Source organism: Pseudomonas sp. CFBP 13727 (genome assembly GCF_014841915.1).
In the GTDB taxonomy this organism is placed as follows: domain Bacteria; phylum Pseudomonadota; class Gammaproteobacteria; order Pseudomonadales; family Pseudomonadaceae; genus Aquipseudomonas; species Aquipseudomonas baltica.
In genome coordinates, this window is record NZ_JACYUT010000003.1 from 504455 (window position 1) to 560376 (window position 55922).

Annotated in this window: 54 protein-coding genes (2 of these 54 running past the window's edge); 22 read left to right on the forward strand and 32 right to left on the reverse strand. The window is 63.6% G+C overall.

Annotated elements, in window-relative coordinates:
• Positions 1–219: the 5' portion of a pilin assembly protein gene (locus IFT76_RS13015; RefSeq protein ID WP_192058681.1), read on the reverse strand. The gene continues 126 nt to the left of window position 1, outside the view; the window shows 219 of its 345 coding nt (coding positions 1–219); the start codon lies at positions 217–219; the stop codon falls past the left edge of the window.
• Positions 220–451: 232 nt separating this feature from the next.
• Here IFT76_RS13015 and ppc point away from each other — a divergent pair, with 232 nt between their 5' ends.
• The 6 genes from ppc (at position 452) to IFT76_RS13045 (ending at position 6860) form a co-directional block, all read left to right on the forward strand.
• Positions 452–3097, forward strand: coding sequence for a phosphoenolpyruvate carboxylase (gene ppc / locus IFT76_RS13020; RefSeq protein WP_192058683.1), 2646 nt, complete (start codon positions 452–454; stop codon positions 3095–3097).
• A 265-nt stretch (positions 3098–3362) separates the two neighbouring features.
• On the forward strand, positions 3363–4010 hold the full coding sequence (gene adk, locus IFT76_RS13025) for an adenylate kinase (RefSeq protein ID WP_192058685.1): 648 nt from the start codon (positions 3363–3365) through the stop codon (positions 4008–4010).
• A 123-nt stretch (positions 4011–4133) separates the two neighbouring features.
• On the forward strand, positions 4134–4814 hold the full coding sequence (tsaB, locus tag IFT76_RS13030; protein ID WP_192058687.1) for a tRNA (adenosine(37)-N6)-threonylcarbamoyltransferase complex dimerization subunit type 1 TsaB: 681 nt from the start codon (positions 4134–4136) through the stop codon (positions 4812–4814).
• Between the two features lie 148 nt (positions 4815–4962).
• Entirely contained in the window at positions 4963–5256 is a 294-nt protein-coding gene (locus tag IFT76_RS13035) for a hypothetical protein (RefSeq protein WP_192058689.1), read from the forward strand.
• Positions 5253–6122 carry a DUF72 domain-containing protein gene (locus IFT76_RS13040; protein ID WP_192058776.1) on the forward strand — a complete coding sequence of 290 codons (870 nt, stop codon included), beginning with the start codon at positions 5253–5255 and terminating at the stop codon, positions 6120–6122. The genes IFT76_RS13035 and IFT76_RS13040 overlap by 4 nt, the downstream gene beginning before the upstream one ends.
• Before the next feature lie 48 nt (positions 6123–6170).
• Positions 6171–6860, forward strand: a complete 690-nt coding sequence (locus tag IFT76_RS13045) for an extensin family protein (RefSeq protein ID WP_185795079.1) — start codon at positions 6171–6173, stop codon at positions 6858–6860.
• A gap of 277 nt (positions 6861–7137) precedes the next feature.
• On the opposite strand, the gene IFT76_RS13050 is transcribed toward IFT76_RS13045, so the two are convergent.
• Positions 7138–7752 (reverse strand): energy transducer TonB, encoded by a 615-nt coding sequence (locus IFT76_RS13050; protein WP_192058690.1) that lies wholly within the window; start codon positions 7750–7752, stop codon positions 7138–7140.
• A 95-nt stretch (positions 7753–7847) separates the two neighbouring features.
• Here IFT76_RS13050 and IFT76_RS13055 point away from each other — a divergent pair, with 95 nt between their 5' ends.
• Both IFT76_RS13055 and IFT76_RS13060 read left to right on the forward strand, forming a co-directional pair.
• Entirely contained in the window at positions 7848–8630 is a 783-nt protein-coding gene (locus IFT76_RS13055; RefSeq protein ID WP_342345282.1) for a class I SAM-dependent methyltransferase, read from the forward strand.
• A gap of 137 nt (positions 8631–8767) precedes the next feature.
• Positions 8768–10957 (forward strand): TonB-dependent receptor, encoded by a 2190-nt coding sequence (locus IFT76_RS13060; RefSeq protein WP_185795082.1) that lies wholly within the window; start codon positions 8768–8770, stop codon positions 10955–10957.
• A gap of 18 nt (positions 10958–10975) precedes the next feature.
• Here the strand turns inward: IFT76_RS13060 and IFT76_RS13065 are convergent, their stop codons facing one another.
• From IFT76_RS13065 to dapE, 5 genes are all read right to left on the reverse strand, one after another.
• Positions 10976–11377, reverse strand: coding sequence for a YbaY family lipoprotein (locus IFT76_RS13065; RefSeq protein ID WP_192058694.1), 402 nt, complete (start codon positions 11375–11377; stop codon positions 10976–10978).
• Between the two features lie 60 nt (positions 11378–11437).
• Positions 11438–13921 carry a glycerol-3-phosphate 1-O-acyltransferase PlsB gene (plsB, locus tag IFT76_RS13070; RefSeq protein WP_122475018.1) on the reverse strand — a complete coding sequence of 828 codons (2484 nt, stop codon included), beginning with the start codon at positions 13919–13921 and terminating at the stop codon, positions 11438–11440.
• Positions 13922–14056: 135 nt separating this feature from the next.
• Positions 14057–14434: a hypothetical protein gene (locus IFT76_RS13075; RefSeq protein ID WP_122475016.1), complete on the reverse strand. Its 378-nt coding sequence runs from the start codon at positions 14432–14434 to the stop codon at positions 14057–14059.
• A gap of 12 nt (positions 14435–14446) precedes the next feature.
• The gene (locus tag IFT76_RS13080) at positions 14447–15259 is read right to left on the reverse strand and encodes a putative RNA methyltransferase (RefSeq protein WP_122475015.1); all 813 of its coding nucleotides are present in this window, start codon (positions 15257–15259) and stop codon (positions 14447–14449) included.
• Positions 15259–16410 carry a succinyl-diaminopimelate desuccinylase gene (gene dapE / locus IFT76_RS13085; RefSeq protein ID WP_122475013.1) on the reverse strand — a complete coding sequence of 384 codons (1152 nt, stop codon included), beginning with the start codon at positions 16408–16410 and terminating at the stop codon, positions 15259–15261. Before dapE ends, IFT76_RS13080 begins: the two co-directional genes overlap by 1 nt.
• A 226-nt stretch (positions 16411–16636) precedes the next feature.
• Here dapE and IFT76_RS13090 point away from each other — a divergent pair, with 226 nt between their 5' ends.
• Both IFT76_RS13090 and IFT76_RS13095 read left to right on the forward strand, forming a co-directional pair.
• Positions 16637–17293: a DUF1120 domain-containing protein gene (locus IFT76_RS13090; RefSeq protein WP_122475011.1), complete on the forward strand. Its 657-nt coding sequence runs from the start codon at positions 16637–16639 to the stop codon at positions 17291–17293.
• A 182-nt stretch (positions 17294–17475) separates the two neighbouring features.
• A complete protein-coding gene (locus IFT76_RS13095; RefSeq protein WP_192058696.1) occupies positions 17476–18126 on the forward strand; it encodes a DUF1120 domain-containing protein in 651 nt (216 codons plus the stop codon).
• Positions 18127–18133: 7 nt separating this feature from the next.
• Here IFT76_RS13095 and IFT76_RS13100 read toward each other — a convergent pair whose 3' ends face one another.
• The 5 genes from IFT76_RS13100 to IFT76_RS13120 all read right to left on the reverse strand — a co-directional run bounded on the left by IFT76_RS13100 (position 18134) and on the right by IFT76_RS13120 (position 24160).
• Positions 18134–19258, reverse strand: coding sequence for a DUF1120 domain-containing protein (locus IFT76_RS13100; RefSeq protein WP_192054578.1), 1125 nt, complete (start codon positions 19256–19258; stop codon positions 18134–18136).
• Entirely contained in the window at positions 19255–21627 is a 2373-nt protein-coding gene (locus tag IFT76_RS13105) for a fimbria/pilus outer membrane usher protein (RefSeq protein ID WP_192058698.1), read from the reverse strand. Before IFT76_RS13105 ends, IFT76_RS13100 begins: the two co-directional genes overlap by 4 nt.
• A complete protein-coding gene (locus IFT76_RS13110; RefSeq protein WP_122475003.1) occupies positions 21627–22349 on the reverse strand; it encodes a fimbria/pilus chaperone family protein in 723 nt (240 codons plus the stop codon). The genes IFT76_RS13105 and IFT76_RS13110 overlap by 1 nt, the downstream gene beginning before the upstream one ends.
• 226 nt (positions 22350–22575) lie before the next feature.
• The gene (locus tag IFT76_RS13115) at positions 22576–23232 is read right to left on the reverse strand and encodes a DUF1120 domain-containing protein (protein ID WP_122475001.1); all 657 of its coding nucleotides are present in this window, start codon (positions 23230–23232) and stop codon (positions 22576–22578) included.
• A 247-nt stretch (positions 23233–23479) separates the two neighbouring features.
• Positions 23480–24160, reverse strand: coding sequence for a spermidine synthase (locus tag IFT76_RS13120; RefSeq protein ID WP_192058700.1), 681 nt, complete (start codon positions 24158–24160; stop codon positions 23480–23482).
• Between the two features lie 234 nt (positions 24161–24394).
• Here IFT76_RS13120 and IFT76_RS21035 point away from each other — a divergent pair, with 234 nt between their 5' ends.
• Entirely contained in the window at positions 24395–24523 is a 129-nt protein-coding gene (locus IFT76_RS21035) for a hypothetical protein (RefSeq protein WP_446731020.1), read from the forward strand.
• A gap of 297 nt (positions 24524–24820) precedes the next feature.
• On the opposite strand, the gene IFT76_RS13130 is transcribed toward IFT76_RS21035, so the two are convergent.
• Positions 24821–26875, reverse strand: coding sequence for a S9 family peptidase (locus IFT76_RS13130; RefSeq protein ID WP_192058704.1), 2055 nt, complete (start codon positions 26873–26875; stop codon positions 24821–24823).
• 33 nt (positions 26876–26908) lie between these two features.
• Here IFT76_RS13130 and IFT76_RS13135 point away from each other — a divergent pair, with 33 nt between their 5' ends.
• The 3 genes from IFT76_RS13135 to IFT76_RS13145 are packed head-to-tail and all read left to right on the forward strand — an operon-like array spanning position 26909 to position 28870.
• Positions 26909–27475: an MFS transporter gene (locus IFT76_RS13135; protein WP_122474993.1), complete on the forward strand. Its 567-nt coding sequence runs from the start codon at positions 26909–26911 to the stop codon at positions 27473–27475.
• A gap of 30 nt (positions 27476–27505) precedes the next feature.
• The gene (locus tag IFT76_RS13140; RefSeq protein WP_192058706.1) at positions 27506–28288 is read left to right on the forward strand and encodes a class II glutamine amidotransferase; all 783 of its coding nucleotides are present in this window, start codon (positions 27506–27508) and stop codon (positions 28286–28288) included.
• Between the two features lie 42 nt (positions 28289–28330).
• A complete protein-coding gene (locus IFT76_RS13145) occupies positions 28331–28870 on the forward strand; it encodes a DUF2937 family protein (RefSeq protein WP_185795090.1) in 540 nt (179 codons plus the stop codon).
• A 63-nt stretch (positions 28871–28933) separates the two neighbouring features.
• On the opposite strand, the gene IFT76_RS13150 is transcribed toward IFT76_RS13145, so the two are convergent.
• The 3 genes from IFT76_RS13150 to IFT76_RS13160 all read right to left on the reverse strand — a co-directional run bounded on the left by IFT76_RS13150 (position 28934) and on the right by IFT76_RS13160 (position 32303).
• A complete protein-coding gene (locus IFT76_RS13150; RefSeq protein WP_192058708.1) occupies positions 28934–30112 on the reverse strand; it encodes a vWA domain-containing protein in 1179 nt (392 codons plus the stop codon).
• 31 nt (positions 30113–30143) lie between these two features.
• Positions 30144–30989: an AAA family ATPase gene (locus tag IFT76_RS13155; protein WP_056844259.1), complete on the reverse strand. Its 846-nt coding sequence runs from the start codon at positions 30987–30989 to the stop codon at positions 30144–30146.
• Positions 30990–31226: 237 nt separating this feature from the next.
• Complete coding sequence (locus IFT76_RS13160; RefSeq protein ID WP_192058710.1) at positions 31227–32303, reverse strand: DUF748 domain-containing protein; 1077 nt, start codon at positions 32301–32303, stop codon at positions 31227–31229.
• A 123-nt stretch (positions 32304–32426) separates the two neighbouring features.
• Here IFT76_RS13160 and cysK point away from each other — a divergent pair, with 123 nt between their 5' ends.
• From cysK to IFT76_RS13175, 3 genes are all read left to right on the forward strand, one after another.
• Positions 32427–33401 carry a cysteine synthase A gene (gene cysK, locus IFT76_RS13165; RefSeq protein WP_122474984.1) on the forward strand — a complete coding sequence of 325 codons (975 nt, stop codon included), beginning with the start codon at positions 32427–32429 and terminating at the stop codon, positions 33399–33401.
• A 426-nt stretch (positions 33402–33827) separates the two neighbouring features.
• Positions 33828–34766 (forward strand): aspartyl/asparaginyl beta-hydroxylase domain-containing protein, encoded by a 939-nt coding sequence (locus IFT76_RS13170; protein ID WP_122474982.1) that lies wholly within the window; start codon positions 33828–33830, stop codon positions 34764–34766.
• 111 nt (positions 34767–34877) lie between these two features.
• Entirely contained in the window at positions 34878–36830 is a 1953-nt protein-coding gene (locus IFT76_RS13175; protein WP_192058712.1) for a TonB-dependent receptor domain-containing protein, read from the forward strand.
• Between the two features lie 13 nt (positions 36831–36843).
• Here IFT76_RS13175 and IFT76_RS13180 read toward each other — a convergent pair whose 3' ends face one another.
• From IFT76_RS13180 to glcD, 7 genes are all read right to left on the reverse strand, one after another.
• On the reverse strand, positions 36844–38172 hold the full coding sequence (locus IFT76_RS13180) for an ATP-binding protein (protein ID WP_192058714.1): 1329 nt from the start codon (positions 38170–38172) through the stop codon (positions 36844–36846).
• A gap of 29 nt (positions 38173–38201) precedes the next feature.
• Positions 38202–38948, reverse strand: a complete 747-nt coding sequence (locus IFT76_RS13185; RefSeq protein ID WP_192058716.1) for a response regulator transcription factor — start codon at positions 38946–38948, stop codon at positions 38202–38204.
• Positions 38949–39060: 112 nt separating this feature from the next.
• Complete coding sequence (locus IFT76_RS13190) at positions 39061–41241, reverse strand: malate synthase G (RefSeq protein ID WP_192058718.1); 2181 nt, start codon at positions 41239–41241, stop codon at positions 39061–39063.
• A gap of 30 nt (positions 41242–41271) precedes the next feature.
• Positions 41272–41673, reverse strand: a complete 402-nt coding sequence (locus IFT76_RS13195; RefSeq protein WP_122714292.1) for a heme-binding protein — start codon at positions 41671–41673, stop codon at positions 41272–41274.
• Between the two features lie 59 nt (positions 41674–41732).
• On the reverse strand, positions 41733–42953 hold the full coding sequence (gene glcF / locus IFT76_RS13200) for a glycolate oxidase subunit GlcF (protein ID WP_122474972.1): 1221 nt from the start codon (positions 42951–42953) through the stop codon (positions 41733–41735).
• An 18-nt stretch (positions 42954–42971) separates the two neighbouring features.
• Entirely contained in the window at positions 42972–44033 is a 1062-nt protein-coding gene (gene glcE / locus IFT76_RS13205) for a glycolate oxidase subunit GlcE (protein WP_192058720.1), read from the reverse strand.
• Entirely contained in the window at positions 44033–45532 is a 1500-nt protein-coding gene (gene glcD / locus IFT76_RS13210) for a glycolate oxidase subunit GlcD (protein WP_192058722.1), read from the reverse strand. Before glcD ends, glcE begins: the two co-directional genes overlap by 1 nt.
• Positions 45533–45730: 198 nt before the next feature.
• Between glcD and glcC the strand changes: the two genes are divergently transcribed.
• Positions 45731–46483 carry a transcriptional regulator GlcC gene (gene glcC / locus IFT76_RS13215; protein ID WP_122474967.1) on the forward strand — a complete coding sequence of 251 codons (753 nt, stop codon included), beginning with the start codon at positions 45731–45733 and terminating at the stop codon, positions 46481–46483.
• Positions 46484–46492: 9 nt separating this feature from the next.
• Here glcC and IFT76_RS13220 read toward each other — a convergent pair whose 3' ends face one another.
• The 3 genes from IFT76_RS13220 to IFT76_RS13230 all read right to left on the reverse strand — a co-directional run bounded on the left by IFT76_RS13220 (position 46493) and on the right by IFT76_RS13230 (position 48490).
• Entirely contained in the window at positions 46493–47353 is an 861-nt protein-coding gene (locus tag IFT76_RS13220) for a DUF6279 family lipoprotein (RefSeq protein WP_192058777.1), read from the reverse strand.
• 67 nt (positions 47354–47420) lie between these two features.
• Positions 47421–48140, reverse strand: a complete 720-nt coding sequence (locus IFT76_RS13225) for a TorF family putative porin (protein WP_122474965.1) — start codon at positions 48138–48140, stop codon at positions 47421–47423.
• A 161-nt stretch (positions 48141–48301) separates the two neighbouring features.
• A complete protein-coding gene (locus IFT76_RS13230) occupies positions 48302–48490 on the reverse strand; it encodes a hypothetical protein (RefSeq protein WP_177327984.1) in 189 nt (62 codons plus the stop codon).
• A gap of 215 nt (positions 48491–48705) precedes the next feature.
• On the opposite strand from IFT76_RS13230, the gene IFT76_RS13235 reads away from it, so the two are divergent.
• On the forward strand, positions 48706–49542 hold the full coding sequence (locus IFT76_RS13235) for a CvfB family protein (protein ID WP_192058724.1): 837 nt from the start codon (positions 48706–48708) through the stop codon (positions 49540–49542).
• 21 nt (positions 49543–49563) lie between these two features.
• Here IFT76_RS13235 and IFT76_RS13240 read toward each other — a convergent pair whose 3' ends face one another.
• Positions 49564–49944 (reverse strand): hypothetical protein, encoded by a 381-nt coding sequence (locus IFT76_RS13240; RefSeq protein ID WP_122474961.1) that lies wholly within the window; start codon positions 49942–49944, stop codon positions 49564–49566.
• Between the two features lie 217 nt (positions 49945–50161).
• Here IFT76_RS13240 and IFT76_RS13245 point away from each other — a divergent pair, with 217 nt between their 5' ends.
• The gene (locus tag IFT76_RS13245) at positions 50162–50353 is read left to right on the forward strand and encodes a CsbD family protein (protein WP_192058726.1); all 192 of its coding nucleotides are present in this window, start codon (positions 50162–50164) and stop codon (positions 50351–50353) included.
• 221 nt (positions 50354–50574) lie between these two features.
• Positions 50575–51552 carry a YihY/virulence factor BrkB family protein gene (locus IFT76_RS13250; protein WP_185795101.1) on the forward strand — a complete coding sequence of 326 codons (978 nt, stop codon included), beginning with the start codon at positions 50575–50577 and terminating at the stop codon, positions 51550–51552.
• A 16-nt stretch (positions 51553–51568) separates the two neighbouring features.
• Here the strand turns inward: IFT76_RS13250 and IFT76_RS13255 are convergent, their stop codons facing one another.
• Positions 51569–51976, reverse strand: coding sequence for a GNAT family N-acetyltransferase (locus tag IFT76_RS13255; RefSeq protein WP_342214352.1), 408 nt, complete (start codon positions 51974–51976; stop codon positions 51569–51571).
• Positions 51977–52094: 118 nt separating this feature from the next.
• On the opposite strand from IFT76_RS13255, the gene IFT76_RS13260 reads away from it, so the two are divergent.
• Positions 52095–52730, forward strand: a complete 636-nt coding sequence (locus tag IFT76_RS13260) for a DUF998 domain-containing protein (protein ID WP_122474955.1) — start codon at positions 52095–52097, stop codon at positions 52728–52730.
• Between the two features lie 4 nt (positions 52731–52734).
• Here IFT76_RS13260 and IFT76_RS13265 read toward each other — a convergent pair whose 3' ends face one another.
• From IFT76_RS13265 to IFT76_RS13280, 4 genes are all read right to left on the reverse strand, one after another.
• Complete coding sequence (locus IFT76_RS13265) at positions 52735–53064, reverse strand: DUF202 domain-containing protein (protein ID WP_192058727.1); 330 nt, start codon at positions 53062–53064, stop codon at positions 52735–52737.
• On the reverse strand, positions 53061–53462 hold the full coding sequence (locus IFT76_RS13270) for a YidH family protein (protein WP_122474951.1): 402 nt from the start codon (positions 53460–53462) through the stop codon (positions 53061–53063). The genes IFT76_RS13265 and IFT76_RS13270 overlap by 4 nt, the downstream gene beginning before the upstream one ends.
• Positions 53463–53549: 87 nt before the next feature.
• The gene (locus tag IFT76_RS13275) at positions 53550–54740 is read right to left on the reverse strand and encodes a sensor histidine kinase (protein ID WP_192058781.1); all 1191 of its coding nucleotides are present in this window, start codon (positions 54738–54740) and stop codon (positions 53550–53552) included.
• Between the two features lie 118 nt (positions 54741–54858).
• Positions 54859–55922, reverse strand: partial view of a putative bifunctional diguanylate cyclase/phosphodiesterase gene (locus IFT76_RS13280; RefSeq protein WP_192058729.1) — the 3' portion only. 1069 nt of this gene lie beyond the right edge of the window; 1064 of the gene's 2133 nt are visible here — the last part of the coding sequence; the start codon falls outside the window, past its right edge; it ends in the stop codon at positions 54859–54861.

Below are 55922 nucleotides of genomic sequence, written 5' to 3' on the forward strand. Positions count from 1 at the left end.
CTTGGTCCCCTTGACGTAGGGAAAGCTGCCTTCGAGTTCTTCGAGTGCCGCACCGATCAGTTCGCCCAGCAGTTCCTGAGCATGGTGCTTGGGGTACATCTGGGTCAGGGCCGCCAGGCGTGCGGCCGACTCCATGTCCAGATGTATGTTGATACCCGTGTCGGTCAGTCGGCCCTTGGCGTTCTGTTCCCAATGCTCGGCCAGTTCATGAATCTTCATAAATACCTCTTGCCCAGGTTGTTCACGCCCCCGTCCACCACGCTTGTCAGCCTCGGCTCGGCTGGGGCACTCTTTACTGTACAGCCGTCGTTGCATGGCAGTAGTTGTTGCGTACCAGTAGTTTGTAGAGCCATTTTTCCCGTGCTTGTTCAGTGGCCATGGCGATCGAATCACCGGTCGCGCCGCGCGGGCTGGAAGGGCACACCGTTTCCAAGCAATGGAGAAAATGCCGATGTCCGATATCGATCTGCGCCTGCGCGAAGACGTGCACCTGCTGGGTGAATTGCTGGGCAATACCATCCGCGATCAGTACGGCGACGCCTTTCTGGAAAAGATCGAGCGCATACGGCGTGGCGCCAAGGCAGACCGTCGGGCTGATCCGGCCGGTGATGCGGTCAGCGCCGAACTGCGCTCCAGCCTGGACGACCTCGGTGAGCAAGAGCTGCTGCCCGTGGCCCGCGCCTTCAATCAATTCCTCAACCTGGCCAACATCTGCGAGCAATACCAACTGATCCGCCGTCGTGACGAGGGCCAGCCCGAACCTTTCGAAAACCTTGCCCTGGGCGAGCTGCTGGGGCGGTTGAAAAGCGCCGGGCACAGCCCTGAAGCCTTGGCGCAGCAGTTGCTGGCGCTGGATATCGAGCTGGTGTTGACCGCGCACCCCACCGAAGTGGCTCGCCGCACGCTGATCCAGAAATACGACGCCATCGCTGCGCAGTTGGCCTTGCATGACCACCGCGATCTCACCACCGCCGAGCGCAACGCGGTGCGCGAGCGCCTGCAGCGGTTGATCGCCGAGGCCTGGCACACCGAAGAAATCCGTCGTACCCGACCCACGCCTGTGGATGAGGCCAAGTGGGGTTTCGCGGTCATCGAAAATTCGCTGTGGCAAGCGGTGCCCAACCACCTGCGCAAGGTCGACGCGGCATTGCAGGCCGCCACCGGCCAACGCCTGCCGTTGGGCGCTGCACCCATACACTTCGCTTCGTGGATGGGCGGCGACCGCGACGGCAATCCGAACGTGACAGCCAAGGTTACTCGCGAAGTGCTGCTGCTGGCGCGCTGGATGGCGGCGGATCTGTTTCTGCGCGATGTCGACCAATTGGCCGCCGATCTGTCCATGCAGCAGGCCAGTGCGCCGCTCATGGCCCAGGCGTCCGACAGCCGCGAACCCTATCGCGCCGTGCTCAAGCAACTGCGCGAACGCCTGCGGGCCACGCGCAACTGGGCCCATGCCTCGCTGCCGGGCGATCAGCCCGGCGATGACCAGGTGCTGCAGGACAATCGCGAGCTGATCGAGCCGTTGCAGTTGTGCTTCGATTCACTGCACGCCTGCGGCATGGGCGTGATCGCCGATGGACCGCTGCTGGACTGCCTGCGCCGCGCCGTGACCTTCGGCCTGTTCCTGGTGCGCCTCGACGTGCGTCAGGATTCGACCCGCCATCGCTCAGCGTTGAGCGAGATCACCGAGTACCTGGGGTTGGGTCGCTATGCCGACTGGGACGAAGAGGCGCGGGTCGAATTCCTCGTGCGCGAGCTCGCCAATCGCCGGCCGTTGCTGCCGACCTGCTTCGAACCCAGCGAAGACACCGCCGAAGTACTGGCCACCTGCCGCGAGGTAGCGGCCGCGCCGGCTGCGTCACTGGGCTCCTACGTGATCTCCATGGCGGGCGCCGCCTCCGACGTGCTGGCGGTGCAGCTTCTGCTCAAGGAGTCCGGGCTGCGTCGATCGATGCGCGTGGTGCCGCTGTTCGAAACCCTGGCCGACCTCGACAATGCCGGCCCGGTGCTCGAGCGCCTGCTGCAGTTGCCCGACTACCGCAGCTCGCTGCAGGGTCCGCAGGAGGTGATGATCGGCTACTCCGATTCGGCCAAGGATGCCGGGACCACCGCCGCCGCATGGGCGCAGTACCGGGCCCAGGAAACCCTGGTGAACATTTGCCAGGCGCACGGCGTCGAGCTGTTGCTGTTCCATGGTCGCGGCGGCACCGTCGGCCGCGGTGGCGGTCCGGCCCATGCGGCCATTCTGTCGCAGCCACCAGGCTCGGTGGCGGGGCGCTTCCGCACCACCGAACAGGGCGAAATGATCCGCTTCAAGTTCGGCCTGCCGGACATCGCCGAGCAAAATCTCAACCTGTATGTCGCCGCCGTGCTGGAAGCCACCGTGCTGCCGCCGCCGCTGCCCGAGCCTGCCTGGCGCACCGTGATGGACGAGTTGGCGGAGCAGGGCGTCAAGGCCTATCGGCAGGTGGTGCGCGAGAACCCGCACTTCGTCGAGTACTTCCGCCAGGCCACGCCCGAACAGGAGCTTGGTCGTTTGCCACTGGGCAGCCGTCCGGCCAAGCGCCGGCAGGGCGGCATCGAAAGCCTGCGCGCCATTCCGTGGATCTTCGGCTGGACCCAGACGCGGTTGATGCTGCCCGCCTGGCTGGGCTGGGAGGCGGCCCTGGGCGCAGCGCTGGCGCGCGGCCAGGCTGCGCAACTGGCTTCGATGCGCGCCCACTGGCCGTTCTTCCGCACGCGCATCGACATGCTCGAGATGGTGCTGGCCAAGGCCGATGCCGAGATTGCGGCGCTGTACGACGTGCGGCTGGTCGAACCCGAGCTGCAGCCATTGGGCGCGCAACTGCGCGACCTATTGTCGCAGTGTTGCGCGGCCGTGCTGGGCCTGACCGGGCAGACTCACCTGCTTGCGCACAGCCCGACGACCCTGGAGTTCTTCAGCCTGCGCAACACCTACCTGGATCCGTTGCATCAGTTGCAGGCCGAACTGCTGAAACGCTCGCGCGCCCGCGAAGCGGCGCTGGACAGCCCTCTGGAACAGGCCCTGCTGGTCACCGTGGCAGGCATCGCCGCCGGGTTGCGCAATACCGGTTGAGACGGGCGGTCGATCGGTGCAGCCGGGCAGCTGTCAGCTCGGGTGCAACCGATTGGCGGTGATACCCGGTACAACCCCTGCAGGATGCCGTCCTCGGGGGCAGGTGCCTGCGACTTTCGGTGGCTTGTGTGCCCCGTGCCCGCTGTGTATCTTGATCAGCCTTTGGCCATCTTGCGGCCATCATTTTTCTTGGGAAGGGCTTCTGCCGTCAGCGCGGCGGAAGCAGATTCGACGACTATCTATAAAAATCGAGAGGAGCACATCGATGCGCGTGATTCTGCTGGGAGCTCCCGGGGCCGGTAAAGGTACTCAGGCAAAATTCATCACCGAAAAATTCGGTATCCCGCAAATTTCCACGGGCGACATGCTCCGTGCTGCCGTCAAGGCCGGTAGCGAACTGGGCGTGATGGCCAAGAGCGTCATGGACAGCGGTGGCCTGGTGTCCGACGACCTGATCATTGCCCTGGTCAAGGAGCGCATTGTCCAGCCCGACTGTGCCAACGGCTTCCTCTTCGATGGCTTCCCGCGCACCATTCCGCAGGCCGAAGCGCTGGTCACCAACGGTGTGGAGCTCGACCACGTTCTGGAAATCGCCGTCGACGACGAAGAGATCGTTCAGCGTATCGCCGGCCGTCGGGTCCACGAGGCATCGGGCCGGGTCTATCACACCGTCTACAATCCACCGCGCGAAGCGGGCAAGGATGACGTGACCGGTGAGGCGCTGGTGCAGCGCAAGGACGACACCGAGGAAACCGTGCGTCATCGCCTCTCGGTCTACCACTCGCAGACCAAGCCCTTGGTGGCCTTCTACAACGAACTGGCGGCTGCCCATGGCAAGCCCAAGTGCAGCCACGTCGAAGGCGTCGGTTCGGTCGCCGACATCACCGCCAAGGTGCTTGCCGCACTGAGCTGAGTGCTGGCATCCAGACGCGTGGCACCCACACACTGGGTGTCGGCCACTGCCTTGCCATGAACGGCCCGCTTGCGGGCCGTAGTTGTCTATAATCGCCTATTCCCCCTTGCCTGGACCCTTTCGATGACCACCCTGCTGGCCCTGGACACTGCCACTGAAGCCTGTTCCGTTGCTTTGCTGCACGATGCCAAGGTGTCGAGCCACTATGAAGTGATCCCGCGCCTTCACGCGCAGAAGCTGCTGCCGATGATCAAGACCTTGCTGGCCGAAGCGGGCGTAGCGCTGACGGCCGTCGATGCGATCGCTTTCGGGCGCGGGCCGGGCGCTTTCACCGGGGTGCGCATCGCGGTAGGGGTGGTCCAGGGCTTGGCTTTCGGTCTGGATCGTCCCGTGTTGCCAGTGTCCAACCTGGCCCTGCTGGCCCAGCGCGCCTGGCGCGAGCATGGCGTCGGCCAGGTAGCGGCCGCGATCGACGCGCGCATGGACGAGGTGTACTGGGGTTGCTATCGGGAGCACGCGGGAGAAATGCGCCTGCAGGGTGAGGAGGGGGTATTCGCTCCCGAACGGGCCCTGCTGCCGGCCCAGGCCTCTGGCGAATGGTTCGGCGCAGGCACCGGCTGGACCTATGCCGAGCGGATCGCTGTGCCCACCGTAGGGCGTGACGCCGATCTGCTGCCTCATGCGCAAGACCTGCTCGAGCTTGCACGGTTTGCCTGGGCGCGTGGCGAAGGCTTGCCCGCCGATGGCGCCCAGCCGGTCTATCTGCGTGACAACGTTGCCACACCGAAGAAGTCGCCGTTGTAGTACGCTTCGTCGGCGTTCAAGCCTGTAGTGCGCATTTCATCGGCATAATCTGCCATGAAGATAAAACTTTGCCGCAATTTGTGGTCTAGTGATCACTGGGTCACTGCAGGACACTGTGGCGGCTTATTTCGACGATCGAGTGAACCTGATGCGTATCGATGGTGTTTCCTCCCAGCCTTATCCAATCAAGCGCAAGCCGCTTGCGGACAAGGCGCGGGTGCAGGAAACCCTCGACGATATCGAAGGCGAGTTCGAGGTTCCTGCGCAGCCTACGCCCCAGCGCTCCCGCGCGCGTGGCACCAGCGTGCCGGCCCGCCAGCAGGACATGATCTTCCCCCGCTCGATGAGCCGGCGTGCGGCCGACGCGCTGGGCATGTACCTGAGCACCCAGGGTTTCGTCGAGTGGGACAATGAAGTCCTGGGCCTGGATGTGCATATCTGACTGTGCCCAGCCTGCCTTATTTCATCGGCTGTCCGTCGTGGAGCGAAAACGCCTGGCGCGGGGATTTCTATCCGCAAGACGCGCGTCCGCCGGATTTCCTGGCCCTCTATGCCCAACAGTTCAACGCTGTGGAAGGCAACACCACGTTCTACGCACGGCCGGCGCCCAATACCGTGGAACGCTGGGCTGCAAGCATGCCCGCCGATTTTCGCTTCACGGCCAAACTGCCGCGCGACATCAGCCATGGTGGCGATCTGCGCGAGCAACTGGGAGTGGCTGAGGATTTTTGTCGGCTGCTCGCGCCGCTCGGCGATCGGGTGGCGCCCTTGTGGTTGCAGCTGCCTGCATCGTTCGCGCCCTGGCGGCTGCCGGAATTGATCGGCTTCATCGACGTGCTGCAGCGGCCCATCGCTGTGGAGGTACGCCACGGCGCATTCTTCGCTCGCGGTGACGAGGAACGACTGCTCAACAATCTGCTGCGCGAACGCAATGTCGAACGCATCTGTCTGGATCCGCGTGCGCTGTTCAGTTGTGTTTCCGACGCGCCTGCCGTGCTTCATGCCCAGTCCAAGAAGCCGCGGGTGCCACCCCGCCCAGCGGCGTTCAGCCACAGCCCGCAGGTGCGTTTCATCGGCCACCCGCAGTTGCAGGCGAATGAGCCTTTTCTGACCCCCTGGGTGGAGAAGATCGCCGCCTGGATCGAAGAGGGCCGCACCCCCTACATTTTCCTGCACACGGCCGACAACTTGCTCGCGCCCGCGCTGGCCCGGCGTTTCCACGAGCGTTTGATGGAACGTTTGCCAGGCTTGCCGGCCTTAATGGAACTGCCTCGGGAGCCACAGACGGCGCAACTCGGCCTGCTCTGACGCGGTTTTTCCGCAGGTACCGTTCAGCCACGCGAAGCAGGAGCCTGTGTGCCGAGATTGCTGATCATTCTGCTGCTTCTGGCCGCCGCGCCCGTTGCCGTGTGGCGAGGTTGGGTCGAGGTGCCCGATCGCTGGAATCCCTGGGCCCCGCTGGATATCGCCGAACCGGTGAATTTCCTTACCCGCTACAAGCTCGGCAAGTTACAGAATGATCCACAGCTGTGTGTGCAGGCTCTGGCAACTTCCACCGTGCGCTATAGCGTTCAGGCCGACAGCCCGGCCGATGCCAAGTGCCCGTTGGTGAACGTGTTGCGCGTGCAGGGCAGCGAGGTCAGGTTGAGCAGCAGTTTCCTCGCCACCTGCCCGGTGGTGGTGGCGTTCGCCATGTTCGAGCGCCAGGCCCTGCAGCCGGCAGCGCAGGCGACGTTCGGTCAGGCAGTAACGCAGGTGGATCACCTGGGCAGTTTTGCCTGCCGCAATGTCTATGGTCGCAGTGAAGGACGTCTGAGCCAGCACGCCAGCGCAAACGCGCTGGACATCGCTGGGTTTCGTCTGGCCGACGGACGTCGTATCAACGTGCTCAAGGATTGGCCTGGCGACAGCGCCAACGCGCGCTTCCTGCGCCAGGTACGCGACGGCGCCTGCAAGCATTTCAATACCGTGCTGGGCCCCGAGTACAACGCCGCCCACCGCAACCATTTTCACCTCGACATGGGCCGCTGGAGCGTGTGTCGCTGATTCATTTCCGGCCACCGCGGTGAACCCGGACGCGGCTTGCGCCGCTGCTACAGGGCATGGGCTGGCTGAACGCCGCACGCGGCTTGCGCCGCTGCTACAGGGCATGGGCTGGCTGAACGCCGGACGCGGCTTGCGCCGCTGCTACAGGGCCTGGGTTGGCTGAACGCCGGACGCGGCTTGCGCCGCTGCCATATGGCTGCCGGTGTGGGCCTCTGTAGCAGCGGCGCGAGCCGCGTCGGCGGTGCGCGCGAGGTATCTGGATGGATGCGATCGGCGCTCAGGCAGCCAGGCGGATGTTGTTCAACACGGCGGGGCGCATCCAGCTCAGGTCCAGGTCCAACGCATGGCATTGCTCACTGATGGTTTCCTGCGCCAGCGGTACCGGCGTCTGCGCCAACTGCCAGTCGAGCTCGGCAATCGGCAGGCGCATTGCCCGAGGCAGAGGCGCCGGGGCAGGTTGCGTGCTCTGGCTACCTTGGTTCAGCACCAGCGGACGAACCCAGCGGCTGTCGAACGCCAACTGCGCTTGTTGGGCCAGCACGTCCTGCTCGGGCAGCGGTGCGGAGGGTTTGTCCAGCAACATCAGCTCCAGTTCGGCCTTTGGCAGAAACAGCGGCTCGGGAGGCTTCACTTCGGTGTCGCGAACATCGCACAGGCGCTGCAGCAGAATGTGCGCCAGGATCTCGCTGCCGGCGCTGGGCTCAGCCGCCGCTGCATTGTCCGCCGCCGCACGAGCCTGCCCTGGCAGCTGTCCATCGCAGTGCTCGGTCAATGCCTGGGCAAAGAAGTCCTGCCACAGCGCACTTGCAGCACCCAGGGTCTGGATGTTGTGCTGGCTGAAGTCGCCGATGGGCGAAATGTAACCTGGCGCTGTGGAATTGATGACGGACATGGCACTCGGCACGCTTGGGCTCTGGCAAAATGCCTGGCAAAGTTCTTATCGGCGGCGTGCGCCGATCTTTTAGCCTTTCGATACAGGAATCTTCAGTGGAGCAGCAAGCCGGTGGTCGCATCCAGGTTCAGGCACAGAACGACGCCTGCGAACCGCAAGCCGAACGATGGGCGCAACGCCTGCATCTGCCTCGCCAGTTGCCCGACGCCGATTTCGTGCTGCAGGTCGGCGAAACCGGCCTGCAGTTGCAACAACTGGGCGCGGACGCGCCGGGGCCCGTGCGTGTGGATTTCGTCGAGGGCGCCGTCGCTCACCGACGACTGTACGGCGGTGGCAGCGGTCAGATGATCGCCAAGGCCGTTGGCGTGCAGCCTGGCGTGCGCCCGCGGATACTGGATGCCACGGCCGGCCTGGGCAAGGACGCGTTCGTGCTGGCCAGTCTGGGCTGCGAGATGAGCCTGGTGGAGCGCCAGCCGATCATCGCCGCGCTGCTCGAGGACGGACTGGCCCGTGCCCAGGGTGACCTGGAGGTAGGCGCCATCGTTGCACGCATGCATTTGCTTCAGGGCAACTCGATCGAGGTCATGCAGCAGTGGCAGGGCGAAGCGCCCCAGGTGATCTACCTGGATCCGATGTTTCCCCATCGCGAAAAAAGTGCGTTGGTGAAGAAGGAAATGCGCCTGTTCCGGCCGCTGGTGGGCGATGACATAGACGCACCGGCCCTGCTGGCCGCCGCCCTGGCCCTGGCCAGCCACCGGGTAGTGGTCAAGCGACCGCGCAAGGCGCCCTGCATCGAGGGCTGCAAACCCAGCCATGCGCTTGAAGGCAAATCCAGCCGCTACGATATCTACCCGAAGAAAGCCCTGAAACCGACGTGATGAATGGACGCAGGTTGTAGGCCAGGACGACCCCCGGCGCCCGGGGGTACGTAGGATCGGTCCTGATTTTTTCCCAACCGGTTATAGCGCGGCGCGCTCAAATAGAATCAAGTCTCATTTGTAGTGAGGCTGTATACATGTACCGTTCTACAGGAGTTTGCACATTGCCCCGCCGTTCGGCGCTGGGCCTGGCGTTGATCGGTTGCGCCGCAGGTGCCAATGCCCACGAAGGGCCCGAATCGCTGGTGCTCGACAAGCTGAGCGTGATCGGCAAGCAGGCCGCGCCACCCTACCAGGTCGAGCGTTCGGCTTCCGCCAAGTACGCCGTGCCACTGCTCGACGTGCCGCAAACGGTTACCGTTGTCCCGCGCCAGATCATGCGCGAGCAGAATGCCCTGAGCCTGCGCCGGGCACTGTCCAATGTCTCCGGCATCTCCTTCAATGCGGGCGAGGGCGGCGGCGGGTCGGGAGACAGCATCAACATCCGCGGTTTCAGCGCCAATGCCAACCTGCAGATCGACGGCCTGCGCGACTCTGCGCAGACCAGCCGCAGCGACCTGTTCAACCTGGAGCAGGTCGAGGTCATCAAGGGGCCCAGTTCGGTGTTCGGTGGCGCGAGCGCCACCGGCGGCTCCATCAACCTGATCACCAAGCTGCCGGTTGCCGACAGCTTCACCGAGCTGGGCGCCGGCGTTGGTACCGATCGCTATCGCCGCCTGACCCTGGACACCAATCAGCAGCTGCACGACCTGGGCGACGGCACCCTGTTTCGTCTCAATCTGATGGCTCACGAGAACCACGTGCCGGGGCGCGATCGCATCGAACAGCAGCGCTGGGGCCTGGCGCCGTCGCTGATGTTCGGGCACGGCAGCGACACGCGCCTGACCCTCAGCTATTTCCACCAGAGCGATGACAACCTGCCTGACTACGGCGTGCCTGCACGCGATGGCAAGCGCTTGCCGGGCGTCAAGACCAGTCACTACTACGGCTGGCGCAACCTGGACCAGGACCGCACCGACACCGACAGCCTGACGGTCAAGTACGAGCACGACCTGAACCCGGACTGGAGCGTGCAGAACCTTGCCCGGCTCAGCCAGGTTGACCGCGATGCCACCGTGTCCGCTTCCCATGTCAGGCTGGCCAAGCTTCCGGCGCTACGCTACCTGCCGGCAGGGCCGCAAGCCTATCGGCGCGACGTGCAGACCCGCCTGGCGATGAACCAGACCAGCCTGACCGGTCACTTCGATACCTTCGGCCTGGGCCATACCCTGGTGGTCGGCGCGGAACTGTCGCGCGAAACCTACGACCGCAAGGCCTCGGGCTATGCCGTGGAGTCCTTCTACCCAGCCAACGGCTACGATCTGGCCAACCCGCCGGGTTACTGGAGCGGGCCGAAGGTCAAGTCGCCTACCAGCGTGGCGCACAACAGCATGGAAGATCGCGCCCTGTATGTGTTCGATACCCTGGCCCTGGACGAGCAGTGGGACCTCAGCCTGGGCCTGCGCTACGACCACATGCGGGCCCAGGCCAGTAATCGCTCGGCCAGCGGCGTTCGGACCCAGGCCGGCTCAACCGACGGCGTGTTCAGCCAACGTGCCGGCCTGGTCTACAAGCCCGCCGAGAACGGCCGCTTCTACGTCGCCTACGGCACCTCGTTCAACCCTTCGGCCGAGAACCTGCTGACCTACGGCGGTGGTCTTTCCGACAGCACCCAGAGCCTGGAACCCGAGAAGGGCAAGACCTGGGAACTGGGTACCAAGTGGCAATTGCTCGATGAGCGGCTGCAGCTGGAAGGCGCGCTGTTCCGGGTGGTCAAGGACAACGTGCGCGAGCGCTTGAGCGACGGCAGCAACCTGCTTGCCGGCAAGCAGCGCGTGCAGGGGTTGGAATTGGCAGCCACGGGCGCATTGAGCGAGAAGTGGCACGTGTTCGCCAACTACACCCTGCAAAGCAGCGAGACACTGAAGTCGGTGGCCAATCCCGAACGCATAGGTCAGGCACTGAAAAACACGGCGCCCCGATCTTTCAATCTATGGACCGCCTACCAGCTTCCCAGCGACATTACCCTGGCCTACGGCATCCGCCACGTCGGCAAACGCAACCTGACGTCCCAGGATCAAATCAAGCTCGATGCCTACTGGGTACACGACGCGATGCTGGGCTACCGGGCATCCGACAACCTCGAGCTGCAGCTGAACCTGAGCAACCTGACCGACACGAAGTACGTCGAGCGGGTGCGCACGGTCATCGGCAGCGATACCCGTTCCTCGGCCGTGGAGTTCGGTGATGGTCGTGCGGCGGTATTGAGCAGCGTCTATCGGTTCTGAACACCGCCGCAGCCCTGGCTACCGCGAAGCGGCATCCATGCGGATACGCAGCGGCTGCTCATCCTTGCCATCCAGCGTCACGCCGTGATGCTGGGTGCTGACGAACAGCAGGTGCCCGTCGGCTTCAACGCGGGCACTCACCGAATAGCGATGCCCCGGCTTGACCTGGGCCGGGTCGTATTCAAGTTTGAACGGCAGCGGCACCTGGCCAGTGATCGGGCCGCTCTGCCGGGCCAGGGCCACCGCAGGGGCGTCAGCCAGGGACACGTCCTGCAGGCTCACGGTCAATACGGCCGATGGCGGCAAGGCGATGCGCTGCAGATAGAACGCCTCCCCCTCGAGCGTGGCCTTGGGTGCGGGCTGCATGCTGCTGCAGGCGCCGATGAGGGCGCTGAGTACGATCAGTGAAAGGCGCTTCATGGTTATCTCCATTTACAAATTCGGCCGTCAGGCAAAAGCATAGGCAAAGACCGTCGTCGATCACAGCCCATCGGCGGCCTCATCGCTGCGGTGCAGCGCAACCTGGCGGATCGACAGGCGTATTTCAGCGGGCAATACCCGTTTGGCAGCGCCTTCGGCCAGCTCATCGAGCATGGGGTGGTGGCTCAACTTGCCTTGGGCATCGCGGCGCAGTACCCCTTGATCGAGCAGGGTCTGAATGAAGTGACGGAACAGGCTCTTGTCGAAGAACTCCGGGGCGTTCAGGCCATGCAGGATCGACAGGCGCTGGGCCATGGTGGTGCACAGGTTTTCCAGTTCTTCGGCGCTGAGGGTGTTCTGCCCGGCATTGAGCAACAGGGCGATGGCCATGTAGAAACGCTGCAGGGTCTGCGCGATGGCACGCGACAACAAGGTCAGCAGCACGAATTGCCGCGAACTCGGCGCGGGGCGCAGGTACACACCGTTTTCCAGGCGCAGCAGGCCTTGTTCGACCAGCGCTTGCAGCCACTGGTCAATCACCTCGTCGAGCTGCCCGGCGTTCCAGCGGATGAACAGTTCGGCTTGCAGATAGGGGTACAGCGCATGGGCGTAGCGCAGGATCTGCTCGCGGGTCATGCGCGAAGTGCTCTGGAAGAAGCTGGCAAGCAGCGCGGGCAGGGCGAAGATGTGCAACACGTTATTGCGGTAATAGGTCATCAGCACCGCGTGCTGTTCGTCCAGATACAGGATTTTGCCCAGGGCATCGCTCTGTTCGGACAGCAGCTGCATGCCCTGGACATGAGCGATCAGGCTGCGGGCGTCCCCCGTGGGCACGGTAGTATGAGGCGAGTAGGGCACCTGGCGCAGCAGGGTCAGGTACAGGTCGAGTACTCGTTCCATTGCCCGTTCGTCCAGGGCCAGCTTGCTGGTCGACAGCAGTGCCAGTGCCACCAGGTTCACCGGGTTGATGGCTGCAGCCTCGTTCATGTGGCGAGCCACGCGGATGCTCAGGCGATGCGTGGTTTCGTTCAGCCAGTCGGGCTTGAACTGCGGCGCCAGGTCTTGCTCGCGCCAGCCAGGCTGCTGCTCATCGAGAAAAGCCTGCAGCTTGATCGGCTCGCCGAAGTTGACCGCCACTTGGCCAAAGCGCTGCTTGAGTGCGCCGATGACCTTGAAGACGTCCAGAATCGACTCTTTCTTCTTCGCCGCGCCGCGCAGCTCGCCCAGGTAGGTACGGCCTTCCAGCACGCGTTCGTAGCCGATGTACACCGGTACGAAGACAATGGGCGTACGCGAGGAGCGTAGATAGCTGCGCAGGGTGATGGCCAGCATGCCTGTCTTGGGTTGCAGCATGCGTCCGGTGCGCGAGCGCCCGCCTTCGACGAAGTACTCCACCGGAAAACCCTTGGTGAACAGGGTGTGCAGGTATTCGTTGAACACGGCGCTGTACAGCGGATTGCCCTTGAAAGTGCGGCGCATGAAAAACGCCCCGCCTCGGCGCAGCAGGCTGCCGATCACAGGCATGTTGAGGTTGATGCCGGCAGCAACATGGGGTGGCGTCAGGCCGTTCTTGAACAGCAGGTAAGACAGCAGCAGGTAGTCGATGTGGCTGCGATGGCATGGCACATAGATGATCTCGTTGCCACGGGCAACGTCCTTCACACCGTCGATGTTGTTGACCTTGATGCCGTCGTAGATCTTGTTCCAGAACCAGCTGAGCACCACTTCCATGAAGCGGATGGCGGTGTAGGTGTAGTCCGAGGCGATTTCGTTGCCGTAGTGCAACGCTCGGGCCTCGGCCTTTTCCAGGGTGATGTGCTCGCGTTCGGCTTCTTCGGCAATGGCCTGGCGCACCAGTGGGTCGCGCACCAGACCCTTGACCAGATGGCGGCGGTGGGAAATGTCGGGGCCGATGACTGCCGTCTTCAGGTTGCGAAAATGCACACGCAGGATGCGCTGGGCCATGCGCACCGTTCGCTCGTGACCCTTGTTCTGCTGCACCAGCTCGGCCAGGTGGATTGGCTCGGAAAACTGTACGCGGGTCTTGCGTCCCAGGATCAGAATGCTGACCAGCTTGCGCAAGCGCCCGGTAACCGCCCAGCTGTCGGCGAACAGCAGCTTCCAGGGGCTGGATTCGCTCGCTGGCGACTGGCCCCAGAACACGCTTACCGGAATGATCTGCGCATCTTCGCCGGCGTTCTGGGCCAGTGCCGTGACCAGCCGCGCCAGGGTGGGCGGGGCGCCGCGCTTGTCTTGCCGGCCCAGCCAGTCAGGGTCCGGGGTCAGGTAGAACACCGCCGTGGGCTCCATGAGATCGCCGATGGCCACGGGCAGCACCGGGCGTGGCAGGCCGGCTTTGCTGCATTCGCGGTCGACCACGGCAAGGTCGGCCAGCGAAGGCGATTGCAAGGCGTACAGCACGGGCCTGCTGCGATCCAGGTTCAAGGTGAACGAGGACTGGTTGATGGTTTCAGACCGAACCCACAGGTACAACAAGCGGCGCAAGGTGCCGAACACGAGGCGGTGCAGAGGTGAGCGGGTCATAGGCCAGGGCTTGGGGGGAAAACGCTATTTTACCGGCTTTTGCCGAGGTAAGTGATGCAGGGTGTCGGCGAATATCTTCGCGCGGCTACGGGCTCCTTCGCGGCCACTGGCCGCGAACCGTCGCGCTGCGGTGTATCAACTGGTACGCCAGGTGATTTCCTCTTCGCCATCGTCGCTGATACGGATCCAGCGGTCGGCATTCTCTTCGCCTTCTTCTTCCACCCAGCTGCCAGGCGCACAGCGCACCTCTACATTCAGGGCCTTGAAAGCTGCACGGGCGCAGGCCACGTCGTCGTCCCACGGCGTGGCGTCGCTCTCCAGGTACAGGCTGTTCCACTTGCCGACCGCCTTGGGCAGCCAGGTGACCGGCACGTCGCCCGCCTGGCACTTCCAGGTCTGGCCTTTCTGCTGCCAGTCGCTGCAGGGGCCCAGGGCCTGGCCGAGCCATGCGGCGATGGCCTTGTGATCGACGTCGGCGTCCTTGAGGTAAATCTCGATATCGGGTTGGCGCATGGGTAGGCTCGCTCAGTCTTGACGCACAAAGTAATCGTAGCGCATGGATACCGTGACCACGAACGGCCGCGGCTGTTCGATCACCGCGGTCCGTCGCTCGGCGCTGGCGCGCCAGCCATGCGGCGTCATCGCCAGCAGGTTGGCGCGCGATTGCGCGTCGATCAGCTTGAGCTTGAAGGTCAGGGTTTCATGGTGGGCATGCTGCATGCCCTCGGGCACCTGCAACAGGTGTTTGTCGTCGACGTAGTCGCGCACCTCGTCATACAGCTGTTCGCGCAGCTCCATCAGGTGGCCGCTGGTGGGTCCCACACGCATCAGCCCACCCCCCGGCGCCAGCAGGCGCTTGGCTTCGTCCCAGTCCAGCGGGCTGAAGACGCTGGTCAGGAACTGGCAGCTGGCATCGGCAAGCGGCACACGCGCCATGCTGGCAACCAGCCAATGTACCGACGGCGCTCGCTTGCAGGCGCGTTTGACCGCCTCGCGGGAGATGTCCAGGGCATACCCGTCGGCGCGCGGCAGCGCCTGGGCGATCTGTTCGGTGTAGTACCCCTCGCCACAGCCGATGTCCAGCCAGCGCCGAGGCCAGCGCTCGGCTGCAAGCTCGGCCAGGCGCTGGGCCACCGGCGCATAGTGTCCTTCGTTGAGGAAGTCCCGGCGAGCCTCGACCATGGCCTGGTTGTCGCCGGGGTCGCGGCTGTTCTTGTGCTGCACCGGCAGCAGATTCAGGTAGCCCTGGCGCGCGCGGTCGAAACGGTGACCGCTGGGGCAGACCATGCCGTTGTCGGCGTTGGCCAGCATGGCAGTGCAGAGGGGGCAGGTGAGCATCAGGCGAGTAACTCGACGAGGGTCTGGTAGTAGATTTCGGTCAGCACATCGAGGTCGCTGGCCAGGATGCGTTCGTTGACCTGGTGGATCGTGGCGTTGACCGGGCCCAACTCGACCACCTGGGTGCCGAGCGTGGCGATGAAGCGCCCGTCGGAGGTGCCGCCGCTGGTGGAGGCCTGGGTGTCGCGCCCAGTGACGTTCTTGATGCTCGCGGCCACCGCGTCCAGCAGCGCACCGGGCTCGGTCAGGAACGGCAGGCCGGACAGCGCCCAGTCCACGTGCCAGTCCAGGCCATGCTTGTCGAGAATCGCGGCCACGCGCTGCTGCAGGCCTTCGACCGTGGACTCGGTGGAGAAACGGAAGTTGAACACCGCCGTCAGTTCACCGGGAATGACGTTGGTGGCGCCCGTGCCGCTGTTGAGGTTGGACACCTGGAAGCTGGTTGGCGGGAAGAAGGCGTTGCCGTCGTCCCAGTGCTCGGCGGCGAGCTCGGCCAGGGCTGGGGCGACCAGGTGGATCGGGTTGCGGGCCAGGTGCGGATACGCCACATGGCCCTGCACGCCGCGCACGGTCAGAGTCGCACCGAGCGAGCCGCGTCGGCCGTTCTTGACTACGTCGCCGACCAGGGTGGTGCTCGACGGCTCGCCGACGATGCACCAGTCCAGGCGCTCGTTGCGTGCAGCCAGGCGCTCGACCACCGCTTTGGTGCCGTGATGGGCCGGGCCTTCTTCGTCGCTGGTGATCAGGAAGGCCACCGAGCCCCTGTGGTTGGGATGGTCGCCGACGAAGCGCTCGGCGGCCACCAGCATGGCCGCCAGGCTGCCCTTCATGTCGGCCGCGCCGCGCCCGTGGAGCATGCCCTGCTCGTCGATCACCGCCTCGAATGGGGCGATCTGCCAGGCCTGGGTGGGGCCGGTGGGCACCACGTCGGTATGCCCGGCGAAGCACAGCACCGGACCGTCCTGGGTACCGTGGGTGGCCCAGAAGTTATCCACCTCTTCGATGCGCATCGGCTCCAGCGCGAAGCCAGCCTGCCCCAGGCGTTGCATCATCAGCTTTTGGCAATCGGCGTCCAGAGGCGTGACCGAAGGGCGGCGGATCAGGTCGCAGGCAAGCTGCAGCGTGGGCGAAAGGTCGGCGGCGGCCGTCATGAAAACTCCAAAAGCAGGGGCGGCAAAGGGGCGATATGGTAAAGCAAAAACGCATGGGCCAACACCGCACCCCTGCTGGCGGCGCTTTCTCGTCCCAGGACCTACACCGCTGCGCGCACCTTCGTCGGGTGCAGTGGCCGATCTCTCATGTCTTGACCCGCGCGTGGCTATCACCATGCCGCACGCGCCACCTCCTTCACGCGAGCGCATAGCCTGAGACAACGACATGAACGCCGTTACCCGCATTACCCTGCTTGCCACGCTGCTCACCTCCATCGCCACGGCCGTCGCCGCGCCGTCGGTGGACATTACCGTCACCGGTTCGATCGTGCCGGGTGGCTGCACACCTACCCTGAGCAACGCGCTTTTCGATCATGGGCGGTTGTATACCCGCGACCTGCTTGCTTCAGCGCCCACCGTCCTGCTCGATCGTGCCCGTACCTCAACGTTGAACATAAATTGCGAAGCCGCTACCGCTTACGCGCTTCGTGCGGTGGACAATCGCGCCGATTCAGTCCTGGAAAACATCGACGGCAGCCGTTTCGGGCTGGGCTTGACCAGCAAGAACGAGAAAATCGGCTCCTACAGGCTACGCATCGATCCTGAAGGCTCGAGCCTGGATGGCGAACCGCTTCTGCTGCTGATAGGCAGCCCCACGGGCAATGCCTGGTCTGCCGCCGAACGCCGTGCGCGCAGCTTGCGCAACGATGGTCAGCTCATTGGTCTGGCCAGCCGAAAAAACGATGGCGGCGGACCCATGCCGGCAAAGGACGCAGTGCTGACCCTGGTGTCCTACCTGACCATCGCGCCGACCGACAGTTTGACGTTGGACGCTGAAGTGCCCTTGGCCGGTGCCGCTACCCTTGAGTTGTTCTACTTGTAGGAAGAACTACGTGAAGGAAGAACTAGGTGCAGTCAGATCTACCTGTACCAAGATCTTTCGTAGGAACAGATTTACCTTTTTTCAGAAATTTCCTCTTTCAAAGGGGAAACTTCCCCTTCAGCCTGAAGAGCGTGACCGGTTTCCCGTGCCGGTCAGCTCATCGGACAGTGAGGGACAACATCATGCATCCTGGCTTTCGGACGCTGACCGCCATGCTGGCGCTCGGCTTCACCACGCCTGCTTTCTGCGCTTCCACTGTGGATATTCAAGTCACCGGAACGCTCGTTCCCAGCGCTTGCACGCCCATCCTGAGTGTCAGCACGCTGCACTTCGGCACCGTGAGTTCGGCCGACCTGCACCCCGAGCGGCCTACCGCGGTGATCGAGCACACGCCGAACCTGACGATTCAGTGCGGCACACCGACCTTGTATGGTCTGCGCCTGGTGGACAACCGCGCCGGTTCAGCCTATGACTCCGGCATTGCTGGTCGACTGGGTATGGGCCGCACGGCGGCGGATGAGCAGATTGGCGCGTATCATCTGCAAGTCGATCCAGCACGTTCGACCGTCGATAGCCGTCGTGTATTTCTCAGCCTCGGCGATCGTACCGGCAGCCTGTGGAGCACTTCTACCGCCCAGCCGATGGCGCTGCCTACCGACGGCAGTTTATTGGGGCTGGTCGACCGTGTCGGCGTAGACACCGGTGCCGTAGTGGTACGAATGGCCCAGCTGGGCATCCGCGCCCATGGCGTTATCGCTCCTGCGCGCAGCCTGACCTTGACCGATGCCGTGCCCTTGGACGGACACGTCACCGTGGAGCTGGTCTACCTGTAAGCATGCGCTACAGGTAGATGATCTCCAGTGTGGCCGAGCCGTCGATCGGGGTTTCCTGGCGCACGTCCAGCCCTCGGGCTGGAGCCAGGTGCAGTTCGACGGTCAGCGGCAATGACAGTCCAGACCAGGCGCCGGGGGCGACGCCGGGTGTCGCTTGTCGCCCGAGCGCGGTGGGCGGGCCGTCACTGCGCAGCCATCCATCGGGGTGCGGTCGCCAGGTTTGCGCAGAAGCGTCTCCGAGCAAGGGATAAGCACTGCTGCCGTCACGACCGATCCCCGTGCCCAGCCGAGCAGTGAAACCGCCCAAGGCCTGACCGTCCGCCGTGCGGCCGATGCCGAACAACGTCGGAGCGGCAGCCAGGAGCTGGTCGCTGACGGAGCCGGCCCGGTTATCCAGCGCGCGGATAGCGAAGCGCGTCGGTGCGTCGCAGTCCACTTCCAGCACCGTTTGCCGGCTGAACGTGGTGACCGATTCGCGCCGCAGATCGGCCATGCCAATGCGACCGAAGTTCACGTTCGCGTTGCCCGCCAGCGAGGGCCGACACGCCGCTGGAGCGAACCCGGCCTTCACCAGCAATGGCTTTTGCTGACCGACAATGTCGAAACTGCCGCTGGCCGACAGCTCATGGGCGTCACTGACGGCGAGCACGGTGGGGGCAAGCGTGGCCTGCAGTTCGATCTGCGCCTGCAGGCGTTTGCCCCTGACCGCGTGGCCGGCCCGCAGCGGTTGCAGTGGCTGGTCACCTTCCAGCGCCGCTGCGCCGGTGCGGGTTGCAACCTGTGGCGCAGCGGCCGCCACCTGGCCCCACTGTACGGGCTGATCGTCCACCGATGCCTGCAGCACGCGCAGACGGTAGGCGCCTTGCGAACCCAAGGCATAGCCCTGGTTCGAGAACTGGCCGGCCCGATAGGCAAGCGTCAGATCCTGTTCGGTTTCACACAGTACGCTCAGGCTGAGTCGACGCGGCGGCAAAGGCACCTCGCCGGACGCCAACTGCACGGTCGTGCGATTGAATTGACCCAGGTCGATGTCGGCCGGGCTGAGCGACAGGCTGCATCCCTGCGCAAATGCCTGCAACGGTGTGGCCAATGCGGTGGCCACCAGCGCCGTCAGGAAGGTGCAACGGCTCATGATTCGCTCTCCTCGACCCGGCACTGCGCCGTGGTCTGCTCGTAATACGCCTCGGCATCGGCGCTGGCCGGCAGTTCGAACTGCAATCGGCACGGCTGCTCGTCTACCGTGCGGCTCCACAACTGCGGACTCGCATGGATATTGGGCACGAAGACCGCGCCGTCTTCCTGTACCAATGTCACCAGTTGGCCCTGCGCATCGGTGACGCCCGTGCTACGGTTGAGGCGCCGCCCGGCCTCGTCCTGCACCTGAAGCAGCAAGCGCCGCGTGACCTCCACACCGAACATGATGCGCGGCACTGCGCCACGCGCGGCCTGGAGGGTGGCTGCGCCTTGATGCACGTCGACGTTGCGCGGTAACGATGCAGTGGCCACCTGCACGTTGCTGCGACCGAACGGAGCCAGTTGCGGCAGCACGGCGCGGCCCTTGCGGTCGGTCCACACGCTGCCGCCGGGGGTATCGATCTGCACGTTTGCGACATTTTCCAGGGTCAACAGGCCGAAGGTGTCCTGCAACGGGTAGGGCGACAAGGTGAAGCCATCTTCGTGGAGCACCACGGCGCCTCGTGCAGCGCCACTGTAGCCATGGCTGTCGCTGCCGTAGTTGGCATAGCCGACGTCCAGTTGACTGGCTTGGGTCAGCCGCGATACGCCGCCGTTGTAGCTCACCGCGCCAGTGCGACTGGCGCGCTCGGCGGCGACTCGGTACTGAGTGCGCTCGTCCCAGCGGCCTTGCACACCGCTGCCCAGGCGGATGCCGGTGCTGTCGTTGCGGGCGGTCGAACGCCAGTTCAAACCGTCACCCAGGGGCAGGCTGGCGCTGAAATACAAGGCATTACCCAGGCCACCGTCGCCGGCCAGCTGCCATTGCCCGGTAGCGGTCAGGGACACGGGGCCGAGCCGTCGCCCCCAATTGACCTGGGCTCGACTGGAGCGTTGCCCGTCGAACGCCGTGGCGGTGGACCACGTGCCGCTCAGGCTGCCCGTCCAGGGATGGGTCCAGCCCAGGCCGAAGGCGTACTGATCACGCACTCGGCTTCGCTGGCCAGCGGGCTGATTCCACCCACTGTCGATCAACTCTCGATAGCCGACTGTCTGCCGACCGGCACTGAGCAAGGCTGACCAGCGATCGCCGAGCTGCTGATTGAGACTGATGCTGCCCTGCACCCCCTGGTCGTCCGATTCGCTGGCATGCGCGGCCTGTAACAGGCTCTGCGCTCGCGAGCCGGGCCACGGTTCCAGGTTGAGCCCGGCGCCGCCGGCGTTGTAGCCTTGGCCGATGAGGGCACCGCCACTGATACTGGCGGCCGGCGCCAGTGGGTAGCTGCCTCCGGCGCTCAACACCCAGGGTTCCCGAGCGCTGCGCCCACTGTTGCGCAGCTGTCCGATGCCCACAGCAAAGCCCTGTGAGGGCAACTCCAGGCCCAAGGTGGCGGCCAGGACGGTAAAGGTGCGACGTTCGCCATCGGCCTCGATCACCGTGACCTCCAGGTCTCTGCGCCGGTCAAGTTGGGGAATATCGCTCAACTCGAAAGGTCCGGCCAGCACCACGGTTGAATAGATCAGCACGCCGCTCTGGCGAACGTCCACCCGCGCCTGAGTAGCCGCAATGCCCTGCACCCGAGCGCCACGGCCGCTGCCGCCGAGCGCCGGTTCGCTCATCCACTGCGCGCCGGTGACGCGCGCGCCGGCGAGCACCGGGTTGCTCAGGTTGATCTGGCCCAACTGCAGCATCGCCTGCTGGTCGCTGAAGGTGCGCTGCGCATAGGCTTCCATGTGCTGCAGGCTCGCCTTGCCCTGCACCGAGCTATAGAACTGACGGCTGCGCAGGATCCAATCGCCTGCATTGACGCCAGCCTCGGTGTTGGCCGAAAGAAACCGGCTGCGTTGACCATTGAACTGGTTGTACAGGCCCTGCACGTCATAGTTGAGCAGGCCGGCAACCCCACCTCGGGTAAAGGCCGATTGGTCGGCCGATGCAGTGCGCAAGGCAGGTGCAGGTACCAACAGCCGCACTTCACCGGCTTGGGGTAGCAGTTCGATCAGGGTCTGCGGAAATTGCTCGATGAACTCGCCGCAGCCTGACTCGGTATCGACCAGTTCCCCGGCGTCGCGCACGGCCTGGTCGATACACAGGGCACCTGCGGTGTCGAAGGCGGCTTGGACAACGCCTCTGGGCTGACCGTTGACCCACAGTCGCACAGCGTGCACGCCTTCTGTGAAGCGCGCGGTCTGGCTCAAGTAGGCGGCCAAGTCAGGATCGATACCACGCAGGCGCAGGGTTTCGCTGTCGAAACTTGTTGCGCTTGCAGTCTGGGTGTACAGCGCCAACGTCACTGCGGACAATGTGCTACCAATGAGCGCCTTCATCAAGGCGCGCCCTGATTCAGCGTTGCCTGATGCGTACCTACGGCAAAACCGTACACCGTGGCAGGGGTAAACAGGACCTGCCCATCGGCGACGGCCAGCGCCTTGCCGGGCAGAGTCAGCCGATCACCGGGCAATACGTAGCTGCGGGGCAGCTGCCAAGGGGTCTTGCTCGGCAGGCTGTGCACTTCCTGTGACAGACGCACGACATAGGGAGTGGGGTTGGATACCGTAAGCTGGCTGTCCTGCAGCGACCAGTGCAGGCCCTTCCAAGGCTCGGCGTTCCTCACCAGGCCTTTGGGGTGCAGGATCACCGGCAGATTCTGTCGTACGTTTACCGATACTCGTGCCTCGCCGGGTTTACCTGGCTGGTCGTTCTGCGCCAGTCCCTCGAAGATGACCCTTTTCAAGCGTTGAGTGGTGAGCGGTTCGGAGTTCGACAGGATGAAGCGCACCAGCTGCGATTCACCCGCCTCGACGCGCGCGATGGGGGGTGTGACGAACAACAGCGACGCCTTGTCTTCGGGGATGTGATCCAGCGTGACGTGCAGCAGCGCAGGATGCTGGTCGCTGTTGGTCACTTTTATGGCGGTTTCGGCATCGCCTTCGTAGACGATGACCACCGAGGTTTCCGGGATCATGCCGTCGGCATGGATTTCAGGACTGCAGATCAGCAACGCTGTGATGCCCAGGTACGCATACAAAACGTGGTTGCGGCGGTTCATCGGTTTCTCCAGACAGGGAACGCAACAGGCAGGTACGACCACGCCTTCCTCGACACCGCAGTGCCGGGAAGATCGTGTGAGGGGGAAGGGCAGCAGTACTCTAAAAGCAATCCGCGCGTTCTCGGCTCGGACCCTTCAGCAAGTGCAGGACGAAAAGATTGCAAGCGACGTAGGACGTATCTGCGCCAGGCTTTGCCGACAAAGAAACTACCGCAACGCGGTGTCGTTACAGGTACACGAGTTCGATGGTGGCGGCACCGTCGAGGGCGACTTCGTCGGTCAGGGTCAGCCCTTTGGCCGCAGCGATGACCAGATAGGATTTGAGTGCGAAAGTGGCATCCTTGATCGGCAGCGGTTGCGCCAAAGCCCCTGCTGTATCGGTGAAACCCAACAGCTCGCCGTAGTTGCGAATACCTTTCTCGCCCTGGGTCGCACTGGTCCATACGGTGCCCGCCGCATTACCTACGCCTACGAAAGCAGGTTTGCCGTCAATCAGTGATTCGCGTGGGTAGATTTCCAGAAAATGCGCACCGATTTTCTCTCCTTTGGGCGTCAAGCCCAGCCCGTAGGGTGTCACGTACCAGTTATTTCCGACGGTATCTGCACGATTGTCGATCCCACGGATTCCGTACACCGTAGCAGCCGTGCAATTGACGCTCAGGGTGGCGACCTTCTTGTTCTCGGTGAAACCTGTTGGCCCATCCACGTTGAGGTCGCTCTTCGATATCTTGCCGTGGTGGAAATCGCTGGCAGAGAGCGATGGGGTGCAAGCGGCCGGTACGATCGAGCCGGTGACACTCAAATCAACGGTTGAAGCCGCCATCGCGGTCGGGAGTGCTGCCAGCAGCGTGGTGCCGATAAGCAGACGGGATATAAGGGTCATGTTGATTTCCAGATTGGTTAATGGTGGTTGCACATCGCAACACCGCCAACTCTAGAAGCCGCTGAACAGCCCGTAAGTGAGCCGATTCAGAAGTTTGCCGTGAAACCTCCTAGCCGATTTCCACAGCCGAACAGGAATGCTCCTCACCGTAGGAGCGGTCATTGGCCGCGAAGCAGACGCCGCGGTGCATCTAGCGGACCACGGTGCGCCCTTCGCGGCCACGGACCGCTCCTGCGGCGCAGTGGGTTCAGATTTTCTGGGCGATCCAGATGGTATGGCGGGTGCCCTTGTTGCCGTGGGCGAACACCTGCACTTCTTCGGCCTTGAAGCCGGCCTTGCGCAGGTTGTCGCTGAACTGGCGGTCGGCGCTGGCCGACCACACGGCGAGAACACCCTTGGGCCTCAAGGCTTTCGCGCAGGCCGCCAGGCCACCGCTCGAATACAGCCAGCTATTGGCCTTCTGGGTCAGACCTTCAGGGCCATTGTCCACATCCAGCATGATCGCGTCGAAACCGGCCGGCTCGGCCTGCAGCACCTTGGCCACGTCCTCCAGGCGGATGACGGTGCGCGGATCGGCCAGGGGGTTGCCGGCTTTTTCGCCCAACGGGCCACGGTTCCACTCGACCACGCCGGGCACCAGTTCGGCGACCACCACTTGCGCGGTCTTGCCCAGATGCTTGAGCGCCGAAGCCAGGGTGAAGCCCATGCCCAAACCGCCGATCAGCACCCGCGAGTTCGGTCGCCCGGCCACCTTGCGGCAGGGGATCTCGGCCAGGGCGTCTTCGGAACCGTGCATGCGGGTGTTCATCAGTTGTCCGCCATCGCCTCCCTGGATCTTGATGACGAAGTCTTCGCCGTACTCGAACAGGCAGAGCGCACCGCCGTTGTCGGGGATCGGTGTGGTGTCGAGCAGTACGAAGCGTTTCATCGGTCAATCTCGGAAGGAGGACAAGGTAGTGCCATGGTAGTAGCCTGTGTCATCGGAACAGGCAGTCAGGCCTTGGGGTGTTCAATGAAGTTGCGCAGTGTATCGGTCTTTGCATGTGTTGCCCTGTGTGCCGGTGTCGCATCGGCCTCGTCGCTGCCCCCGGGATCGCCGGGTACACCCACGCCAACCCCCTATCCACAGGTTACCGTGCCCTCGACCCATTGCGGCGAGGGCATGAGCGGTTCACCGCCGCTGCTGCCGCCCATACCGTTGCCTGCGCCACCCAAGGCCGAGAACGTCCCCGAACCCGAACGTCAGGACACGCCGCCAACCCCGGTCAAGCCCAAATCCCCCGGCGGTTGATCGCGTTTTCCCTGGTATACCGCATTCTCCGCCGACGCGGCTCGCGCCGCTGCTACAGGGGGATACAGGCCGCCTGCAACGCCACGCCCCTCGTAGCAGCGGCGCAAGCCGCGTCCAGGTTCACCGCGTTCCTTCAGGCCCACCGCATCCGATGCGCCACGAACCCTGTAGCAGCGGCGCAAGCCGCGTCCGCGTTCGCCGCGTTCCTTCAGGCCCACCGCATCCGATGCGCCGCGAACCCTGTAGCAGCGGCGCAAGCCGCGTCCGCGTTCGCCGCGTTCCTTCAGGCACGCCACATCAAGATTGTTTGGGTGTGCCCAGGGCCTTGAGCACGAACGCATATTCCAGGGCCACATCGCGCAGGCCCTGGTAACGGCCGCTCATGCCGCCGTGACCAGCACCCAGTTCGGTCTTCAGCAGCAGCAGGTTGTCGTCGGTCTTGCACGCGCGCAGGCGCGCTACCCACTTGGCGGCTTCCCAATACTGCACACGGCTGTCGTTGTAGCCGGCGACCACCAGCAGGTGCGGATACGCCTGCGCGGTGACGTTCTCGTACGGCGCGTAAGCCTTGATGCGCGCATGCACCTCGGGGTCCTGAGGGTTGCCCCACTCGTCATATTCGGTCACGGTCAGCGGCAGGTCGGGGTCCAGCATGGTGTTGAGCACGTCGACGAACGGCACCTCCGCTACCGCCGCCTGGAACAGCTCCGAACGCTGGTTCAACACTGCGCCGATCAACAGGCCGCCCGCGCTGCCGCCACTGATGACCAGCTGCTCGGCGCGCGTCAGCCCCTGCTCGATCAAGTGTTCGGCACAGGCGATGAAATCGCTGAAGGTATTGCCTTTGTGTTCCTGCTTGCCAGCCCGATACCACGCCTCGCCCAACTCGCCGCCGCCGCGCACATGGGCGATGGCAAAGGCAATGCCGCGGTCCAGCAAACTCAACCGCGCATGGGAAAACCACGGATCCAGGCTCTCGCCGTAGGCGCCGTAGCCGTACAGGTACAGCGGTGTGGCCTGCCCAACGAATGCTTTCTTCATCACCAAGCTGATCGGCACCTGAGTGCCGTCTGCGGCGGTGGCCCAGAGGCGCTGGCTGACATAGTCGTCGGCGTCGAACCGACCCAGCACCGGGGTCTGCTTGAGCACCACTTGGGCGCCGTCGCTCAGGTTCAGTTGGCGAACCTGGCCAGGCCGGTTCAAGGCTTCGTAGCGCAAGCGAATCTGCTCGCTGGCAAACTCCAGGCTGTCAGAGACATACAGGCTGTATGCGGCATCCGGCAGTTGCACCGGGTAGGGCGCCAGGCCCTGGGCATGGACTTCGATGATCGGCAGGCCGCGCGCGCGCAGGCTCAAGGTGAAGGCAGCGGCATTGAGGGTCACCCCTTCGAGCATCACATCGTCACGGTGTGGGATCAGCGTTCGCCACTGCTCGCGAGTCGGCGCCGCGCCCGTGTCGGCGGCCTGGTACAAGGCGAAGTTGATGCCCGACTGGTTGCTGCGGATGAACCAGGTCCAGGCACCGTCGAGTTGGCCGTGATCCGGATAGTACTCATGGTCCTCGACCCTTGGCGCCAAGCAGGTGAAATCCCCTGCAGGCTGGTCGGCATCCAGCACCCAGGCTTCGCTGGTGGTCTTGCTGTTGAGCAGCAGGATCAGTTGGCGCTCGGAACTGGAACGGTAGCAGTGCAGGAAGAAGCGCCCGTCGTTCTCCTCGAACACCTGCTCGGCGCCGTCGCTGCCCAAGGTGTGGCGGTGCAGCCGATGAGGGCGGTGGGTTTCGTCCAGTTCACCGAAGAACAGGGTCTGGCTGTCATTGGCCCAGGTCATGCTGCCGTCGCAATCCTCGAAAGGCAGCTCGACCACCGCATCGTTGCCCAGCTCCTTGACGAACAGGCGGTAGATCTCGTCGCCACTGGTGTCCAGGCTGTAGGCCAGGCGCTGGTGGTCAGGGCTGACGTTGAACGCGCCCATCGACAGGAAGCCACCGTCGGCCAGCACGTTAGGGTCCAGCAGCAACTGCTCGGAGTGCTCGTCGACCTGGGTCGAGCCGTCGTCCGGGCGTGCGCAGCGATAGTGCCGCGGGTACTCGTCGCCGGCCGTGGTGCGGGTGTAGTACAACCACGGCCCCCACGGCGAGGCGAGGGACAGGTCGGTTTCGCGGATGCGCCCCTTGATCTCCTCGAACAATTGCTCGCGCAGCTCGGCCTGGTCGGCCAGTTGTGCCTCCTGCCAGGCGTTCTCGGCCTTGAGGTAGTCGAGCACGTCGGTGTGGTCGCGCGCCTGCAGCCAGGCGTAGGGGTCGTCACCGGCGGCGACATGGGCGATGGGGGCGACGATAGGCTGGGACATGAGCGGCTCTCTTGGCGCGGGTGCTGGCGGTGCATGCCTCGGGGGCACGACAACAGCAGCGCCGGGCAGGCGAAAAGCCGTTATCATAAGCGCCTATTTGCCTGCCATGCCACGGACACCATGACCGAGAACGACTATTTCCTCGCCTGGGGTATCTACGCCTTCGCCGCCCTGGGCTGCATTCTGGTGTGGTTTCGTATCACCCGCTGGATGTGGCGCTACCTGCGCGAGCCCTTGCGCCTGCTCGGCGTGGTGCTGCTGCTGACGCCCACCGTGGTCGACCCGGCCCGCGACCTGCTGGCCCCGGCCGTGGCGATCAGCGCCCTGGAGCTGTTGTTCAAGATGGGCGGCAGTGCCTGGGGCGCGATTTCCGACCTGACCATGGCCGCAGTGATTGCCCTGGGCGTTTACGTGATTTTCGCGCTGGTGCGCCTGCCGTTCCTGCGCAAGGCCCAGGCCCGGCGCCTGGCGCAGGCTGAAGCAGACGCCGCTCGGCACGATGGCGATGCCGCCGCGGCTGCGCGACCCATCGAGCCGCGCGAAGAACGTCCGGTGCCCACGCCGCCACGGGACAACCTGCGGGTCGAACCGCGCATCTGAATCCACGTTCCATCGTCTCGAGTACCGTGCATGTGTGAACTTCTGGGCATGAGTGCCAACGTACCGACCGATATCGTTTTCAGCTTCACCGGCCTGATGCAGCGCGGCGGCCGCACCGGTCCGCACCGCGACGGCTGGGGCATCGCTTTCTATGAAGGCCGTGGCCTGCGCCTGTTCCAGGACCCGACCGCGAGCAGCGAGTCGGAAGTGGCGCAGCTGGTGCAGCGCTATCCGATCAAGAGCGAAGTGGTCATCGGCCACATTCGCCAGGCCAACGTCGGCAAGGTCTGCCTGGCCAATACCCATCCCTTCGTGCGTGAGCTGTGGGGACGCAACTGGTGCTTCGCCCACAATGGCCAATTGGCCGAGTTCAGCCCGCGCGCCGATTTCTACCGCCCCGTGGGTGATACCGACAGCGAAGCGGCGTTCTGCGACCTGCTCAACCGCGTCCGCGAATGCTTTCCCGAGCCGGTCGAGTTCGAGCGCCTGTTGCCCATCCTCGTGCAGGCCTGCGAGCAGTACCGTGGCCAGGGTGTGTTCAATTGCCTGCTCAGTGACGGCGACTGGCTGTTCTGCTTCTGCTCGACCAAGCTGGTGCACATTACCCGGCGGGCACCTTTCGGTCCGGCCCGGCTCAAAGACGTGGACGTGATCGTGGATTTCCAGGCCGAGACCACGCCCGACGATGTGGTCACGGTGATCGCCACCGAGCCGCTGACCGAGAACGAAACCTGGAACCGCTACGCGCCCGGCAACTGGGGTCTGTGGCGCCAGGGTGAATGCGTTGCCACCGGACAGGCGCAGCCTGCCTGATACCCCACCGTGGCGCTGCCACCTTTGACTGAGAGGACGTTCATGCTGCGAAGCTACCTGCGACTTGTGCTGTTTGCCGTCGGCTTGCTGGTGGGTGTGCAAGTGCCCGGCGTGATCAACGACTACAGCCAGCGGGTCGAGGCCCATCGGCTCGAAGCGCAGCAGAGCCTGCGTGGTTTCAGCGAGACCGCGCAGCGCTTCTTCAATGGCGACCTGCAGGCGCTGGTGGCGCACTACCGTGCCAGTGAAGACCCGGTGTTCCGCAGCGACGCCGCCAGCATCGGCGCGCTGCTGGCCCGCAACCAGTTGCTGGAACGCGAGTGGCAAGCGCTGCAAGGGCCCTGGTATGCGAAAGCCTGGCATGTGGTGGCCCAGGCCGATCCGCAATTGCGCCAGGAAACCTTGAATGGCTACAGTTATCAGGTGCTGCTGGCGCCTGAGGCAATTGCCTGGGGCATCGCCTGTGCCCTGGTGCTGGCCTGGGTGGTGGAATGCATCATCCTGTTCATCGGCTGGACCCTGTGGTTCGGCCGCCGCCGTGCCAAACCCGTGGCCGAGCCCCTGGTACGCCGCGAACGCTAGAGCGTGCTCCTACCTTCACCTTAGGAGCGGTCAGCGGCCGCGAACGACCTCACGCAACACCTCTCACTTGGCCAGGTAGCGCATCCCGTCTTCCAGGCCACTCAGGGTCAGCGGGTACATTCGTTGTTCCACCAGATCGCGAATGATGTGCGTCGACGCCGTGTACCCCCAGGTGTTCTCGGGGTAGGGATTGATCCAGATCAGTTTGCGGTAGGTCTGCATGAACCGCTGCAACCAGACCAGCCCCGCTTCTTCGTTCCAATGCTCGACGCTACCGCCCGGATGGGTGATCTCGTAGGGAGCCATGGCGGCGTCGCCGATAAACACCACCTTGTAGTCGGGGCCGTACTTGTGCAGCAGGTCGTGGGTGCTGATGCGCTCGGCGTTGCGGCGCTGGTTGTCCTTCCAGACCGTCTCGTAGACACAGTTGTGGAAGTAGAAATACTCGAGGTGCTTGAACTCGGTACGGCAGGCCGAGAACAGCTCCTCGCAGACCTTGACGTGGGCGTCCATCGAACCGCCGATATCGAACAGCAGCAACAGCTTCACGTTGTTGCGCCGCTCGGGACGCAACTGGATGTTGAGCAGCCCGCCATCGCGTGCGGTGTGGTCGATGGTGCCGTCGATGTCCAGCTCTTCGGCCGCCCCTTGCCGGGCAAACTGGCGCAATCGACGCAGTGCCACCTTGATGTTGCGCGTACCCAGTTCCACGCCGTCGTCCAGGTTTCGGTACTCGCGCTGATCCCAGACCTTCACCGCCTTGCCCTGGCGCTCGCCGGCATCGCCCACGCGAATGCCTTCGGGGTGATAGCCACCCGAGCCGAACGGACTGGTGCCGCCGGTGCCGATCCACTTGCTGCCGCCGGCATGCCGGCCTTTCTGTTCCTCCAGGCGCTGCTTGAAGGCTTCGATCAGCTTGTCCAGCCCGCCCAGGGACTGGATCTGCGCACGTTCCTCGGCGCTCAACGAGCGCTCGAACTCCTTGCGCAGCCATTCCTCCGGGATCAACGCTTCGAGGTGTTGATCGAGGTGCTGCAGGCCATTGAAATAGGCTGAAAACGCCCGGTCGAATTTGTCGAAGTGACGTTCGTCCTTGACCAGTATCGCCCGCGCCAGAAAGTAGAATTCGTCCATGTCGGCGAACGTCACGCGCTGCTCCAGGGCATTGATCAGGTCGAGCAGTTCACGCACCGACACCGGCACTTTGGCCGCGCGCATTTCATTGAACAGGTTGAGCAGCATGGCGGACGCCCTCGCAGTCGAAAAAGGGGGATCAGCGGTTGCCGCGCCGGCTCATGAACGCCAGGCGTTCGAGCAATTGCACGTCCTGTTCGTTCTTGACCAGTGCACCGGCCAGCGGTGGGATGGCCTTGGTCGGATCACGTTCGCGCAGCACGGCTTCGCCGATGTTGTCGGCCATCAGCAGTTTGAGCCAGTCGACCAGCTCGGAGGTGGAGGGCTTCTTTTTCAGGCCGGGCACCTTGCGCACGTCGAAGAACACGTCCAGGGCTTCGGCCACCAGGGTTTTCTTGATGTCGGGGTAGTGTACGTCGACGATGCGTTGCAGGGTCGTGCGGTCGGGAAAGGCGATGTAGTGGAAGAAGCAGCGACGCAGGAATGCGTCGGGCAGCTCCTTTTCGTTGTTGGAGGTAATGATGATGATCGGGCGATGACGGGCCTTGATGGTTTCGTTGGTCTCGTAGACATAGAACTCCATCTTGTCGAGTTCCTGCAGCAGGTCGTTGGGGAACTCGATGTCGGCCTTGTCGATTTCATCGATCAGCAGGATGACCCGCTCGTCCGCCTCGAACGCCTCCCACAGCTTGCCTTTCTTCAGGTAGTTGCGCACATCGTGGACCTTGTCCACGCCCAGTTGCGAGTCGCGCAGGCGGCTGACCGCATCGTACTCGTACAGCCCCTGGTGGGCTTTGGTGGTGGACTTGATGTGCCAGGTGATCAGGCGCGCGCCGAAGGACTCGGCCAGTTGTTCGGCCAGCATGGTTTTGCCAGTGCCTGGCTCGCCCTTGACCAGCAGGGGTCGTTGCAGGGTGATCGCGGCATTGACCGCCAGCTTGAGGTCGTCGGTGGCGACATAGGCGGGAGTGCCTTCGAACTTCATGGGGCTGTCCTCGGTGATCAAAAGTGGTGGCCGACTATATAGCGCAACGAGCTGCTTGTGGTGTGCCAGAAGGCTTGGCGCAACCCCCGTAGGAGCGGTCAGTGGCCGCGAACGGTGCCACGCGGTGCGCCAGATACACTGCAGCGCCTGGTTCGCGGCCAAAGACCGCTCCTACGAGAAAACCCAAGGAGAGCGGCTGGCCCTCTGCCCGCGAAGGGGCCAGGCCTGTCAATCACCTCATTCCTGCTTCGGCGGCGCCTGTTCGTAGCGTGCATTGAAAGCCTGCACGAACCCGTTGCGCAAGATCTGCCAGAACGCCTGCAACGGGCTGATGTCCTGACGATGCACATTGCCGCTGAGTTCGACCCGGGTCGCGAACTGGTTCTGCGACTGGTTTTTCAATACCGTCTCGGTCCCGCCCACCACGGCCTCCCAGATGGAACGCAAGATGCCCTTGTCCTTGTTCTCGACGTCCTGTTGCCAGTTGAACACGTCGACATTGTGCAACAGCGGTTTGATGTAACCGCTCAAACGGGCGTTGTCGGCGTCGGCCTCGATCACGATGTCGCCACTGCCGGCGTTGAAATCGAACTTGCCATAGGCACCCGAGAAATCGTTGAGCCGACGCAACTCGATGCCGGTGGCGCGCAAGCGGAATTCGAAGTCTTCGAAGTTGCTGAACGGATCGAACGTGGCGGTGCTTTCAATGGGGGCCTGGCCGAACAGCTTGGCGTGGCCTTCGAAACGCGCATCGCGCTTGCCTTCGAGGTCCTCGACATTGGTCAGGTTGTACAGGCTGGCGTTGACCTGGGTGGCGCTGAGGTTGACCTGGGGTTTGGACGAGAAATTGCGGAAGCTGATCTTGCCATCGTTGACCCGCACTTCGTTCAAGGTGATCGGCAGCAGCTTGTTCATCTGGTCGCGCCAGTCGGTGCCGGCACCGGTCTGGGTGGCCTGCTTGTTGGTACCACCGTCGACGAAGTTGAGCTCGGGGCGCAGGAATTCCACGTGTGCGACCACAGCATGCTTGTTCCACAGGGCGTGCCAGCTCACCGCGATGTCGATCACCGGTGCGTCGAGCAGCGGCACAGGCACTTTGCCGGAGGTCTTGACGATCTGCAGGCCGTTGATCTGATAGGCGCCGCGCCACCAGGCCAGGTCCACATCGCTGACACGGCCTTTGTAGTCGCCCATGTCGGCCAGCTTGTCGTTCAGGTAGTCGCGCACCAGATAGGGCAGGGCGATGTGCAGCCCCAGCACCAATACGACCAGGCCGGTCACGGTCCATAGCGGCCAGCTGTAACGACGTTTCATGGCAGACTCTCCAGAACGATAGTTAGCGATTGACTGTCCACAGTCTCATCCGTTCGCTGGACTCGCCCCCATCGCGGGCTTAACCTTGGATTTTTCCTGCTGCAGCACAAGGACCCTTACGCCATGAGCCGCATTTACGCCGACAACGCCCATTCCATTGGCAACACGCCGTTGGTGCAGATCAACCGCATCGGTCCGCGCGGGGTGACCCTGCTGGCCAAGATCGAGGGGCGCAACCCCGGCTACTCGGTCAAGTGCCGCATTGGCGCGAGCATGATCTGGGACGCTGAAAGCTCGGGCAAGCTCAAGCCGGGCATGACCATCGTCGAGCCGACGTCGGGCAATACCGGCATCGGCCTGGCATTCGTGGCCGCTGCGCGCGGCTACAAGCTCATGCTGACCATGCCCGCGTCCATGAGCCTGGAGCGCCGCAAGGTGCTCAAGGCGCTGGGTGCCGAACTGGTGCTGACCGAGCCGGCCAGGGGCATGAAGGGCGCCATCGAAAAGGCAGGGGAGATCGTCGCCAGTGATCCGGAGCTGTATTTCATGCCCCAGCAGTTCGACAACCCGGCCAATCCGGCGATTCATGAAAAGACCACCGGGCCGGAGATCTGGAACGACACCGACGGCGCCGTCGATGTGCTGGTGGCAGGTGTGGGCACAGGCGGCACGATTACCGGCATCTCGCGCTACATCAAGCACGTCCAGGGCAAGTCGATTCTCAGCGTCGCGGTCGAACCGCTGGGTTCGCCCATCATCACCCAGGCCATGGCCGGCCAGGAAATCAGCCCGGCACCCCACAAGATTCAGGGCATCGGCGCCGGCTTCATCCCGAAGAACCTCGACCTGTCGCTGGTGGATCGGGTCGAGCTGGTCAGCGACGACGAAGCCAAGGCCATGGCGCGGCGCCTGATGCAGGAGGAGGGCATCCTCTGCGGTATTTCCTGTGGCGCGGCCATGGCGGCCGCGGCCAAGCTGGCGGAAAAGCCGGAAATGCAGGGCAAGACCATCGTGGTGATCCTGCCCGATTCGGGCGAGCGTTACCTGTCGAGCATGCTATTCAGCGACCTGTTCACCGAAACCGAACTGCAGGCTTGATCGCTGTTGTGTGACGGCTGACGCCTTCGCGGCCGATGACCGCTCCTACGGGTATACGCCACCTCCGTAGGAGCGGCCCGCGGCCGCGAAAGCCGCGCCGCGGTATGCCTGACACACCGCGCTGGCCTTTTCACGGCCGATGACCGCTCCTACGGGTATACTCCACCTCCGTAGGAGCGGCCCGCGGCCGCGAAAGCCGCGCCGCGGTATATCTGACACACCGCGCTGGCCTATTCGCGGCCGATGACCGCTCCTACGGGTATACGCCACCTCCGTAGGAGCGGTCCGCGGCCGCGAAAGCCGCGCTGCGGAACAGCTGACACACCGCGGTGCCTTCTTGCAGCCCGACCGCTGCCCGACGCCTTTCATTTCCAGTCGGGCCACCAGGGTTTATCATGGCGCACTGCCCACTCGAGGATCCGCTCCATGACCCTTTCCTTCGCCGCCAAGGCTGCCGTCTTGCTGCTGTTCATCGGCAGCACGCTCTACGTGCACCTGCGGGGCAAGGCGCGTCTGCCGGTGTTGCGCCAGTTCGTCAACCACTCGGCCCTGTTCGCTCCCTACAACGCCTTGATGTACCTGTTCTCCAGCGTGCCGTCCAAACCCTACCTGGACCGCAGCAAATTCCCGGAGCTGGATGTGCTCAAGGACAACTGGCAGGTCATCCGCGACGAGGCCATGCACCTGTTCGACGAGGGCTACATCCGCGCCGCCGAAAAGAACAACGATGCCGGTTTCGGCTCGTTCTTCAAGAAAGGCTGGAAGCGTTTCTACCTCAAGTGGTACGACAAATCCCTGCCGTCGGCCGACGCGCTGTGCCCGCGCACCGTCGAACTGGTCAACAGCATCCCCAACGTCAAGGGCGCAATGTTCGCGCTATTGCCGGGCGGCAGCCACCTCAACCCGCATCGCGACCCCTTTGCCGGATCGCTGCGCTACCACCTGGGCCTGTCGACCCCAAACTCCGATGCCTGCCGCATTTTCGTGGACGGTGAGGAATACGCCTGGCGCGATGGCGACGACGTGATGTTCGACGAAACCTACGTGCATTGGGTGAAGAACGAGACCGAGCACACCCGGGTCATCTTGTTCTGCGACATCGAACGCCCGCTGAGCAACCGCTTCATGGCGAGCCTGAACAAGCGCGTCAGTGCCTTTCTGGGGCGTGCCACCGCACCGCAGAATCTGGACGACGAACGCGTGGGCGGCATCAACCAGGCCTATGCCTGGAGCAAGACCTTCAGCGATCGCTTCAGTGGCAAGGTCAAGCAGTTCAAGCGCGCCAATCCCAAGGCCTACCGAGTGTTGCGCCCGGTGCTGGCAGTGGTCGTGCTGACGGCGCTGGGTTACTGGCTGTTCGGCTGACCGCACGGCCAGCCCTAACACCGCAAATCTGGACCCTGTCACACCTTGTCCAACCTTCGTGCCTGAGGATGCATACGATTCGCTTTTACAACAGAATCGTAGGGAAGTTCCATGCATCCTCCACTTTCCTTGCGGCCCTTGGCCGCAATGATCGCCCTGGCCACTGCCGGGCTGGCGCAAGCCGAACCGATCGAACTGGCCGCACCGACCGTCCTCGACGAGGTCGTGGTCACGGCGTCGGGCTTCGAGCAAAGCGTGGAGGATGCCCCGGCCTCCGTCACCATCATCACCGGCGATGAGCTGCGCAAAAAATCCTACAACGACCTTGGTGACGCCGTACGCAACATCGAGGGGGTCGTCGTCAACGGCAGCGCCAACGAAACCGATATCTCCATCCGCGGCATGCCACCGGACTACACCCTGATTCTGGTCGACGGCAAACGCCAGAGCAGCCGTGAAACCCGGGTCAACGGCAACCGTGGCTACGAGCAGAGCTTCGTCCCACCGGCCGAAGCCATCGAGCGGATCGAAGTGGTCCGCGGACCGATGTCTTCGCTGTACGGCTCGGACGCCATCGGCGGCGTGATCAACATCATCACCCGCAAGGTCTCCACCCAGTGGGGCGGCTCGGTTTCCTACGATTACGCCGCGCGTCAGCACAGCGACCAGGGCAATTCGCGGCAGACCCAGTTCTACCTCAACGGTCCATTGGTGGAGAAATACCTGGGGGTGCAGGTCTGGGGCCGTTACCTCGACCGCCAGGCCGATGACGACGTGGAACTCACCAACGGTTTCACCAAGGCCGACCACAAAGACCTCACCGCACGCCTGGCCTTCACGCCCACCGAGGATCACGACATCCTTCTGGAAGGCGGCGCCACGCGCCTGAAGAACGGCGACGGTACCAGCGTCAACTGGGCCACCCGCGAGCAGGAAAACAACCGCGATCATTATTCCATCTCGCATCAGGGTCGCTGGGGCTGGGCCACCTCGGACGTGTCCCTGGCTTACGAGAAAGCCAGCCGCGAAGGCAAGGCGGCGGCCAACCAGCCGGAGATCCTCGGACGCAAGCCGGTGGTGGAAAACACCGTGCTCGATGCCAAACTGGTCATCCCCACGGCCTACAACATCACCACCACCGGGTTGCAATGGAACCGCGCCAAGCTGACCGACTGGAACCAAGGCTTGATGGACGGCCGCGACTATGAGTTTTCGGTGACCCAGAAAGCGCTGTTCGCCGAGAACGAATGGTCGGTGACCGACGATTTCGCCCTGACCACCGGTGCCCGGGTGGACGAGCACGAGCAATACGGCACCCACGTCAGCCCACGGATCTACGGAGTATGGCGCGCCACCCCGGACTGGACTTTCAAGGGCGGGGTGGCGCGCGGCTTCAAGGCTCCGGAGATTCGCGCGGTAGTGCCCGGCTACGCCACCATTCGCCGCAACACCTACGTCAATCTCGGCAACCCGGACCTCAAGCCGGAAACCAGCACCAACTACGAGCTGTCGGCGCTGTGGTCCAATCGCAACGACCTGTCGGCTGGGGCCACGGTGTTCCACAACGTCTTCAAGGACAAACTGTCCACGGAAAACACCGCGCGGCGCTGGAACGGCTACATCGTCCAGGACCGCATCAACGTCGACGAAGCGACGATCACCGGTGCCGAGGTCAACGGACGCTGGGACATCACTCGCGCGGTGGCGCTGAAGGGCAACTACACCTACACCGACTCGGAGCAGAAGAGCGGCAGCAATGCCGGCGCACCGCTGTCGCTGACACCCGAGCACAAGGCCAATATCAGCGCCGACTGGACCCTGTCTGACCGCGCCCAGGCCTGGGCCTCGGTCAACTACTATGGCCAGGAATACGGCACCACCTTGAGCGGCGAACCGGCACCGGCCTATACCACCGCCGACGTCGGCGGCTCGTACGAGCTGACCCGCGACATCACTCTCAAGGCCGCGGTGTACAACGTCGCCAACAAGCGCCTGGACGACGACACCTACGGCACGGTCAATTACGGCCGTACCTTCTGGATGGGTACCACGCTGCGCTTCTGATACCCGCCGACGTTCAGCCTGGCAGGCGCACCAGGGCTGCCAGCCCCGGTGCGCGGTTTTCCAGCAGCAGTTCGCCGCCGTGGGCCTGTACGCAGGCGCGGGCAATCGCCAGGCCCAGGCCCAACCCGCCTCCCTGGCTGGGGTCGGCCCCGCCCTTGCCCAGTTGCACGAATGGCTCGAACACCTGTTGCAACCAGCCAGCGTCGATCCCCGGGCCGTGGTCGCGGATCTCGATGCACAGCCCACCCGAATCTTCGCGGTACAGGCGCAATCGCGCATCGCCGCCATGGCGCAAGGCGTTGTCGATCAGGTTGGTCAGGGCGCGCTTGAGCGCCAGTGGTCGGCAGCGACACGTCACCGGGGGCGAGCCTGCCCACTCGACGGGCGTGCCCAAGGTCTGGTAGCGCCGCGCCAGGTCTTCCAGCAGATCACTCAGCGACACCTCGGTAGTCGCTTCCTGCACCGCATCGCCGCGCACGAAATTCAGGGTTTCGCTGACCATTGCCCGCAACTCGTCGAGGCTATCGAGCATGTCCCCGCGCAGGGTCGGGTCCTCCAGCAACTCGACCTGCAGGCGCAACTCGGTGATGGGTGTGTTGAGGTCGTGGCTGAGGGCGGCCAGCATGCGCGTGCGGCCTTCGACATGCCGGGCGATCCGCGCCTGCATCACATTGAACGCCAGCGTCAGTTCCCGGGCTTCGCGCGGGCCGGACAGCGGCAGCGGCGCGATCCATTCGCCACGGCTGACCCGTTCGGTGGCCAGGGCCAGGCGCTTCACGGGCGCGACCACCCGGCGCATGAAGAAAGCCACGATCAACAATACCGGAATGGTGCTGACCGGCACGCTGTAGGCCAGCAGTCGGCCCCATTCATAGGCACCAGCCGGTGCCTGCTCGGCATTGAGCTGTGCACCGTTGGGCAGGCTTATCGAGCTGCGCAGGCGCAGCGCTTCCCAACCGGCGCGCTTGAACAGGTGCTCACGGGCCGGGCCGCCATTGCGTCGCTCCAGTTGCAGGACGACCACGGTGTCGTGCTGCAAGCCCAGCCGCTGGCGCACGGCCGTGGCCAGGCGCTGTTCTTCGCTGTGCATGACGAACGGCTGGACTTCGGCGTCGGGGGCGATCCAGAAACGGGTATCGGCAGTGGTCATGGCTTCGAGCAGGTGCTGCGCAGCGGCCGGGGGCAGATCGCGGGCAGCGTGATAGGCGCTGGCCAGCCGCTCGACCACCAGCGTGCGCGACAGCGGGTGCACCAGCGAGCCGGTGCGTTGCAGCAGCAGCACGGCAATCAGGTTGGACGCCAGCAGTGCCAGCAGCAGCAGTACCGCCAGTTGGCGAGCCATGGTCTGGGGCCATGCTTTGCGCAGGCGCTTCATCCGGGCTGCTGGGCGACGTTGGCCGCCAGGCGATAGCCGCCACCCCACACCGTTTGCAGCAACAGGGGCTGCAGGGCGCTGTCGTCCAGCTTGCGACGCAGGCGGCTGATCTGCCGGTCGATGGCGCGATCGAACAGATCGCTGCCGGGCCGCGAGGTCAGTTCGATCAAGCGTTCGCGCCCCAGTACGGTATTGGGATGGTCTAGGAAGACTTCCAGCAGACGACCTTCCACGGTGCTCAAGCGTACCTGGCTTCGATCTCGGCGGGTCAGCGTGTTACAGCCGCTGCGAAAGCTCAGGTCGGCGAACTGGTAGCAGCGCAAGGGCGCTGGCAGGGCTGGCGGCACGGCCGTCACCGTCGTGCCCAAGGTGCCACGCCGGCGCAGCACGCTGTGGATGCGCGCCACCAGTTCACGCGGCTCGAAGGGTTTGACCACGTAGTCGTCGGCTCCGGCATCCAGGCCCTGAACGCGGTCGGCGCAGGCATCGCGCGCGGTCAACAGGATGACCGCCGCCGTGGACTGGTGCGCCAGCGTGCGACACAGCTCGAACCCATCGCCGTCGGGCAGCATCACGTCGAGGATCAGTACGTCGAACACGTCCTGCTTGAGCAGCGCCCACATGCCGGCGGCGTCTTCGGTGGTGCGCACGTCGAAACCGAATCGGCGCAGGTAGATGGCCAGCGGCTCGCGGATCTTGCGGTGGTCATCGACCACCAGCAAGCGAGGAGAGGGAGGATTCATGATGATTGCGTTCGCGGATGATTCTCATTCGGAACGCGATACTACAGCAAGCGGGAAACCGCCGCAGCAGTGCCGGGACAGGTCGGCGACAACCTTCCTATCCCGGCCGATGTCACGCCTGGGCGTTCTTGAATGCCAGGCGGAACCGGTGCAGCAACGGCTCGGTGTAGCCACTGGGCTGTTCGCCGCCCTGGAACACCAGTGCACTGGCCGCCGTGAAGGCCACCGAGCTCTGGAAGTCGGCCGCCATGGGGCGGTACGACGGGTCTCCGGCATTCTGCTGGTCGACCACCTTGGCCATGCGCTCCAGGGTTTCGACGATCTGCTCGCGGCTGACCACGCCGTGGAGCAGCCAGTTGGCCAGGTGCTGGCTGGAAATACGCAGGGTCGCGCGGTCTTCCATCAGCCCGACGTCGTGGATGTCCGGCACCTTGGAGCAACCGATGCCCTGTTCGACCCAGCGCACCACATAGCCCAGCAAGCCTTGGGCATTGTTGTCCAGTTCCTGACGGATCTCGTCCGCACTCCATTGCGCATTGGCTACCACCGGGATGGTCAGCAGGTTGTCCAGCAGGGCATCGTGCTCGCCTGCTGCGTCGATCTGCTCCAGGGTCTGCTGCACCTCACTGACGTTCACCTGATGATAGTGCAGGGCGTGCAACGTGGCCGCAGTGGGCGAGGGCACCCATGCGGTGTTCGCGCCGGCCTTGGGGTGGCCGATCTTCTGCACCAGCATGTCGGCCATCAGGTCGGGCATCGCCCACATGCCCTTGCCGATCTGAGCCTTGCCGCGCAAGCCGCAGGCCAGTCCGGTGAGCATGTTGTTGCGCTCGTACGCGGCAATCCAGGCACTGCCCTTCATGTCACCCTTGCGCATCATCGGCCCAGCCTGCATGGCGCTGTGGATCTCGTCGCCGGTGCGGTCGAGGAAGCCGGTGTTGATGAACGCCACGCGGGTCGAGGCTGCGCCAATGCAGGCCTTGAGGTTCACCGAGGTGCGGCGTTCCTCGTCCATGATGCCGATCTTCAGGGTATTGCGCGAAAGCTGGAGCAGGTCTTCGATGGCAGCGAACAGCTTGTCCGCGAAGGCCACCTCGGCCGGGCCGTGCATCTTCGGCTTGACGATATAAAGGCTGCCGGTGCGCGAGTTGCCCTTGCGCTCCAGGTCGTAGCGTCCGATCAGGCTGGTGACCACGCCGTCCAGGATACCCTCGGGGATCTCCCGGCCTTCATCGTCGAGAATTGCCGGATTGGTCATCAGGTGCCCGACGTTGCGGATCAACAACAGCGAACGGCCGTGCAGGGTCAACCCGCCGCCTGCCGGCGTGTGGTACTGACGGTCCGGATTGAGCCGGCGGGTGATGCGCTGGCCGCCTTTTTCCAGCTCCTCGGTCAGATCGCCGCGCATCAGGCCCAGCCAGTTGCGATAGATCGCCACCTTGTCGCTGGCATCCACCGCCGCCACCGAGTCCTCGCAGTCGATGATGGTCGAAAGGGCCGCTTCGAGCAGCAGGTCCTTCACGCCTGCCGCGTCGGTACGTCCGATCGGTGAGGTCGGGTCGATCTGGATTTCGATGTGCAGGCCATGATGCTTGAGCAGCACGGCAACCGGTTGCTGCGCATCGCCCTGGAAGCCGACGAACTGGCTCGGCTCGGCCAGCGCGCTGACGCTGCCGTCGGCCAGGCTCACCTGCAACTGGCCACCCTCGATCCGGTAGCCGTTGGCGTCGCGGTGCGATCCGTTGGCCAGCGGGGTGCTCTGGTCGAGCAGGGCGCGGGCGAAGGCAATCACGCGGTCGCCGCGAACCTGGTTGTAGCCTTGGCCCTTGCTTGCACCATCGCTTTCCGGGATGGCGTCGGTGCCATACAGCGCGTCGTACAGCGAGCCCCAGCGGGCATTGGCCGCGTTCAGGGCGTAGCGGGCATTGGTCGACGGCACCACCAGTTGCGGGCCGGCCACCCGGGCGATCTCGTCATCGACATCGCAGGTGCTGATCTCAACGCGGTCGGGCTGTGTCAGCAGGTAGCCGATGGACTGCAGGAAGCTGCGGTAGGCAGCCGGGTCCTGGATCGGTCCGGGGTGGGCGCGGTGCCAGTTGTCCAGTTCGGTCTGCAAGCGATCGCGCTCGGCCAGCAGCAGGCGGTTCTGCGGCGCGAATTCATGGACCAGGGCGTCGAAGCCGGTCCAGAACGCTTCGGATTCCAGCCCGCTGCCAGGCAGTACTTCGTTCTCGATGAAATCGTACAGGGTGGCGTCGACCTGCAGACGCTGGGCTCTCATGCGGTGCTTCATTGCAGTCTCCTCGAATACGGGGGCGGGAATTCAGACCAGGGCAGCGGCGCCGGCCTTGGCGACCTGCGCATCCTCACCGGGCTTGACCCCGGACACGCCGACCGCGCCGATGACCTGGCCTTCGTGGATCAGTGGCACGGCACCTTCCAGGCAGGTCATGAGGTTACCCGACAGGAACGCGGTACGTCCGTTGTTGACCATCTCTTCGAACACTACCGATTCCTTGCGCCCCAGGGCCGAGGTGCGCGCCTTGCCCGGCGCGATGTAGGCCGTGCTGGCAGCGGCGCCGTCCAGGCGCTCGAACGCCAGCAGATGGCCACCGTCGTCGACCACGGCAATGCCCACTGCCCAGTTGTTCTTCTGCGCTTCGGCGCGTGCTGCGGCGAGGATGCGGGTGACGTCTTCGTGGCCAAGAATCGCTTTGCTTTGCATGGGCTTCTCCAGTTCTATTGTCGAGAGGTTCAAAGTTCAGTGCATTCAAAAATATGGGGTCAGTCGGCCATGGCCTGTTCGACCAGTTCGATCCAGTGCCGTACCGGGGTGCGCGCGGCCCCGTCCAGATGGTTCTGGCAACCGATGTTGGCAGTGGCGATCACCTGGGGTGCGCCGCTTTCCAGGGCATTGAGGCGATTGTCGCGCAACTGCCGCGACAACACCGGCTGAGTCACCGAGTAGGTACCCGCGGACCCGCAGCACAGGTGGCCGTCCGGTACGTCGGTCAAATGAAAGCCCAGCCGACGCAGCAGGTGTTCGGTCACGCCACCCAGCTTCTGCGCATGTTGCAATGTACACGGGCAGTGAAAGGCCAGGCGCAGGTCGGTATGAACGGCCAGTTGCTCCACCGGCTCGTCGCGCAACACTTCGACCAGGTCCTTGGCCAGGCGGCTGACCGTCTGGGCCTTCGCTGCGTAGGCCGGATCCTGTTCCAGCAGGTGGCCATAATCCTTGATGAAAGCACCACAGCCACTGGCGGTCTGCACGATGGCTTCGGCGCCTGCTTCGATAGCAGGCCACCAGGCGTCGATGTTGTGTCGGGCGCGCTGCAGGCCACGGGCCTGGTCGTCCAGATGGTAATCCACCGCGCCGCAGCAAGCGGCCTGGCGAACCGCCGTGACGCTGATGCCCAGGCGGTCCAGCACTCGCGCGGCGGCGGCATTGGTGTTGGGCGACAGCCCGGGCTGCACACAGCCTTCGAGCATCAGCACCCTGCGCGCGTGCCGCGTGGCAGGCCGCGGCACGGCAGCATGCACCTGACGCGGCAGCTTGTCCTTGAGGCGTTGCGGCAGCAGTGGACGAAAGGTCTGGCCGAGCTGGATCAGCGCCTTGAAAGCGGTCGGGTGCGGGGCCAGCGCGCGCAGACCGCCGCGCAGCCAGCGTTGCTCGACCGGCCGCGGCACCGCCTGATCCACCACTGCACGGCCAATGTCCAGCAAGTTGTGGTAGTCCACCCCCGAAGGGCAGGTGGTCTCGCAGTTGCGGCAGCTCAGGCAGCGATCGAGGTGCTGCTGCGTGTGCGCCGTCACCTCGTGGCCTTCGAGCACCTGCTTGATCAAATAGATGCGCCCGCGCGGGCCGTCCAGTTCGTCGCCCAGCAGTTGATAGGTAGGGCAGGTGGCATTGCAGAAGCCGCAGTGCACGCAGCTGCGCAGAATGCGCTCGGCTTCCTCGGCACGCGGCAGCAGGCGGGCCTGATCACTCAATTGGGTCTGCATGGGTTCACGGCTCCTGGTTCACAGCTGCGCGTAGAGGCGGCCGGGGTTGAAGATGCCCTGTGGGTCCAACTGCGTCTTGAGCTGTCGGTGGTAGCGCAGTAGCAGCTCGGGCAAGGGTTGAAACGGCTCGGGGGTGACGCCTGTGGTGTAGCAGGTGGCATGCCCGCCGACTGCCTCGACCACCTGGCGAATCGACGCGGCGCTGGCGTTGGATTTCAGCCAGCGCTGGGCACCGCCCCAGTCGATCAGTTGTTCGCCCGGTAGCTGCAAGGCAGCCGTGTTGTTGGGCAGCGACAATCGCCAGAGCGCTTCGGGCTGCGCGAAGAAGGGCAGCCGATGCTCGTTCAGCTCATCCCAGAACGCCGAGTCGATGGGCTCGCCGCCGATGCGCTCGTGGGCCGCAGCCACCGAGCCTTCGCCGCCCTCCAGGCGCAGATAGAGCACCTCATCGCTGTGGCATGCGGCACTGATCGGCATCGGCTGCTGGCCCCATTCGGCGAGCTTGAGCAAGGCGCGCTCGGCGTCGCAGGCCAGCTTGATGCTGAAACAGGCACGCGGCTTGGGCAGTACCTTGAGCGACACCTCGGTCAGCACGCCCAGCGTGCCGAAACTGCCGGTCAGCAACCGGGACAGGTCGTAGCCGGCGACGTTCTTCATCACCTCGCCGCCGAAGCGCAGGTGCTTGCCCAACCCGGTGATGACCCGCGTGCCCAGTACATAATCGCGGGCGGAACCGGCCCAGGGACGACGTGGCCCCGACAGTCCGGCCGCAACCGTGCCGCCCAGGGTGGCCTGCTCGCCATAGGCCGGTGGCTCGAAAGGCAACATCTGCCCGGCCTGCTCAACGGCGGCGCGCAGCGCCTGCAAGGGCGTGCCGGCCCGTGCGGTGATCACCAGCTCCGTAGGGTCGTAGCTGACGATGCCGCAGTGCGCGCGCGTATCGAGGTGCTCGCCGGCACCGATGCAGCCCAGGAAGGCCTTGCTGTTGCCGCCCTGGATGCACAAGGGGCGGTCGTCGGCCAGCGCCTGCCGAACCTGATCCAGCAGTTGCCCGCTGGCGTCCAAATCGCTGCCGGTCATCAGAAGCGCTCCAGATCAGGGAATGGCAGTTGCCCATGGTGGATATGCATGCCGCCGAATTCGGCACAGCGCTGCAGGGTCGGAATGTTCTTGCCGGGATTGAGCAGCCGATCGGGGTCGAACGCGGCTTTTACCGCATGGAACAGCGTCAGCTCGTCACTGTTGAACTGGGCGCACATCTGATTGATCTTCTCCCGCCCCACACCGTGTTCGCCGGTGATGCTGCCGCCCACCGCCACGCACAGCTCCAGGATCTGCCCGCCGAGCGCTTCGGCACGTTCGAGCTCACCGGCCTGGTTGGCATCGAACAGAATCAGCGGGTGCATGTTGCCGTCCCCGGCATGAAACACGTTGGCCACGCGCAGGCTGTATTGTTCGGAAAGCTCGGCGATGCCCTTGAGCACGCCCGGCAGGGCGCGACGCGGAATGGTGCCGTCCATGCAGTAGTAGTCGGGCGAGAGTCGGCCGACGGCGGGGAAAGCATTCTTGCGCCCCGCCCAGAAACGCAGGCGTTCGGCCTCGTCGCGGGCCTGGCGGACCTCGGTCGCGCCGGCCTCCGTCAGCACCTGATAGACGCGCTGGCAATCGTCGTGCACATCGGCTTCCACGCCATCGAGCTCGCACAGCAGGATCGCTTCGGCGTCCACCGGGTAGCCGGCATGGATGAAGTCTTCGGCGGCGCGAATGGCCAGGTTGTCCATCATTTCCAGGCCGCCGGGAATGATCCCTGCGGCAATGATGTCGGCCACGGCGGCGCCGGCCTTTTCCACCGAATCGAAGCTGGCCAGCAGCACCTTGGCCACCTGCGGCTTGGGCAGCAGCTTGACGGTCACCTCGGTGATGATGCCCAGCATGCCTTCGGACCCGGTGAACAGCGCCAGCAGATCGAAACCGGGCGAGTCGAGGGCATCGCTGCCCAGGGTCAGGCGTTCACCCTCGATGGTCAGCATCTGCACCTTGAGCAGGTTGTGCACGGTCAAACCGTACTTGAGGCAGTGCACGCCACCAGCGTTTTCCGCGACGTTGCCGCCAATCGAGCACGCGATCTGTGACGAAGGGTCGGGGGCGTAGTACAGGCCGAAGGGCGCCGCCGCCTGCGAGATCGCCAGGTTGCGCACGCCAGGCTGCACGCGCGCCCAGCGCCCAGCGGGGTCGATCTCGAGAATCTGCTTGAAGCGCGCCATCACCAGCAGCACGCCCTGTTCGAGCGGCAGGGCGCCCCCCGACAGTCCGGTACCTGCTCCACGTGCGACGACGGGCACCTTTTGCGCGTGGCACAACCTGAGCAGAGCCTCAATTTGCTCGATACGCTCGGGCAACACCACCAGCAGCGGTACGGTGCGATAGGCACTGAGCCCGTCGCACTCGTAAGGGCGCAGGTCTTCGGTGCGATGCAGTACGGTAAGGTCGGGGATGCGGGAGTGCAGTGCCTGCACCAGCGCGGCCTTGTCGACCTTGGGCAGGACGCCGTCGATGCGTTCGTCGTAGAGAATGTTCATGGGCGCAGGCCACCGGCTTGTCGTTCTTATGCGCTCAACAGTGGTCGCAAACACCAGGCCTGTCTACGGGCTGAACCACTGGTAGGACCAGTTCTTTTGGTCGGGGGGCTTCTATCGAAGCGTCTACTGGCTTATTTTTGGAGGGTCGTCGAACGTTTGACGACAGTCTCGGCCGATGGTCCTACCAGCAGGCATGGCATGCACAACAAACCTCAAGTCGCCGATGTAGTGTGCGAGCGCATCGAGCGGCTCATCGTCGATGGCATTCTCAAGACCGGACAACCACTGCCGTCGGAACGGCGTCTGGTGGAAAAGCTCGGTGTGTCGCGCAACGCGCTGCGCGAGGGCCTCAAGCTGTTGCGCGCCCGTGGCATCATCGCCACCGAGCAGGGCCGCGGTTCGTTCGTCGCGTCGCTGTCGCCTGCCAACGATGCCACGCCCCTGATGCACCTGTTCAGTTCCCAGCCGCGTACGCTCTATGACCTGTTCGAAGTGCGTTCGCTGCTCGAAGGCGAGTCGGCACGGCTGGCCGCACTGCGCGGTACCCAGGCTGATTTTGTGTTGATCGAGCGCAGCTACCAGGCGCTGCTGGCGGCCCATGACCAGCCGCTGGACGCCACCCGGCATGCGCACCTGGACCACGCTTTTCACCTGGCCATCTGCGATGCCTCGCACAATCCGGTGCTGGTACAGACGCTGCGCTCGTTGACCGACCTGCTGCTCAATTCGGTGTTTGCCTGCGTGAACAACCTGTACCACCGCCAGCCGCAGAAACAACAGATCGACAAGCAACACGCCAGGCTTTACACCGCAGTGATCAACCGCCAGCCCGAACAGGCACGCAAGGCAGCCGTGGCGCATATCGAGAGCATCTGCGCCAACCTGCGGGAAATCGAAGGGGAAGAGCAGCGTCTGGTACGTGCCACGCTGCGTCTGGAAGGCTGGGCCTGAAGCACCGGATCAGCCGTTCTTCAGGCACTTGAGGTTGGCGAAGTCTTCGCGTAGTTCACCCAGCTTGCGCTCGATACGCTCGCGTTGTTCAGGCGTACTGTCGGCTGCAAGGCCGCTCATCAGGTCGATGGCTGCCTGCTCGGTACGGGCATAGGCCAGCCGGTATTGCGGGGTCCACACCGCTTCGCGCTGTTGCAGCAATTGCGCGATCCGCGCCGGGAATTCCGCCGACTGGCGCTGCTGCAAGGCGGCCATGAACTGCGCTTGCCAGTGCTCGCGGTTGTCGATCCATTCACGATTCTGTTCGCCCAGGCTCTGCGACCAGGCCTGCACGCGCTGCTGCTGCGTATCGGTAAGCTTGCCGAACCAAGGTGTCAGACGCTTGCTCATGCGCTTGGCGCGTTCGTCGATCTGCGCCTGCAGTGGCGGCTCCACGTATTCTTTGCGGCGCTTGACCAGATCCTCGTTGAGCGCCTGCTGCAGGGCGCGCACCTGATTGTCGTCCAGGCCCTGCAGCAACTCGACCGCCGAGGGCGTAACCTGCACCGCAATGGCCAAGATCGCCTGTTTGGCCTCGGCGGTGCGTTCGCGCAGCGCCGGCGCAGTCACTTGCTGCTCGGCGACCATGCGCTGGACCTTGTCCAGCCACTGAAGGTTGTCGGCCAGTTGCGTGGTGCAGTGCCAGCGCAGATGCTCCTTGAGGCGTTCGTCGAACCAGTTCTTCTGTTCGCGATTCATGTCCAGGTAGTCGTTCATCGACCAGGGAATGATCACGTCCAGATTGCGATAGGCCAGGTCCACTCGCGTGCAGCCACTGAACACCAGGCACAGGCCCATGAGCAGCACACAATGCGACAAGCGACGAAACAGAGGATTCATGGCAGCGGTCCGTGCGATGGCGTTGTTGTGGTTATAGAGCCATGCCGGTGCGTGCGGTTCAGAAAAACGCGTGTTGGGCCTTGAGCATGAACATGCTGTCACACTGGCCATTCTGGCCTGAATAGGCAGCGCAATTGGCGCCACTCAGGTCCGAGCCACTGTAGATGAAATCCAGATCGAAGCTGCCGATCGGCCGTGACATCTGCAGCGACCAGTCGTTGAATGCGCGCACTTCCTGCCCCTCGCCAATGGTGAACGGGGTGGTGAGCTGATGGTTGCTGACCTTCATGGTAAAGCCCACATCCAACAGGGGCAGGCCGCCCAGGTCGGCGAACAGCGTGCTGTTCTGGCCGTCGGGGGTATTGTTGAACGCGGCGCCGAAGCGCCGATCCAGCACGCGCAGGCCGGCGTAGAACGCATGCGTCGAAGGGGCATCCAGCTCGGGGTAGCTGTACTGGATCACGCCCACTTCATAGCCCAGCGAATTATCGAACGGATGCTTGTAGCCCATATAGGAATCCACCTCCAGATTGCTGGAGGAGGTGAGGCCCATGTTGGGCGACCATTGGCCGAAATACAGACCGCTGTCGTGGGTCAGGTCCAGCCCGCCATGGAAGGAACTGCCGGCGCTTGGCTGCACCAGGCCCACGGCCATGCTGCGCGACGGTGTAGTGCCGAGCTTGAGGTTGAAATCGCCGATGTCACGTTGAATGACCTGGGCGCATAGGGAAGGGGGGACCACGAGTCCGGCTATCAATAACCAGCTGGGTCTGAGCATACCTACCTCCAGTAAGCCTGGACGGCCCGATCTAGAAGGGTGCAAGCATACCGCTCATGGGCGGCGTCACGCTGCCATTCGTCGATTCAGGGGGGATGAGGGTGATGCGAGGAGTTACATGACGCTGAAGTTTTGCCCGGCGCCACGGCCGGGCCGCAAACTTACTTCTTGCCCAGGCTGATGTGCTTGGACGGGGTGAAGGTCTGGCCGCTCACGCCCTTGGCAATCTGCTGGATCTCGCCACCGGACTTGAGAAACGCAGCAATCTGTTCGTTGATCGACTCGCTGGTTTCTACGGCTGGAGCGGGTTTGACTTTGCTGTTGGATGCTTTAACGCGCATGGCTGCCATTAACCTGTCAAAAATTAATATGGCCAGGCATTGTACATGATTTATCCCCTCTCGGCTGGGCTATATGGACCAGCGGTGGCAGTGGGATCCCCTGTGATCAAGGTTTTGCCCAGCAAGGTTCAGGCGTACCAATACCTGTCGCGCAAGGCGCCTTGCGCAGCGAACCGAAGGGTTCTCGGGTAGAATGCCGAGCCAGGTGACGAGGAAAATTCGAAATGGCTTTAGTCGGGCGCTACAACGCATTGCAAGTGGTAAAACATACGGACTTCGGGCTGTATCTGGACGGCGGCGCAGACGGCGAGATCCTCTTGCCCAATCGCTACATTCCCAAGGATATTCCCAGCGAAGACGAAGACTGGCTGAACGTCTTCGTGTATCTGGACAGCGAAGACAAACTGCTGGCCACCACTGAAAAGCCCAAGGTTCAGGTGGGTGAGTTCGCCAGCCTCAAGGTCGTCGAGATCAACAGCATTGGCGTCTTCCTCGACTGGGGGCTGCCCAAGGACCTGCTGCTGCCGTTCTCCGAAGAAAAACGCCAGATGAAAGCGGGCGAGTACTGCGTGGTACACGTGTACCTGGACAAGCGTACGCGCCGCATTACGGCCACCGCCCGCCTGGATCGCTACCTCGACAAGCTGCCGCCGGCCTATCAGGTAGGCCAGGAAGTCGATCTGCTGGTGGTCGAAGAAACCGACATGGGCTTCAAGGCCATCATCAACAACGCCCATTGGGGCTTGATCCACAAGAACGAAGTGTTCAAGTTCCTGCGCTCCGGCAAGCAGGAGAAGGGCTACATCAAGGAGCTGCGCGGCGACGGCAAGATTGCCCTGAGCCTGCAGCCCATCGGCGCGCAACTGACCAGTAGCCTCAACGCCCAGATCCTCGACAAGCTGCGCGCCAACCAGGGCACCCTGGCGGTCAGCGACAAGAGCGATCCGCAGGTGATCAGCGACCTGTTTGGTGTCAGCAAGGGCAACTTCAAGAAGGCCATCGGCGCCCTGTACAAGGACGGCCAGATCGTCATCCACGCCGACCGTATCGAACTGGTCTGAAGCCCGTCACGCAGGCCGCTTTCAGGCCTGCAGGAACGGCGCGAAGCCGACGCCGCTGCCGGTGGGGCGCACATCCTTGAGGAACGAATCCTTGTCGGCGCTCAGCTCGAGGCTGACCGTCGACTTGCGTTTGCCGGCGTTGCGCACCACCAGCCCTTCCATGTGTTCACGTAAAAACGCCGTGGTCACTTTCAGGTGCAGTAGCTGATCACTGGAAGGAGTATGCAGCAGCAGGTGAATCCATTCGTACTGGCCGATCTGCAGGCGTGCCACAGGGATGTCGAACCACCAGATGTTGCGTTTGGCGTCCAGCACGGTGAAATGGCAGTTGTTGACGCCGAGCACCGCGCCACCCAGTTCCTTGTTGCGACGGGCGATGGCTTGGGGTTTGTCGAGTTTCATGAAAATTCCTACAGGTATGACGCTTCGGCGCACTGGCCGAATCCGACCGGCATTCTGCGGGCAAATCGGCCGAACATAAAGCGCGGGCAAAACCCATGTGCCTGCCGCACGACCACGGCGTCTTTTGCCACGCAAAATAATTTGAAACTCTGGATGGCCGGTGCCGGTCAATTCCTGTGTCGAGACAAGACATTCCTACATGACCAGGAGACATACCATGAGCGGCACTTCAGACAAGATCAAAGGCGTAGCCAACGAAGCAGTCGGCAACCTCAAGCAAGGCGTGGGCAAAGTCACCGGTAGCGACAAACTGCAGGTTGAAGGTGCAGTGCAAGAGAAGAAAGGCGAAGCCCAGCAAGTAGAAGGCGAAGTCAAGAACACTGTGAAAGACGCTGTAAATAAACACTGAGGCAGCGTGTTTCCTGCCTGAGTGAAGTTCGCCAACGGTCATCAAACGATGGCCGTTGTGCTATTGGGCGGACACGGACGTACATACTCTGATTGTCGTTTTTCCTGCAGCTTTACGGTAGAAAGCGTGCCGCTACAAGCCTGCCGCGGCTGCCTGACTCAGTTGGGCTGCGCATCCACTCAGGCAGGGTATTCGAAAGTCGAGTGGCGCAAGGAGACGCTATGCTATTTCCCCACATGAACAACCTGCCTTTCATGAAGGTCATGGTTCGCACGGTCAAGGAATTCGTCGACGACGAAATGCCTACTTATGCTTCGGCATTGGCCTACCAGATGTTGTTCTCGCTATTCCCTTTTCTGCTTTTCCTGATTGCCTTGATCGGCTTCCTGCATCTGCCGGACTTCTTCTCGTGGATGCGTCTGCAATCCGAGTTGGTGCTGCCGCCACAGGCGTTGGAACAAGTCAATCCGGTGATCGACCAGTTGCAGCAGTCCAAAGGTGGTTTGCTCTCCATCGGTATCGTGGTTGCGCTGTGGACTGCCTCGGCAGGCGTGCGACTGACCATGAGCGCAATGAACGCTGCCTATGATGTAGTCGAAGAACGTCCGGCCTGGAAGCGCATTCCCCTGTCGATTCTGTACACCATCGGCCTTGCCGGGATGCTGTTGTGCGTAGCGGCCTTGATGGTCACCGGTCCCCAGGTCATGCAGTGGCTGGCCGGGCAGATCGGCATGGAAGATTTCATCGTCACGCTGTGGACCATCCTGCGCTGGCCACTGATCGTCATCCTGCTGATGATCGCCGTTGCGGTGATCTACTACGTCATGCCTGACGTGAAGCAGGAATTCCGCTTCATCACGCCTGGCTCGATGCTCGCCGTGGTGGTGTGGATCGTCGCATCGCTGGGCTTTGCCTACTACGTGAAGACGTTCGCCGACTACAACGCCATGTACGGCAGCATTGGCGCGATCATCGTGTTGCTGTTGTATTTCTACATCTCTTCTGCGGTGCTGTTGCTCGGTGCCGAGATGAATGCGGTGATCGAGCACATGTCGGCCGAGGGCAAGGACAAGGGTGCCAAAGACCCTGAAGATACCACCCCCGCTGTGGACCAGACCGGGACCGTGCCCACGGGCGAGAAGGACCTGCGTGCAAGTCCTGCCACGCCGTCATCGGTTGCAGCGCGCCCGCAGCCTTGAGCCGAGGCTATGCAGATCAAGCGGCAGTCGGACGCACCAGGGCCAGCAAGTTCTTGCTGGCTCGGTAGCGCTGCAGGCGCTGGGTCAGCTCGGCAGGCAGAGTGGTTGCATCCTCGAAGCCGAGGCTGAGGTAGAAACCACGCAACGGCGGTTCGCAAAACAACCATACCGGCCCGCCCAGCGTGGTCTGGGCGGTGCTGAGCAAGCGTCGGCCCAAGCCCTTGTTGCGCTGATCGACAGCCACGTGCAGGCCGGTTAACCAGTGCCCCCCGGCCACCGACACGAAGTTCGAACCTGCAACGATTCCGTCGCTCCGTGCTACCCACCAGCGGGCGTTGCCCACGCTGCGCATCCGACTGTTCTGCGACTTGTAGAACTTGTCCAGCAGCGGTCGCGCACAGGTCGGTAGTTCGATGAATTCCACGTAAATGTGTCCTGTTATTGCCAAAGCGCCAGGTTTGCCCAATGGCGGGAGAAATTGCTTCGTGACCGCACTGGCGCTGTAGTAAGGTCCGGGCCTCTTTTTATGACGGAGATGCGCTGTGCAGCAGCCGATTCGCAAATTACTCTATCTGGCTGGCCTGATCAGCCCGCTATGGCTGGCCGCCAGCCTCATCGTGACCGGCAGCTTGTACGCTGGGTACAGCCACATCGATCAGGCGATGGGTCTGTTGGGCGCCATCGATGCACCCACCCACGCCCTCTGGGCCTGGCTCGGTCATTACCCGCTGGGCCTGTTGTCGATAGCGTTCGGTATTGGCCTGTACGCGGGCCATGCTCATCTGCGCCTTGCGCGGCTGAGCGCCTCGCTGATCATCGTGCACGGTGTGGCGAGCCTGGCCGCTGGGTATTTCACCTGCGACGCCGGCTGTTCCCTGCAATACCCCTCGACACAGCAGAACCTGCATACCATCGCCAGCGTGATCATGTCGGCAAGCCTGTTGCTCGCCAGTGCGCTGTGGATTGTCGTGGCACGCCGCGAGGGCCGCAAGGGCTTGGTCTGGTTGTCCCTGATCTGTAGCCTGTTTGCGCTGGGCTGCCTGCCGTGGATGGCAGCAGCGATGGACGTTGGCCGTGGCTTCGGCCTGTTCCAGCGGGTCAACTACTTCGCTTCACTGGTGTGGGTCGCCGGGCTGGCGTGGGCATTGCTCAAGGCCGAGCGCAACGAATACGCCTGACGCTTCAGGTCATCAAGGTGATCCAGATCGCCGCGCCGCCGATCACCGTGACCATGCTGCCCAGGCCAAGCACGCCCGTCACGTCGGCCGGGAAGCACGCGCGGCTGATCCCTTCCACCCTGCAGCGGTATCGGCGCCGTTGGCTCAGCCAGATCAGCAGCGCTCCCAGCAAAGTGAATGCGATCAGGCCACCGGCGAAGCGCCCGTGGAAGGGCATCCAGCGCAGAAAGAACAGACTCGCCACCAACATCGCCAACAGGGTCCGTCCCCACGCCAGCAACGTCCGTTCAGGCTGCAGGCCTTCGTCCTGATGTCCCGCTTGCAGCAGGCTCATCGCAATACGACGAAGGCTATCAGCGCTGCCGTGACCAACGCACCGCCGATGGACAGCAGCGGCACCAGCAACGGAATGGGCAAGGGCTGCTTGTGACGCATCGCCCGCTCCACGTTCAGCCAGCGCAGGCTCGCACTGGCACTGAGCAGCATGCCCAGCAGCAGCAGGATGACCGCCAGGCTCTTGCGAAACTCGGGTGCGAACACGTCCGCAGTGAATGCTTCGACAGCGATGCCGCCAGCCATCAAGGCCAGGGCTGTACGAATCCAGGCCAGAAACGTGCGTTCGTTGGCCAACGTGAAACGTGGGTCGGGCTCGCTGCCGCCCGTGAGCAGCTTCAGCTGTCGCGCGCTGCGTTGGCCATGAGTGGGGGGGATCCCGGGGTCAGGTCTCGCCATGTGGGTGCCAGGCAGGGTGTGGAGGTAGGGCGATGCTACCATCGCCAGCCGTCGTGCCGGCCACTTTCCGCGTAGCAGGCCCAGGCCTCAGTCGCGGTCGGTGTTCACGGGCAGGTGGAAGCTGAACTGCGTACCGTCTTCATCGCTCGACGCGACTTCCAGTCGACCGGCGTGGGCCAGGGCGATCTGATAGGCAATGTACAAACCCAGTCCAAGGCCCCCGCGCGGGCTGCGCACACTGGGCCGGGCAAAGGGTTTGAACAACTGCGAGCGCACGTTTTCAGCGATCGCCGGCCCCTGATTATGCACCGACAGGGTGAATGCCTGATTGGACAGTCGGCCGCACACGCGCACCTCGCTGTCCGGAGCACCGTGGATGATCGCGTTGGACACCAGGTTGGAAAGCAGTTGGCCAATACGCTCCTTGTCGCACAGCACGCCTTGCAGATCATCGACATCCATCGTGATGACCCGGTCGGGGTGAATGCGCTGCAGCTCGGAGACCACGTGCTCCAGGCTCCGCGTCAGGTCGGCGTCGGGCTGCAGGTCCACCACGATGCCGGCACCGAGTCGTCCACGGGCAAAATCCAGCACATCTTCGATCAGCTGCGAGGCGCGACGTGCACTGGTCTGGATATGCTTGACGATACCCAGGCTGCGCTCATCGGTAACGCGTCGCTGCAACAGCTCCGAGCCGGCGTTGATGGCAAACAGCGGATTGCGCAAGTCATGGCCGAGCACCGCAATGAACTGATCACGCAGATCGGCCATTTCACGCTCTTCCAGCAACGCGGTAGCCGTGCGCTGGTGCTGTTCTTCATTCTCCATCTGCAGCGACAGCAATCGCGAGAACGATTCCATCATGGGTTCGATGGTGCTGCCTTTGAGGCAGGTAGGCCGTGGATCGAGCGCACAGATGGTGCCGAAAAAGCTGCCATCGGCGCGGAATATAGGCGTCGATATATAGCTTTCGAACTTGTAGATGCGCGGAGTGTGATGGTTGCAGTACACCTCGTCTTCGCTGACCTTGTCGATGATGACGGTCTGCTGACTGACGCGTATCTCGTGACACAGGGTAGTGGTCACGTCCAGTTCGTCGCCGACCCCCAGGCCAAAGCCGATGCTGTCGAGCACCGCGCACGTGGTCCACGAATCTTCGGTAACTCTGGCTACCGCTGCAAAACGCATCCCGGTGGTTTCGCAGATGACCTGCAGGATTGCCGGGACCGCGTCGATACGCGCGAGGGTGGCTATGTCGGCTGCTGCAGTCGTGCCCATGGAGTGTCCACTGTGGTTGCGCATGCCGGAACCATTGGCTGGTCGTGTCCGGACGGTGCACCGATTCTAGCGATGCCGCTCGAGCCTGTAAAAAAATCTTGAGTCCGCACGGCTTATATCAGGTGTAATCACTTACCTGCGGTACCTCACGAACTCTGCGCGAGGCGCTCTGCTGCTTGAGCAATGGCTCCAGCGCCAGGTGAACCAGAGCGGTGCTCAAATAATCGCCTTGTACCTCTGCGCACCCTTCATGCTGCAGGCAGCGCAGCCGTTGCTCGGTATCGACACCGGCGCCGATCACACGAACACCCATGGCCTTGCTCAGGTCGATCATGCCGCGCACCATGGCGCGGTCATTCGGGTTGTCGCTCATGCCGGCCACGAAGCGTCGTTCGATCTTCAACCCATCGAAGGGATAAAGACGTAGATATCCCAGGGAGCAGTAGCCACTGCCGAACTCATCGAGAATCAGCCCGGTACCCAGTTCCTTCAGTGCGGTCAGTGCACCTACGGCACCGTCGGCACAGCCCAGCATGACCTGCTCGGCAACCTGCACCTGCAGACGGCTGGCAGGCAAGCGGGCTTCTGCCAGCGCGTCACGAACATCGCGAGAAACATCGCCGCGGCTGAAATGCGCCGGTGCCAGGCTCAGCGACACGACAATCGACTGTGGCCAATGGCGCGCTGCCTTGCAGGCCTCGCCCAACATCCAGCGGCCGATCGCTACGATCAAGTCGCTGCGCTCGGCCAAAGGCAGGAAAACGTCCGAGGTGAGCAAGCCTTCGACCGGGTGCTGCCAGCGCAGCAGTGCCTCGACCGCGACCACTCGGTCGGCCTCGGCGCTATACCTGGGCTGAAACTGCAGCAGCAATTGTTCATGGCGTATGGCTGATGCCAGATCGGTTTCCAGTTGCCTGAGCTGGTTCTGTCGGTCCAGCGCCGGGGCAAAATGCTGCCAGCTGCCGGCGCCTTGAGCCTTGGCCTGACGCAGGGCGACGTCCGCGCAGCGCTTCCACTCGCTGGCATCGCCACGTGCGGGCCGGTCGTGAACCACGCCGATATTCACACCCACCTGCAGCTGTCTGATGCCATGCGCGATCGGGCGCTGGATGTTGTCGATCAGGCGCTGACAGAAATGCTCGATCTCGATCATCTCGTCGATGCTGGCCAGCACGAGCATGA

Excerpts from the sequence above, each read along its gene's own strand:
- dapE (WP_122475013.1), bottom strand. The coding sequence starts at position 16,410 with ATGACGGCCGCCGCCGACCTTTCGCCCACGCTGCAGCTTGCCTGCGAC.
- IFT76_RS13065 (WP_192058694.1), bottom strand. The coding sequence starts at position 11,377 with ATGAAGCGCCTTTCACTGATCGTACTCAGCGCCCTCATCGGCGCCTGC.
- tsaB (WP_192058687.1), top strand. The coding sequence starts at position 4,134 with ATGACCACCCTGCTGGCCCTGGACACTGCCACTGAAGCCTGTTCCGTT.
- IFT76_RS13270 (WP_122474951.1), bottom strand. The coding sequence starts at position 53,462 with ATGGCGAGACCTGACCCCGGGATCCCCCCCACTCATGGCCAACGCAGC.
- IFT76_RS21035 (WP_446731020.1), top strand. The coding sequence starts at position 24,395 with ATGAGCGGTTCACCGCCGCTGCTGCCGCCCATACCGTTGCCTGCGCCA.
- glcD (WP_192058722.1), bottom strand. The coding sequence starts at position 45,532 with ATGAACATTCTCTACGACGAACGCATCGACGGCGTCCTGCCCAAGGTC.
- IFT76_RS13175 (WP_192058712.1), top strand. The coding sequence starts at position 34,878 with ATGCATCCTCCACTTTCCTTGCGGCCCTTGGCCGCAATGATCGCCCTG.
- IFT76_RS13080 (WP_122475015.1), bottom strand. The coding sequence starts at position 15,259 with ATGCTCACCTGCCCCCTCTGCACTGCCATGCTGGCCAACGCCGACAAC.
- IFT76_RS13145 (WP_185795090.1), top strand. The coding sequence starts at position 28,331 with ATGCTGCGAAGCTACCTGCGACTTGTGCTGTTTGCCGTCGGCTTGCTG.
- IFT76_RS13140 (WP_192058706.1), top strand. The coding sequence starts at position 27,506 with ATGTGTGAACTTCTGGGCATGAGTGCCAACGTACCGACCGATATCGTT.
- IFT76_RS13110 (WP_122475003.1), bottom strand. The coding sequence starts at position 22,349 with ATGAACCGCCGCAACCACGTTTTGTATGCGTACCTGGGCATCACAGCG.
- cysK (WP_122474984.1), top strand. The coding sequence starts at position 32,427 with ATGAGCCGCATTTACGCCGACAACGCCCATTCCATTGGCAACACGCCG.
- IFT76_RS13235 (WP_192058724.1), top strand. The coding sequence starts at position 48,706 with ATGGCTTTAGTCGGGCGCTACAACGCATTGCAAGTGGTAAAACATACG.
- adk (WP_192058685.1), top strand. The coding sequence starts at position 3,363 with ATGCGCGTGATTCTGCTGGGAGCTCCCGGGGCCGGTAAAGGTACTCAG.
- IFT76_RS13035 (WP_192058689.1), top strand. The coding sequence starts at position 4,963 with ATGCGTATCGATGGTGTTTCCTCCCAGCCTTATCCAATCAAGCGCAAG.
- IFT76_RS13115 (WP_122475001.1), bottom strand. The coding sequence starts at position 23,232 with ATGACCCTTATATCCCGTCTGCTTATCGGCACCACGCTGCTGGCAGCA.
- ppc (WP_192058683.1), top strand. The coding sequence starts at position 452 with ATGTCCGATATCGATCTGCGCCTGCGCGAAGACGTGCACCTGCTGGGT.
- glcC (WP_122474967.1), top strand. The coding sequence starts at position 45,731 with ATGCACAACAAACCTCAAGTCGCCGATGTAGTGTGCGAGCGCATCGAG.
- IFT76_RS13180 (WP_192058714.1), bottom strand. The coding sequence starts at position 38,172 with ATGGCTCGCCAACTGGCGGTACTGCTGCTGCTGGCACTGCTGGCGTCC.
- IFT76_RS13050 (WP_192058690.1), bottom strand. The coding sequence starts at position 7,752 with ATGTCCGTCATCAATTCCACAGCGCCAGGTTACATTTCGCCCATCGGC.
- IFT76_RS13240 (WP_122474961.1), bottom strand. The coding sequence starts at position 49,944 with ATGAAACTCGACAAACCCCAAGCCATCGCCCGTCGCAACAAGGAACTG.
- IFT76_RS13250 (WP_185795101.1), top strand. The coding sequence starts at position 50,575 with ATGCTATTTCCCCACATGAACAACCTGCCTTTCATGAAGGTCATGGTT.
- IFT76_RS13075 (WP_122475016.1), bottom strand. The coding sequence starts at position 14,434 with ATGCGCCAACCCGATATCGAGATTTACCTCAAGGACGCCGACGTCGAT.
- IFT76_RS13155 (WP_056844259.1), bottom strand. The coding sequence starts at position 30,989 with ATGAAGTTCGAAGGCACTCCCGCCTATGTCGCCACCGACGACCTCAAG.
- IFT76_RS13230 (WP_177327984.1), bottom strand. The coding sequence starts at position 48,490 with ATGGCAGCCATGCGCGTTAAAGCATCCAACAGCAAAGTCAAACCCGCT.
- IFT76_RS13135 (WP_122474993.1), top strand. The coding sequence starts at position 26,909 with ATGCCTCGGGGGCACGACAACAGCAGCGCCGGGCAGGCGAAAAGCCGT.
- IFT76_RS13225 (WP_122474965.1), bottom strand. The coding sequence starts at position 48,140 with ATGCTCAGACCCAGCTGGTTATTGATAGCCGGACTCGTGGTCCCCCCT.
- plsB (WP_122475018.1), bottom strand. The coding sequence starts at position 13,921 with ATGACCCGCTCACCTCTGCACCGCCTCGTGTTCGGCACCTTGCGCCGC.
- IFT76_RS13095 (WP_192058696.1), top strand. The coding sequence starts at position 17,476 with ATGCATCCTGGCTTTCGGACGCTGACCGCCATGCTGGCGCTCGGCTTC.
- glcF (WP_122474972.1), bottom strand. The coding sequence starts at position 42,953 with ATGCAGACCCAATTGAGTGATCAGGCCCGCCTGCTGCCGCGTGCCGAG.
- IFT76_RS13245 (WP_192058726.1), top strand. The coding sequence starts at position 50,162 with ATGAGCGGCACTTCAGACAAGATCAAAGGCGTAGCCAACGAAGCAGTC.
- IFT76_RS13120 (WP_192058700.1), bottom strand. The coding sequence starts at position 24,160 with ATGAAACGCTTCGTACTGCTCGACACCACACCGATCCCCGACAACGGC.
- IFT76_RS13150 (WP_192058708.1), bottom strand. The coding sequence starts at position 30,112 with ATGCTGCTCAACCTGTTCAATGAAATGCGCGCGGCCAAAGTGCCGGTG.
- IFT76_RS13190 (WP_192058718.1), bottom strand. The coding sequence starts at position 41,241 with ATGAAGCACCGCATGAGAGCCCAGCGTCTGCAGGTCGACGCCACCCTG.
- IFT76_RS13265 (WP_192058727.1), bottom strand. The coding sequence starts at position 53,064 with ATGAGCCTGCTGCAAGCGGGACATCAGGACGAAGGCCTGCAGCCTGAA.
- glcE (WP_192058720.1), bottom strand. The coding sequence starts at position 44,033 with ATGACCGGCAGCGATTTGGACGCCAGCGGGCAACTGCTGGATCAGGTT.
- IFT76_RS13185 (WP_192058716.1), bottom strand. The coding sequence starts at position 38,948 with ATGAATCCTCCCTCTCCTCGCTTGCTGGTGGTCGATGACCACCGCAAG.
- IFT76_RS13130 (WP_192058704.1), bottom strand. The coding sequence starts at position 26,875 with ATGTCCCAGCCTATCGTCGCCCCCATCGCCCATGTCGCCGCCGGTGAC.
- IFT76_RS13060 (WP_185795082.1), top strand. The coding sequence starts at position 8,768 with ATGTACCGTTCTACAGGAGTTTGCACATTGCCCCGCCGTTCGGCGCTG.
- IFT76_RS13275 (WP_192058781.1), bottom strand. The coding sequence starts at position 54,740 with ATGGGCACGACTGCAGCAGCCGACATAGCCACCCTCGCGCGTATCGAC.
- IFT76_RS13160 (WP_192058710.1), bottom strand. The coding sequence starts at position 32,303 with ATGAAACGTCGTTACAGCTGGCCGCTATGGACCGTGACCGGCCTGGTC.
- IFT76_RS13090 (WP_122475011.1), top strand. The coding sequence starts at position 16,637 with ATGAACGCCGTTACCCGCATTACCCTGCTTGCCACGCTGCTCACCTCC.
- IFT76_RS13195 (WP_122714292.1), bottom strand. The coding sequence starts at position 41,673 with ATGCAAAGCAAAGCGATTCTTGGCCACGAAGACGTCACCCGCATCCTC.
- IFT76_RS13100 (WP_192054578.1), bottom strand. The coding sequence starts at position 19,258 with ATGAGCCGTTGCACCTTCCTGACGGCGCTGGTGGCCACCGCATTGGCC.
- IFT76_RS13170 (WP_122474982.1), top strand. The coding sequence starts at position 33,828 with ATGACCCTTTCCTTCGCCGCCAAGGCTGCCGTCTTGCTGCTGTTCATC.
- IFT76_RS13105 (WP_192058698.1), bottom strand. The coding sequence starts at position 21,627 with ATGAAGGCGCTCATTGGTAGCACATTGTCCGCAGTGACGTTGGCGCTG.